At 42.7% G+C, this 57,671-nt stretch carries 52 protein-coding genes and 1 pseudogene (1 of these 53 running past the window's edge); 29 read left to right on the top strand and 24 right to left on the bottom strand.

What is annotated here, in order from left to right; genetic code table 11:
* Nucleotides 1-271: 271 nt before the first annotated feature.
* The gene (locus V7K30_RS14535) at nucleotides 272-622 is read right to left on the bottom strand and encodes a histidine triad nucleotide-binding protein (RefSeq protein ID WP_335000269.1); all 351 of its coding nucleotides are present in this window, start codon (nucleotides 620-622) and stop codon (nucleotides 272-274) included.
* 220 nt (nucleotides 623-842) lie between these two features.
* Here V7K30_RS14535 and V7K30_RS14540 point away from each other — a divergent pair, with 220 nt between their 5' ends.
* From V7K30_RS14540 to V7K30_RS34250, 4 genes and pseudogenes are all read left to right on the top strand, one after another.
* Nucleotides 843-2,381 (top strand): glycosyltransferase family 39 protein, encoded by a 1,539-nt coding sequence (locus V7K30_RS14540; protein WP_335000271.1) that lies wholly within the window; start codon nucleotides 843-845, stop codon nucleotides 2,379-2,381.
* 130 nt (nucleotides 2,382-2,511) lie between these two features.
* Nucleotides 2,512-3,042, top strand: a complete 531-nt coding sequence (locus V7K30_RS14545) for a molybdopterin cofactor-binding domain-containing protein (RefSeq protein ID WP_442941067.1) — start codon at nucleotides 2,512-2,514, stop codon at nucleotides 3,040-3,042.
* A gap of 472 nt (nucleotides 3,043-3,514) precedes the next feature.
* Complete coding sequence (locus V7K30_RS14555; RefSeq protein ID WP_335000273.1) at nucleotides 3,515-5,461, top strand: amino acid transporter; 1,947 nt, start codon at nucleotides 3,515-3,517, stop codon at nucleotides 5,459-5,461.
* A 34-nt stretch (nucleotides 5,462-5,495) separates the two neighbouring features.
* Nucleotides 5,496-5,820: pseudogene (locus V7K30_RS34250) on the top strand (IS982 family transposase); the annotation flags it as partial.
* A gap of 163 nt (nucleotides 5,821-5,983) precedes the next feature.
* On the opposite strand, the gene V7K30_RS14560 reads toward V7K30_RS34250, so the two are convergent.
* Both V7K30_RS14560 and V7K30_RS14565 read right to left on the bottom strand, forming a co-directional pair.
* The gene (locus tag V7K30_RS14560) at nucleotides 5,984-6,757 is read right to left on the bottom strand and encodes an SDR family oxidoreductase (protein ID WP_335000275.1); all 774 of its coding nucleotides are present in this window, start codon (nucleotides 6,755-6,757) and stop codon (nucleotides 5,984-5,986) included.
* A 300-nt stretch (nucleotides 6,758-7,057) separates the two neighbouring features.
* Nucleotides 7,058-7,897, bottom strand: coding sequence for a nuclear transport factor 2 family protein (locus V7K30_RS14565; protein WP_335000276.1), 840 nt, complete (start codon nucleotides 7,895-7,897; stop codon nucleotides 7,058-7,060).
* A gap of 84 nt (nucleotides 7,898-7,981) precedes the next feature.
* On the opposite strand from V7K30_RS14565, the gene murG reads away from it, so the two are divergent.
* From murG to V7K30_RS14585, 4 genes are all read left to right on the top strand, one after another.
* A complete protein-coding gene (gene murG, locus V7K30_RS14570; protein WP_335000278.1) occupies nucleotides 7,982-9,055 on the top strand; it encodes an undecaprenyldiphospho-muramoylpentapeptide beta-N-acetylglucosaminyltransferase in 1,074 nt (357 codons plus the stop codon).
* 80 nt (nucleotides 9,056-9,135) lie between these two features.
* Complete coding sequence (locus tag V7K30_RS14575) at nucleotides 9,136-10,479, top strand: hypothetical protein (RefSeq protein WP_335000280.1); 1,344 nt, start codon at nucleotides 9,136-9,138, stop codon at nucleotides 10,477-10,479.
* Between the two features lie 404 nt (nucleotides 10,480-10,883).
* Nucleotides 10,884-11,393: a hypothetical protein gene (locus V7K30_RS14580; protein WP_335000282.1), complete on the top strand. Its 510-nt coding sequence runs from the start codon at nucleotides 10,884-10,886 to the stop codon at nucleotides 11,391-11,393.
* Nucleotides 11,394-11,442: 49 nt separating this feature from the next.
* Nucleotides 11,443-12,330 carry a hypothetical protein gene (locus tag V7K30_RS14585; protein WP_335000284.1) on the top strand — a complete coding sequence of 296 codons (888 nt, stop codon included), beginning with the start codon at nucleotides 11,443-11,445 and terminating at the stop codon, nucleotides 12,328-12,330.
* Between the two features lie 67 nt (nucleotides 12,331-12,397).
* Here V7K30_RS14585 and V7K30_RS14590 read toward each other — a convergent pair whose 3' ends face one another.
* The 3 genes from V7K30_RS14590 to V7K30_RS14600 all read right to left on the bottom strand — a co-directional run bounded on the left by V7K30_RS14590 (nucleotide 12,398) and on the right by V7K30_RS14600 (nucleotide 14,842).
* Complete coding sequence (locus V7K30_RS14590; protein ID WP_335000286.1) at nucleotides 12,398-13,120, bottom strand: hypothetical protein; 723 nt, start codon at nucleotides 13,118-13,120, stop codon at nucleotides 12,398-12,400.
* Nucleotides 13,121-14,212: 1,092 nt separating this feature from the next.
* Nucleotides 14,213-14,407, bottom strand: a complete 195-nt coding sequence (rpsU, locus tag V7K30_RS14595; RefSeq protein WP_190895748.1) for a 30S ribosomal protein S21 — start codon at nucleotides 14,405-14,407, stop codon at nucleotides 14,213-14,215.
* Nucleotides 14,408-14,530: 123 nt separating this feature from the next.
* Complete coding sequence (locus V7K30_RS14600) at nucleotides 14,531-14,842, bottom strand: RNA recognition motif domain-containing protein (RefSeq protein ID WP_335000288.1); 312 nt, start codon at nucleotides 14,840-14,842, stop codon at nucleotides 14,531-14,533.
* 150 nt (nucleotides 14,843-14,992) lie between these two features.
* Here V7K30_RS14600 and V7K30_RS14605 point away from each other — a divergent pair, with 150 nt between their 5' ends.
* On the top strand, nucleotides 14,993-15,151 hold the full coding sequence (locus tag V7K30_RS14605) for a hypothetical protein (protein ID WP_335000290.1): 159 nt from the start codon (nucleotides 14,993-14,995) through the stop codon (nucleotides 15,149-15,151).
* An 85-nt stretch (nucleotides 15,152-15,236) separates the two neighbouring features.
* Here V7K30_RS14605 and V7K30_RS14610 read toward each other — a convergent pair whose 3' ends face one another.
* A complete protein-coding gene (locus V7K30_RS14610; protein WP_335000292.1) occupies nucleotides 15,237-16,094 on the bottom strand; it encodes a 3'(2'),5'-bisphosphate nucleotidase CysQ family protein in 858 nt (285 codons plus the stop codon).
* A gap of 57 nt (nucleotides 16,095-16,151) precedes the next feature.
* A complete protein-coding gene (locus V7K30_RS14615) occupies nucleotides 16,152-17,045 on the bottom strand; it encodes a sugar kinase (RefSeq protein WP_335000294.1) in 894 nt (297 codons plus the stop codon).
* 105 nt (nucleotides 17,046-17,150) lie between these two features.
* Here V7K30_RS14615 and rsmI point away from each other — a divergent pair, with 105 nt between their 5' ends.
* The 4 genes from rsmI (at nucleotide 17,151) to V7K30_RS14635 (ending at nucleotide 24,032) form a co-directional block, all read left to right on the top strand.
* Entirely contained in the window at nucleotides 17,151-18,011 is an 861-nt protein-coding gene (gene rsmI, locus V7K30_RS14620) for a 16S rRNA (cytidine(1402)-2'-O)-methyltransferase (protein WP_335000296.1), read from the top strand.
* Between the two features lie 481 nt (nucleotides 18,012-18,492).
* Nucleotides 18,493-18,771, top strand: coding sequence for a GlsB/YeaQ/YmgE family stress response membrane protein (locus V7K30_RS14625; RefSeq protein WP_334692088.1), 279 nt, complete (start codon nucleotides 18,493-18,495; stop codon nucleotides 18,769-18,771).
* Between the two features lie 58 nt (nucleotides 18,772-18,829).
* The gene (locus V7K30_RS14630) at nucleotides 18,830-19,762 is read left to right on the top strand and encodes a hypothetical protein (protein WP_335000298.1); all 933 of its coding nucleotides are present in this window, start codon (nucleotides 18,830-18,832) and stop codon (nucleotides 19,760-19,762) included.
* A gap of 625 nt (nucleotides 19,763-20,387) precedes the next feature.
* Entirely contained in the window at nucleotides 20,388-24,032 is a 3,645-nt protein-coding gene (locus V7K30_RS14635) for a response regulator (RefSeq protein WP_335000300.1), read from the top strand.
* Here V7K30_RS14635 and V7K30_RS14640 read toward each other — a convergent pair.
* The gene (locus tag V7K30_RS14640) at nucleotides 24,006-24,341 is read right to left on the bottom strand and encodes a hypothetical protein (RefSeq protein WP_335000302.1); all 336 of its coding nucleotides are present in this window, start codon (nucleotides 24,339-24,341) and stop codon (nucleotides 24,006-24,008) included. The genes V7K30_RS14635 and V7K30_RS14640 overlap by 27 nt on opposite strands.
* A 299-nt stretch (nucleotides 24,342-24,640) precedes the next feature.
* Nucleotides 24,641-25,657, bottom strand: a complete 1,017-nt coding sequence (locus V7K30_RS14645; protein WP_335000304.1) for a ribose-phosphate pyrophosphokinase — start codon at nucleotides 25,655-25,657, stop codon at nucleotides 24,641-24,643.
* 761 nt (nucleotides 25,658-26,418) lie between these two features.
* Here V7K30_RS14645 and V7K30_RS14650 point away from each other — a divergent pair.
* The 4 genes from V7K30_RS14650 (at nucleotide 26,419) to V7K30_RS14665 (ending at nucleotide 31,515) form a co-directional block, all read left to right on the top strand.
* Nucleotides 26,419-28,164, top strand: a complete 1,746-nt coding sequence (locus V7K30_RS14650) for a protein kinase domain-containing protein (RefSeq protein ID WP_335000306.1) — start codon at nucleotides 26,419-26,421, stop codon at nucleotides 28,162-28,164.
* A complete protein-coding gene (bioD, locus tag V7K30_RS14655; RefSeq protein WP_335000308.1) occupies nucleotides 28,164-28,844 on the top strand; it encodes a dethiobiotin synthase in 681 nt (226 codons plus the stop codon). Before V7K30_RS14650 ends, bioD begins: the two co-directional genes overlap by 1 nt.
* A gap of 449 nt (nucleotides 28,845-29,293) precedes the next feature.
* The gene (locus V7K30_RS14660) at nucleotides 29,294-30,199 is read left to right on the top strand and encodes an undecaprenyl-diphosphate phosphatase (protein WP_335000310.1); all 906 of its coding nucleotides are present in this window, start codon (nucleotides 29,294-29,296) and stop codon (nucleotides 30,197-30,199) included.
* Nucleotides 30,200-30,297: 98 nt separating this feature from the next.
* Nucleotides 30,298-31,515: a M20 family metallopeptidase gene (locus tag V7K30_RS14665; protein ID WP_335000312.1), complete on the top strand. Its 1,218-nt coding sequence runs from the start codon at nucleotides 30,298-30,300 to the stop codon at nucleotides 31,513-31,515.
* Nucleotides 31,516-31,632: 117 nt separating this feature from the next.
* Here V7K30_RS14665 and V7K30_RS14670 read toward each other — a convergent pair whose 3' ends face one another.
* Nucleotides 31,633-31,875, bottom strand: a complete 243-nt coding sequence (locus V7K30_RS14670; RefSeq protein WP_335000314.1) for a DUF4351 domain-containing protein — start codon at nucleotides 31,873-31,875, stop codon at nucleotides 31,633-31,635.
* A gap of 259 nt (nucleotides 31,876-32,134) precedes the next feature.
* Between V7K30_RS14670 and V7K30_RS14675 the strand changes: the two genes are divergently transcribed.
* From V7K30_RS14675 to V7K30_RS14685, 3 genes are all read left to right on the top strand, one after another.
* Complete coding sequence (locus V7K30_RS14675; RefSeq protein WP_335000316.1) at nucleotides 32,135-32,458, top strand: hypothetical protein; 324 nt, start codon at nucleotides 32,135-32,137, stop codon at nucleotides 32,456-32,458.
* A gap of 580 nt (nucleotides 32,459-33,038) precedes the next feature.
* On the top strand, nucleotides 33,039-34,358 hold the full coding sequence (locus V7K30_RS14680) for an acetyl ornithine aminotransferase family protein (protein WP_335000318.1): 1,320 nt from the start codon (nucleotides 33,039-33,041) through the stop codon (nucleotides 34,356-34,358).
* A gap of 83 nt (nucleotides 34,359-34,441) precedes the next feature.
* A complete protein-coding gene (locus V7K30_RS14685; RefSeq protein WP_335000320.1) occupies nucleotides 34,442-35,356 on the top strand; it encodes a DUF1338 domain-containing protein in 915 nt (304 codons plus the stop codon).
* Nucleotides 35,357-35,653: 297 nt separating this feature from the next.
* Here V7K30_RS14685 and V7K30_RS14690 read toward each other — a convergent pair whose 3' ends face one another.
* The 11 genes from V7K30_RS14690 to V7K30_RS14735 form a co-directional block, all read right to left on the bottom strand.
* Nucleotides 35,654-37,411: an iron uptake porin gene (locus V7K30_RS14690; RefSeq protein WP_335000322.1), complete on the bottom strand. Its 1,758-nt coding sequence runs from the start codon at nucleotides 37,409-37,411 to the stop codon at nucleotides 35,654-35,656.
* 183 nt (nucleotides 37,412-37,594) lie between these two features.
* Nucleotides 37,595-39,055: a hypothetical protein gene (locus V7K30_RS14695; RefSeq protein WP_335000324.1), complete on the bottom strand. Its 1,461-nt coding sequence runs from the start codon at nucleotides 39,053-39,055 to the stop codon at nucleotides 37,595-37,597.
* A 126-nt stretch (nucleotides 39,056-39,181) separates the two neighbouring features.
* Entirely contained in the window at nucleotides 39,182-39,337 is a 156-nt protein-coding gene (locus V7K30_RS34255; RefSeq protein ID WP_442941068.1) for a DUF7219 family protein, read from the bottom strand.
* On the bottom strand, nucleotides 39,334-39,732 hold the full coding sequence (locus tag V7K30_RS14700; RefSeq protein ID WP_335000326.1) for a hypothetical protein: 399 nt from the start codon (nucleotides 39,730-39,732) through the stop codon (nucleotides 39,334-39,336). Before V7K30_RS14700 ends, V7K30_RS34255 begins: the two co-directional genes overlap by 4 nt.
* A 127-nt stretch (nucleotides 39,733-39,859) precedes the next feature.
* Entirely contained in the window at nucleotides 39,860-40,309 is a 450-nt protein-coding gene (locus V7K30_RS14705; protein ID WP_335000328.1) for a hypothetical protein, read from the bottom strand.
* 4 nt (nucleotides 40,310-40,313) lie between these two features.
* Nucleotides 40,314-40,724, bottom strand: a complete 411-nt coding sequence (locus V7K30_RS14710) for a TrkA C-terminal domain-containing protein (RefSeq protein WP_335000329.1) — start codon at nucleotides 40,722-40,724, stop codon at nucleotides 40,314-40,316.
* 503 nt (nucleotides 40,725-41,227) lie between these two features.
* A complete protein-coding gene (gene kdpC / locus V7K30_RS14715; protein ID WP_335000331.1) occupies nucleotides 41,228-41,866 on the bottom strand; it encodes a K(+)-transporting ATPase subunit C in 639 nt (212 codons plus the stop codon).
* On the bottom strand, nucleotides 41,866-42,135 hold the full coding sequence (locus V7K30_RS14720; RefSeq protein ID WP_335000333.1) for a potassium-transporting ATPase subunit F: 270 nt from the start codon (nucleotides 42,133-42,135) through the stop codon (nucleotides 41,866-41,868). The genes kdpC and V7K30_RS14720 overlap by 1 nt, the downstream gene beginning before the upstream one ends.
* A 6-nt stretch (nucleotides 42,136-42,141) precedes the next feature.
* Nucleotides 42,142-44,283: a potassium-transporting ATPase subunit KdpB gene (kdpB, locus tag V7K30_RS14725; RefSeq protein WP_335000334.1), complete on the bottom strand. Its 2,142-nt coding sequence runs from the start codon at nucleotides 44,281-44,283 to the stop codon at nucleotides 42,142-42,144.
* Between the two features lie 61 nt (nucleotides 44,284-44,344).
* Complete coding sequence (gene kdpA / locus V7K30_RS14730) at nucleotides 44,345-46,090, bottom strand: potassium-transporting ATPase subunit KdpA (RefSeq protein WP_335000336.1); 1,746 nt, start codon at nucleotides 46,088-46,090, stop codon at nucleotides 44,345-44,347.
* Nucleotides 46,091-46,540: 450 nt separating this feature from the next.
* Entirely contained in the window at nucleotides 46,541-47,776 is a 1,236-nt protein-coding gene (locus tag V7K30_RS14735; protein ID WP_335000338.1) for an FIST signal transduction protein, read from the bottom strand.
* A 374-nt stretch (nucleotides 47,777-48,150) separates the two neighbouring features.
* Between V7K30_RS14735 and V7K30_RS14740 the strand changes: the two genes are divergently transcribed.
* The 9 genes from V7K30_RS14740 (at nucleotide 48,151) to V7K30_RS14780 (ending at nucleotide 55,782) form a co-directional block, all read left to right on the top strand.
* Nucleotides 48,151-48,396, top strand: coding sequence for a Calvin cycle protein CP12 (locus V7K30_RS14740; RefSeq protein WP_094347170.1), 246 nt, complete (start codon nucleotides 48,151-48,153; stop codon nucleotides 48,394-48,396).
* A 1,135-nt stretch (nucleotides 48,397-49,531) separates the two neighbouring features.
* Nucleotides 49,532-50,128 carry a DUF3177 family protein gene (locus tag V7K30_RS14745; protein WP_335000340.1) on the top strand — a complete coding sequence of 199 codons (597 nt, stop codon included), beginning with the start codon at nucleotides 49,532-49,534 and terminating at the stop codon, nucleotides 50,126-50,128.
* Between the two features lie 36 nt (nucleotides 50,129-50,164).
* Nucleotides 50,165-50,461: a DUF7734 family protein gene (locus V7K30_RS14750; RefSeq protein ID WP_335000342.1), complete on the top strand. Its 297-nt coding sequence runs from the start codon at nucleotides 50,165-50,167 to the stop codon at nucleotides 50,459-50,461.
* Between the two features lie 41 nt (nucleotides 50,462-50,502).
* Nucleotides 50,503-50,655: a hypothetical protein gene (locus tag V7K30_RS14755; RefSeq protein ID WP_335000344.1), complete on the top strand. Its 153-nt coding sequence runs from the start codon at nucleotides 50,503-50,505 to the stop codon at nucleotides 50,653-50,655.
* 42 nt (nucleotides 50,656-50,697) lie between these two features.
* Nucleotides 50,698-51,156: a hypothetical protein gene (locus V7K30_RS14760; protein WP_335000346.1), complete on the top strand. Its 459-nt coding sequence runs from the start codon at nucleotides 50,698-50,700 to the stop codon at nucleotides 51,154-51,156.
* Nucleotides 51,157-51,387: 231 nt separating this feature from the next.
* Complete coding sequence (locus V7K30_RS14765; RefSeq protein ID WP_335000348.1) at nucleotides 51,388-51,789, top strand: hypothetical protein; 402 nt, start codon at nucleotides 51,388-51,390, stop codon at nucleotides 51,787-51,789.
* A 15-nt stretch (nucleotides 51,790-51,804) separates the two neighbouring features.
* Nucleotides 51,805-52,920, top strand: a complete 1,116-nt coding sequence (gene cbiD / locus V7K30_RS14770; protein WP_335000350.1) for a cobalt-precorrin-5B (C(1))-methyltransferase CbiD — start codon at nucleotides 51,805-51,807, stop codon at nucleotides 52,918-52,920.
* Nucleotides 52,921-53,148: 228 nt separating this feature from the next.
* Nucleotides 53,149-54,771 (top strand): glutamine-hydrolyzing GMP synthase, encoded by a 1,623-nt coding sequence (guaA, locus tag V7K30_RS14775; RefSeq protein ID WP_335000352.1) that lies wholly within the window; start codon nucleotides 53,149-53,151, stop codon nucleotides 54,769-54,771.
* A gap of 606 nt (nucleotides 54,772-55,377) precedes the next feature.
* The gene (locus tag V7K30_RS14780; protein WP_335000354.1) at nucleotides 55,378-55,782 is read left to right on the top strand and encodes a response regulator; all 405 of its coding nucleotides are present in this window, start codon (nucleotides 55,378-55,380) and stop codon (nucleotides 55,780-55,782) included.
* A 233-nt stretch (nucleotides 55,783-56,015) separates the two neighbouring features.
* On the opposite strand, the gene V7K30_RS14785 is transcribed toward V7K30_RS14780, so the two are convergent.
* Both V7K30_RS14785 and V7K30_RS14790 read right to left on the bottom strand, forming a co-directional pair.
* The gene (locus V7K30_RS14785) at nucleotides 56,016-56,921 is read right to left on the bottom strand and encodes a cation diffusion facilitator family transporter (protein WP_335000356.1); all 906 of its coding nucleotides are present in this window, start codon (nucleotides 56,919-56,921) and stop codon (nucleotides 56,016-56,018) included.
* Nucleotides 56,922-57,438: 517 nt separating this feature from the next.
* Nucleotides 57,439-57,671, bottom strand: partial view of a TetR/AcrR family transcriptional regulator gene (locus V7K30_RS14790; protein ID WP_335000358.1) — the 3' portion only. 376 nt of this gene lie beyond the right edge of the window; only the last 233 of its 609 coding nucleotides appear in the window; its start codon lies beyond the right edge, outside the window; the stop codon is at nucleotides 57,439-57,441.

A 57,671-nucleotide genomic window follows, 5' to 3' on the forward strand; every position in this document is an offset into this window, starting at 1 on the left:
CAACCGATATAGATACGGTTGTTGGTGCTGGTAATCCACTCGCAAAACCGCTCCCATACGTTGGCGCTTGAGCGCTGTTGTAAGGTTGCTGTCATGGTTTTATGATTGCTAGTTAGTTATTTATGATTTGGATAAGCAATTTTGCTTATCTATGTTTATTACATTAGAAGCAAAATTGAGATTTGTAAAGAGATATTACATATATATTGATTATGACAGTGATTTCTTTTGGTGATGAATTGCGTCTAGAGACACAATTCATCAGATTTTATCAGCCAGGGGGCCAGTTTAACTGCCGTCCTCCCAAAATATGCACATGTAAGTGGTAGACAGTCTGACCACCATCATCACCAGTGTTGATGACAACTCGATAACCGTTTTTCAGTCCAGCAACTTCTGCAACACGTTTGGCGGTTAACAAAAGATGCCCCAACAGAGCATGATCCTGAGATTCAGCATCAGCTAGTGTGGGAATGGGTTTTTTGGGAATGACGACGATGTGAACGGGCGCTTGGGGGTGGATGTCTTTGAATGCCAGGGCCAAATTATCCTCATAAACAATATCAGCGGGAATTTCCCGACGAATGATTTTGCTGAAAATCGTTTCTGTAGTTTCACTCATGCCAATCTACCTACTCATCTGCTAAAGATTTTAAAGGTTTACTGTAGTAACTTGATATTTACACAACAAAATACTCCTTCTTGTGATAAAGTCTTTCATAGATAAAATTTGTCCCACCCCAGCATAGAAATAATAATTACATTCTTTCACTCAACTATAGGGTGGTATTTTCATGCTGAGAAAATTGCATACCTTGTGTACCTCTGCTTTGGAGATTTATATGAAACAGTCAAAATACTATTTTGTTGTTTTTATAATTATCATAGTTAGCGTCTTTTTGCGTTTCTGTTTATTGCAAAATCAAAGTCTTTGGTTTGATGAAGGCTGGAGTCTAGCTTTATCTGATGGTCCCAGCGTTCAAGAAAATCTCTTCAAAATTGTAAATCGAGAAGCTGGTGACAAATACCAACCGCTTTATTATTTGGTCTTGTTCTATTGGCGTTCGGTTTTTGGAGAGAGTGAATTTGCCATTCGATCGCTCTCAGCTTTGCTGGGAGTCGGCTCAGTAATTGCCATATTCTTTACTAGCCTACGTGTTTATGGAAAAAAACATGCCTTATGGTCGTCCATGATCCTAGCAGTTAGTTCTTTCAGCGTATTCTACAGCCAAGATGCTAGACCTTACGCATTATTAATATTTATAGCCTCACTTCAGATATATTTCTTAAGTTATTCAATCAGTGCAGAAAAGAAAAATAAAATTATTTCACAATTGCTTTTCGGGATCTTTACTGCCATAGGAAGTTTTGGCAGTATTTTGACAATAATCTTTAGTTGCGCCCTGAGTTTCTCTCATCTTATTGTTTATAGAAACTTCAAAGAATGGATCAAATGGTGGATACCTCCGGTAGTTTTTTCTTCCCCAATGATTTGGTTCTACTTGTCTTCACCTGCCGCATCTGATCCAACAGCTACTACAGTTACTCGTAGTGGATTACCCATAGTTCAAAACATTATGTTTGTGATCTACGGTATATTGGTCGGGACATCCTATGGACCGCCACTGGAGAAATTACGCGATGAGGAAAAGATAAATGTTTTACTTGGCTACTGGCCTCATTTACTAATATTTATTATTGTCATTACTGTCATTTTTCTAGCTTTACTAACAAGTTTATTAAGACACCACAAGAGAAAAAGATATCAACGGGCTGATTACTTTTTTACATCACTTTTGGCAACATCATTTTTACTAAGTTTTCTGTTTGCCCTAGCGACCAAAATTAATTGGCTACCGCGCCACTCTTTTTATCTATGTATACCAGTTGCCATTCTAATTCCATCAGCGTTTTTACATAATTACCAGCGTAATAATAAACATTCTGTATTGCCTAAAATTACCAAAGTAGCTACTGTTTCTTTGCTAATTATGAATGTTTATTCAAATTTTCAATACTATTTAAATCCAGCCTATGCAAAAGATGACTACCGCTCGGCTGTTCGCTACCTTTTGCAAAATCAAAATGAATCTGCAAAATCTGTATTGTTATTTGGACAGCCTAGATTACTACAATATTACGGAGATTCATCGACTATATATGCACCAGAATATATTCTAAAAACGGTGAAGGGAAAAAATATTGCAGAAAAAATTAGTGTAATGACCAAAAATGCAGATACAGTTTTTTTGATAGTTAACCGCGAATTTGATTGGAAACTCAAAGATGTTTTTAAAATAGAAATGAGTGATTTATATAACTTGGAGGATGAAACTAATTGGCCTTATATGAAAATATATCGATTCACAAGGAAGAAGTAGAAAAAAACGGCATAGTATATGCTTTGTAAACGTACAGGCATATAATCTTGCTAATCATATCAAGTTTGGCTAATCACTCCCGGTTCGTTTATTTTCTAGGCGGTTAGAAAAAGAATAAGGGTTATAGCGTTTGTACCAGATTGCGATCGCCGATGGTCGGCTATTTGTCAAAAACGACCCAGCAAAAGGCGAAACCTACGCAGATATACTGGCTCGTCACCATCTAGAGCAAGTGGAAGTCGAGTACAAATCCCGATTTTATCAACAAAAAAAAGTGTTTCAAACACGGCTTTGGCGCTCACTGGAAGTGTGCCAAGACCCAGACTTTGGGACAGTGCGCGTCACCCGCTATACCGGAGTGTTCGCTAATGGACGAGTTTTAAATCAGAAAATAGGGCGATGCCGAAGGCGCTTCGCTTCGCGACCATCGCAATTCATCGGCAGCATTATCATGGATATCGGTATAGCGTTAATGGAAAAAACCGTCACCGACCAATCTACTGGTCGCGTTGTCACCCGAAATTTAGCTGACTATCACGTTCCTGTCAGTGCAGACATCTACAACAGCAACAACATTTATATAGTCCGGTGGGACTCGACATTGGGGCAGATAACGCCGAAGAGATTGCTCTTGCCATTATCGCTGAAATTTAAGCAATAATGGCACAGTGTCAAGGTGGTTTTTTGAGAAATCGCACTGTACCAATTTATAATTAATTCCTAATTCGTAATGACGCTTCTACGGACGCTCGTTCCGACGCTTGATGACTGTTAAGTGTGTAACTTTGGTTTGGCATACTCTCAAGGTGGGGCTGGGTTTAGTTGAGACTGGGGCGTATCTTTAATGCATCAATGCATCGACCTGCTTTTAGAACTGATGCAGCTTAAAGGTGCTAAGGGTGCGAAAGCGTTAAACCAAAAATATCCGGTTATAGGATTGATTTTTCCGATACCAGAAGCTGCAATTGCTCTTGATCCGCCAGACGGTTACGAACAGCTACTATTATTTTGTAAATTGGACAGAATGCTTAATCTACAATATATAATGCTATATCTTTGTAGTTGAAAATTTTAATGAACCACAAAGGCTTAAAAAAATCACAAAGCCAACTTTTGCAACACAATCGTATTTGATGGCTAAATCAATTGTTTCAACAAAACGGCTCGGCAGTCAGTTAATCGACTGGTTGCTTGAAGAAGACCGACGAGAGAAGGAAAGACCTTACCGCAAGCAACAACCACATCGCCAGCATCCTTGGTGGCAGGTAATGTGCTTGACTGGTGTAGATTATTTCTCAACTCTTGGCTATCAACCTGGGATTGCAGCCCTGGCAGCTGGCGCTCTTTCTCCTGTGGCTACCCTGATTCTGGTTTTGCTGACGCTCTTTGGAGCATTGCCAATCTATCGGCGCATTGCTGCCGAAAGCCCTCATGGTGAAGGGTCGATCGCAATGTTAGAGCGTTTGCTCCCCTGGTGGCAAGGCAAATTACTTGTGCTGTGCCTACTCGGCTTTGTGGCAACCGACTTTATTATTACCATTACGCTGTCGGCTGCTGATGCTACAGCCCATATCATCGAAAATCCGCTGATGCCAAATTGGCTTCACAATCAGACGATCGCAATCACTCTGGTATTAGTTGCATTACTAGGCGCAGTTTTCTTGAAAGGTTTCCGAGAAGCAATTGGTATTGCAGTAGTTTTGGTGGCAGTTTATCTGTTGTTAAACTTCATTGTCGTTAGCCTCGGTCTGTATCAGATTTTAACTCACCCAGAAGCGATCGCTAACTGGCAGACTGCACTTTTTGCTAGCCATTCCAACCCTTTGATACTAATCGGCATAGCTCTCCTCATATTCCCCAAGCTAGCGCTAGGATTGTCAGGCTTTGAGACTGGCGTGACCGTTATGGGCCTGGTAAAAGGTAGCAGCAGTGACACTCAAGAGCATTCTAAAGGGCGGCTTCGGAATACACGCAAGCTGCTCACCACTGCTGCTATGATTATGAGCTTCTTTTTGCTTACCACCAGCTTTATAACTACTCTACTGATTCCAGCCGCAGAATTTGCATCTGGGGGCAAAGCTAACGGACGGGCCCTTGCTTATTTAGCACATCTGTATCTAGGCAATGGCTTTGGCACAATTTACGATCTAAGTACTATTTCCATTTTGTGGTTTGCAGGTGCATCTGCAATGGCAGGGCTGCTAAATATCGTGCCCCGCTACCTACCACGCTATGGCATGGCACCCAATTGGGCCCGAGTAACGCGACCTTTAGTGTTAGTCTACACAGCGATCGCTTTGGTGGTAACAATTATCTTCAGAGCAAGTGTGGAAGCCCAAGGTGGGGCTTACGCAACTGGTGTGCTTGTGTTAATCACCTCAGCGGCCTTTGCCGTAACCTTATCAGCCCACCGTCACAGAGAGAAGCGGGCAAAACTCGTCTTTGCCATTATCACACTGTTGTTTGTATATACCACAATTGTTAATATCATCGAAAGACCAGAGGGGATTAGGATTGCTGGGTTTTTCATTGGGGCGATCATTTTTACCTCGCTGGTTTCTCGTGTTTGGCGTTCAACTGAACTGCGAACAGAGCGGATCGAAGTTGACGAACTTGCTGCCCAATTCCTTGCCGAAGAGAGCCAAGGAGCAATACGACTGATTGCAAATCGGTTGAATACAGGCGATGCCCTAGAGTATTTTATGAAAGAGAAAGAGGTCCGCGAGGACAACCATATTCCACCTAACGATCCAATTCTGTTTCTAGAAATTAAGGTATCCGACGCTTCGGAGTTTGCGGATATCATCAAAGTCAAAGGGGTGCAAGTTGGTGATTATCGCATCCTCCGGGCTGAAAGTGCAGCAGTACCTAACGCGATCGCGGCTTTACTACTTTATATTCGTGACCAAACAGGTAAGATTCCCCATGCCTACTTCGGCTGGGTTGAGGGCAATCCTATACAATACTTACTACGTTTTATCTTGTTTGGGGAGGGTGATATTGCTGTGGTGACGCGTGAAGTACTCCGTCGGGCTGAAAAGAATCCCCACAGGCGTCCTGGCGTTCATGTCGGGGGGTGAGTAAGCATCACGGATGATTCAAGAGGACACGGAACCGGGAAATCTGGCACCGGGTAGTGAGATTTCTACTGACTCGGCCTACACTGATTATACTGTGGAGGATGATCTCTTAGAGATAAGCTTTCATCCGGTTGAAAGTGATGCGTATGCGTAAAAAGAATTCTAAACGTAAAGATGAGCCGTGGAATCAATACATTAAACAATGTACTCGGCATTATATAGAGACTGTGTTTAGTGCCATCACCTGTGTTTTCCCAAAATCAATTCACGCAGTCACTTATAATGGGTTTCTACTGAAAATAGAAGCATTCATTTTTGCTTTTACTTTGAAGCAAGCATTTATAACGATGGTGCTGTAGTCCACTGTGGCAGTGCCAGAGCTAGAGTAAATGCCACCACCATGGCCAGACTCTTCTCTACCAGAACTAAGTTCGATCCCGAAAGCTCTATTGTGCCTGATAGTGCTGTTGCCCACCGTTAGGATGCCACGATACAAATTAATCTTCTTAAGATCGGTTACTTTTATGTTCGCCGATTAACTAGGGTAGCGCTGGCTTGGTCAACAGGCATCAGCACAACTTCATTTATATTCACATGAGGCGATCGCGTCACGCAGAAAAATATCACATCAGCCACATCATCTGCTGTCAGGGGTGTAACTCCCTGGTAGACTTTGTTGGCGCGTTCAGTATTCCCGTGGAAGCGTACCTCGCTAAATTCCGTTTCTACCATACCAGGGTCAACGGAAGTTACACGTACCCGCGTTCCCAACAGGTCTTGTTTTAAACCTTCAGAAATTGCTCTCACAGCAGCCTTGGTAGCACAGTAGACATTGCCACCGGGATAGGTTTGATGTCCAGCAATGGAACCTAAATTTACCACATGACCGCGATCGCGACTCACCATTCCGGGAACGACATAGCGGGAAACGTAAAGTAAACCCTTAACGTTAGTATCAATCATGTCTTCCCAGTCTTGAAAGCTACCTTCGTGCAACTTGTCTAAACCACGACTTAGACCAGCATTGTTAATCAGAATGTCGATATCAGACCAGGCAGAGGGGAGAGTAGAAATGGCAGATTCGACAGCAGTGCGATCGCGCACATCTAGCTGTAACAAATGAATTTCAGTACTAAAATCTTTATTGAGAGTATCTGCTAGCTGCTGCAAACGTTCTAACCGTCGTGCCGCTAAGATCAGTTTTGCACCCGCACCAGCGAAGATTCTTGCACAAGCAGTACCAATACCACTACTTGCACCAGTGATTAAAATGATTTGATTTTTTAGGGAAGTCATTAGGATAGTTAGGAGTGAGGAGTTAACAGTTATGAATTAGCACAAGTTTCATCGTTCATAATTTATCATCAGTCGGTCTATAACTCCTAACTCCAAACTCCAAACTCCAAACTCCTAACTCCTAACTCCTAACTCCAAACTCCAAACTCCAAACTCCTAACTCCAAACTCCTAACTCCTAACTCCTAACTCCAAACTCCAAACTCCTAACTCCTAACTCCAAACTCCAAACTCCTAACTCGTAACTCCTAACTCCAAACTCCTAACTCCTAACTCCAAACTCCTAACTCCTAACTCCTAATTACTTCTTCACCACTTGCAGGCGCTGAGTTATCATCGTCATCCCATTACCTCGCAGGATGACAGCAGAAACCCATTGGCTACCAGGGGTAGATGGTGCTTGTGCCGTTTTAAATAGTCCGCCAGATGTCAGTAATTCCAAATCCACAGGTGTAGGGTTGAGAAATTTATCTGGTTGGATAGATTCTTCTAGCGCCGTTCCTAGTAGAAAATCATCACCAAGTGGCTCTTGGACGATGGCATCAAAACTATACATCTGACCAACTTGCACCTGCTGTGGTAATTTAATCTCAATTTGGGGCGGCTTGCTGCCAGAGGTAAGTAGGGTGCGTTCTGTCAAAATGTCTTGGCGAACGATTTTGCCGCCTTCAATCCGCTGACGCGATTTAATCGTGGCATTGAGAGTCAAATTATTAGCGTTACCGGAGGGTAAGCCAGTTATCTTCGTTTCTGTTTCAGCAATAATCCCATTACCTTCAGGTTTTGAAGATAGCAGTTTTGTGCTGTATTGCAATTTGGGATATCGTTGCCAAAGTGAAATCAAAGACTTTTCTAGGGTTTGAAGGTTTAATCCATCCCCCTGAGTGAAGTTGGAGCTGTAGAATTGCAACACCCCTTTGACATCGCCCCGACTGGCTGCGGCATCAACTTGTGTCAAAAGATTTGTTAGATCGGCTGGTGCATTTTGGGCTGTACCAGCTTGGACTAATTGCTGTGGTGTCGTCGCTTGAGTGCGTTGCCAACCACTTGTTAAACCAAGGGTTAGCAGAAAGGAAATCAACCCGATGCTGGCTGGAAATCTGAGTTGGCGTCTCATTAAGGCGGTAATAATGTTAGTCATTGGTAAGAATTTACTGATTTGATTACAGAAGGTAAGGAAATTGTTTTATCTTAGTTAAACTAGGCGCTAAACGGTAGAGGTTTGATGGCAAACGCACCGATACGATTATTAATAGCTGCCAGTGGGACTGGTGGGCATTTGTTTCCAGCGATCGCACTGGCAGAAAAACTCCCAGATTATCAAATAGAATGGCTGGGAGTACCCAATCGGCTAGAAACTCAACTTGTCCCCAAACAGTATCCTTTGAATACTATTGCAGTTGAAGGGTTTCAGCAAGGGTTTGGACTCTCCTCAGTTCGCACCTTGGGTAAACTCGCCCTTTCGATTCTGGAAGTTAGACGAATTCTCAAGCAGGGAAATTTTCAAGGGGTGTTTACCACAGGGGGTTACATTGCCGGGCCAGCCGTCATTGCGGCGCGTTCCCTCGGCTTACCCGTGGTTTTTCACGAATCTAACGCAATACCTGGTAAAGTAACTCGCTTTTTTGGCCCTTGGTGTAGTGCGATCGCCTTGGGATTTGAAGTAGCTGCTAAGTATTTACCCCGGGCCAAAAGTGTCTATGTTGGCACTCCCGTCAGAGCGCAATTTCTGGATGGGGCAATTAATGCACCACTAGATTTAGCCATTCCTGAAAGTGTTCCCTTAATTGTTGTCTTTGGTGGTAGCCAAGGTGCAATTGCAATTAATAAATTGGTGCGCGAATCTGCAAACGCTTGGTTTGATGCTGGTGCTTATGTAGTACATTTAACTGGCGATCGCGATCCAGAAGCCGATAGTCTCAAACATCCACACTACATAGCCTTACCTTTTTACAACAATATGGCAGCGTTGTTGCAACGAGCTACTCTAGCTATTAGTCGTTCTGGGGCTGGTAGCTTGACAGAATTGGCAGTGTGTGGAACACCAGCGATTTTGATTCCTTACCCCTTTGCAGCAGAAGACCATCAATCTTACAATGCAGACGTATTTACTTCATCTGGTGCGGCATTAACGTTGAAGCAAGGGGAGTTGACAACTGAAATATTGCAAAGTAATGTGTTGAATTTGTTGCAGTCACCGCAAGAATTAGCAAAGATGGGGGAAAAAGCTCATGCGATCGCAGTTCCCGATAGTGCCGAAAAGTTGGCGCAATTAGTGCGTGAAGTGATAGAAACTTAAAAAATTCAAAATTTAAAATTGTTCGCGCAGCGTCACGGAATGAAGATAGTAAGAGACAATAGGAATTTATTCTCCAGGTTATGAATATCTTATTTAACCAAAAATTCCGCCTCACAGTAGGTTGTGCTGGTTTATTACTTGTCAGTTTAGCCAGTACCCATTTATATACTCAGTCAAAAACTAAACAGCTAGCTCAACAAGATCAGTCCTTTACTCAGCAAGAAAATTTTGCCCCACTTCAATCACAGATTTCCTTCACCTCAAATCAAGCTGCTCATCCACTCACCTCAAAATTTCAAAATCCTTTTGCCGTTCAACAAACATCTAATCAGATTATAGGTAAGCAAAACGTTTTTTCATCTCAGCAGGATTTGATCTCAGCATCCGCACCCTATCCAGTTGTCGATGAGTTCAAAAAATATAAATTTAGCATTAATGGCAGCCAGGTTGTTACTCCAGGAAAACTACCAAGTAGTAAGGTTAACTTTAATCAAGCAGATTTATTAACTGTTCTCGTTAATACTAGAAAATATTTTCAAGATTACTCTTCAGAAGACCCAGATATTCTGCGTATAGGAATGCTTTCCACTCAAGGAGTCACTGTCCCAGATGTTCTCAAAACTTTGGATTTCATGATTGCCGTCTTACAGGAGGATATTGCTAATAATCGAGCTACTCGTTTACAAGACCCTAAATTTATCAATACCAATTTTCGAGTCATTAAATGGTCTGCCTACAATCCAAACAATAAACAGCAAAAACAATTACGAATTACCAAATATGCTGTTTTTACTCACCCCGGTTCTCGCAAGAGAACCTCTACTTTTAATACACCAATTTATAGCTTAAAAGAAAACTCTAATAACGATAATTTCTATACTAGATACACAAAGCAGGATGTTTTGTCGGGTATTTATGAACCAGGTGGTAGAGAATTTGGAAAAGTTACAAGTCTCGCTTATCTAACCAGAAATGGTTTAGAAGAAGCAATTATGGAAGGAACAATACTGATTAATTTTACAGATGGTTATAAGGCATTTTTTAATGTAGATAGAAATAATGGAATGTCTTATATTCGCGGATTGAAGGCAACAGCACAAAAGCGTTATTGGTATTTTAGAGAAGTTGATGCTGTTAAAGGCTATGGATATAAAATAGATGCAAAAATTTCTATCAAACCCGGAGTCACTTTTGCTGGAGATGTTTTGAATATCGGTTTAGGTAAAGTGATTGTGATTGAGCATACTCAAGGTGGTCGCAAACATCTGCAAATGGGAGTCATCGCCGATACAGGCGGAGCATTTTTACCCAATCTTTATCAACTCGATTTTTTGGCAGGTATTTTTAAGAATAAAAAAGAATTTGGGCAGAATATCACGCAATTGCCAGACTATGCTACAGCATATTTTTTAGTGAAAAAATAATGCAATACGGTTGGGTTAAGGATAATCGCGGGTTGGGTTTTTGAGCTTAATTTTTGTTTAAGTCTCGTTAAGCGATTTTCTCCAGGTCTGCCTCGTACATACAACAACTCTCCATAGTCTGAGATCCGCTCTTTACGCTTATCTATAAGTAAAAAACGCTCTCCCGAAAGGGGGGGGGCGTTTTTGCATTGGGTTAATTGGTACGGTGAACATGGCGCTGGACACTTTTTTTGAAGTGCAAAAATATTGATGGGTGTTGCACCAAAACTAGACCGCTACAGTTCACAACAGTTCACAACAGTTCACAACTTAAGCAATAATGATCAAAAAGTAAATTTTACGGGTAATAATTGCTAGCAGCGCAGATAATTGCCTCAAAGCTCAAGTATAAGGAGAAGCCAAGAATGATTTTACATCGTGGGCGTAGGGTAGTAGCTGCTTTGTTGCTGTCAGTGGTACTACTGACAACAGCCTGTACTCCAAAAACACCTGGACGTTTTGACCAGGTGCAAAAAGAAAGCACTCAACAAAAACGCGGTCAAGCGGTGACTAAGACTGCAACTCAGGGTAGCGAATTTAATAAACTTTTCCCTGATGCAGGTGATGGCTACCAGCGCGTCTATACCCAAGAGAAAAAAGGCTTTGCAGAAGCGAAGTTGAAAAAAGGGGGTAAAGAAGTAGCGTTGCTGTCTATTTCTGATACCAGCAGCACACCTAATGCAGCAGCAAAGTTCTCGAAAAGCACCAAAAAGATTGGCGGTTATCCCGCAATAGAAGTTGGTAAGACGCAAACTGCAATTTTGGTAGGTAAGTACCAAGTAAAAGCACTTTCTCGCGATTCGTCATTTACAGCTAGCGATCGCGCCGATTGGCTAGAGAAGTTTAATCTTAATCGTCTGGCTAGCCTGAAATGAGCCGGATTACCGACATTAAAGATAACAAAACCTAAATAAGGAAATTTTTGTGAGCAAATCGATTTTTGAGTTAGTTGATGAATTGCCAACCGGCGGCTTGACTGTTTCTATGTTGAAGTCCCTTGATTTTGTTGCTCCTGGCGAATGGCAAAATACTGTCGGCTTTATCAACACCATTAAGACCGTTACTGGCGAAGACGACGAAGATTTAATTCAGCAAATTGGTGAACGAGCGATTTATCTATTCAACGACAAATCCCAAGGATACCAAACAGCTTTGTGGCTATATCAAACCGTTGATGGTACAGATAGAGCGCTTGGTGCAGCAGCTTTAGCTAACAAAGTTGGCGAGAAAATTCCTTTGTTGGGTTTTTTAAACTCTGTCACTCCCAAACCTGATAAAGCCCAAACCATCGATTTGACATTGAAATTAGTGGCTGAGTTGGTAGCCTTCTGTCAAATTAACGGCATTCCTGGAGACAGTATTGGGGATTTTGTCGCCTCTTTAGGTGAGTATAGTGGTGAGTCGCTCATCCGCATGGTGGCGTTAATTTGCGTTGATGGTTTGATACCTCTGGGCCCAGGCTTTATCAGCAAAGCGATATCTGGGCTTAATCAGATGAATCCACATGAGTTAGAACAAAACTCGACTTTCAAAAACATCAAAGATGTGATTCCAGGGGACAATGCTGGTGGTAAACTCGCCTTTATCGGCGAAAGCTTTGACTCAGTTAAAGGTTGGATGAGTGGTATTGTCAGCGCGAATAATTTAACGCCAGAAAAAGTAGTTGGCAATTTGCAAAGTTTTGTCGATATTGCCGATGACAAGTTAGACTACCTCGCGGCGTTCCTGGATGTAGCAACGAATTATTATGAACACACCGGCACGCAAACTTTAGCACGTCGCTTGATTGAACGGGCAGTGGCTGAGATTTAGGTTGATTGGGGGACTGAAGAAGGGAATAGGTTACAGATTACCTGTAACCTTTACTCTAACCTAATCCCTACTGGGGTAAACGCAAATCTGCTGCGATCGCATATAAGTAAGGTTGAAAAATAGCCAAGTTTTCCAGTTTCTCAAATTTACCTGTTTGCGTACTTGGGTCAAAGGCAGTGGTAATTACGTAAAGTTTACTGCCATCAAAGGCAACATGACCGATATGTTGCTCTTGGACTCCACCTTGTTGCTTAAGTTCGACGAACCCATAGCGAATTCCTTGAAGTTTACCAACGGGTACTGGTTGCGGTGGGTAGGCTGAGAAATTAATCTCTTTTCCATATTTACTCTGACGGTCTTTCGCAAAAGCAGCGTAGTGGTCTGCAACCCAAGCTTTGAGTGCTGGTAATACCTGAGTTTGGTATTTGGAACTTTGGTAGTCCACTTGAGAACCAGTGGGAATACCAACTGCTACAAGTTTCTTTTGGAAATCCTCATTGTTTGCTAATGGGTAAACGTTAATCTCAACTGTACCCAAACGTTTCCCTTTGGAGGAGACACACAATAAAGGTGCATTTCCCTCACAAGCAGCAACTTGCCAATTAGTGGGAGCAGCAGCATTTACCAGGATTTTCTGCCAGATATTTCCCTCATTAGGGTTGGCAAGTTTTGCAACGGTAGGGGGTTTTAACACTTTTGGTGGAGAAAATTGGGGGAGCAAAAATTTTGCTCCCAGAGGTATTGACACCAGCAAAATAGAACCTAGTAATAAATGATAAAGTCGTAACATTTTATTGAAAATCCAGAACCAAGGATTGCAGACTAACGGTATCTACAATACTTTATGGGTATACAGGAAGATACATTTATATTGCTGCAAGTTCCGCAAATGGAACTCAACAAACGATGTTGCGTTGTCTCGTTCTCAGTCGGAGACTGGGAATGCCTGATGGAAGGATCAGCCTAATGTGTTTACTCTGAACCCTTTACTCCATAATAATTCATGTAAATATGTGTCGCCTGTTTTTATGGGAAAGCAGATGTAAAAGCCGCTTTCCCAAAAATAAAAGCAGCATAAATAATTTTTTGGAAAATTGACTCAAAACACCTAAAAAATACTTCGATTTATGTGCTTCCCATGTCTTTCGGATGGCGCTTATTATGAAAAAGGATATAGCATTATGAACATTGACAATGGCAGTGACTTTGGACAAATTCCTCGCAAAATTAGAGAAAGGGTCACTCAATTTTGGATTTTAGATTTTAGATTTTAGATTGACCCCATGCCTAAAGTCATTAGCTCTGTCAAGTAATTTTAGATTTTGGATTTTAGATTTATTCCACGAATAAATTCGGGGGCTTCTCTACGAGACGCTGCGCGAACAGACCTTTTTAAATTTGGTGAAAAGATATAAACATCTTGTCAATAAGCAATAGTGCTTAAAATAAAGCTGATAATTGAGGTAGAAAACACAATTTTAAAGCTGGCGATCGCGTCACATTAAAAAGCATCATTCATTCTTGCATCAAAATCAAGTACAAAACTTAATTTAATGCTCACTGTTCTGGCGAACTTTAAGTATTATTACTAATTGACAATAATAATTTTGTCTTTAACTCTAACGAATGGGCTGGAAACGAGGTTTTCAAGGGGTTTGGGCTTAAGTTGACACCAATGACATCTGTGTGTCCCTACGAATAGCTCTACTTCATACAATTGAAAACATATACGGCTAGTAGCGCTGAAAGCAAATACAGCGCTACTACGAACAGTGTTGTTTTATTTATATATACCTAATTACTTGTGGCTTGCCGGAGGTATGGCCACGATGAAGAGATGCTAGCTGGATGTCAAATCGAAGGGCAAATTTGCTTGGACTTGTTAATTGAAGCGAGAACGTTGATTACGACGTTGCTTGTGCCTAGCAATTGCTTTACGCTTCTCTTTTTCTATCGGCGTCTCAAAGTGACGCTTTTTTCTCATATCTTGGAAAATTCCTGCTTTAGAAACTTCCCGCTTAAATCTTCGCAAGGCTGATTCAATACCTTCATTCTCCCCTAAAACTACTTGTGTCATTCTCATTTCTCCTTAATGTGGATGAATAGTTCAAGGCTAAATACAAAATAAAATATTCCAGCAGAGTGGAGCCTTTGGCTTTATCTGCTGGAGACTCTAAATGTGAAATTTTCAGGAATCGACTTAGTAGCGATTATTGTTGCGGCGGGCATTACCGCCACCCCAGCTACCACCAGAGGAGTTACTTCTTTCCTCACGAGGTTTAGCTTTGTTCACTTTCAAATCACGTCCCATCCACTCAGCACCATCAAGTGCATCAATGGCAGCTTGTTCTTGTGCGTCTGTTTCCATTTCGACAAAAGCGAACCCACGCGGCCGGCCTGTTTCCCGATCTGTGGGTAGTTGAACACGATTCACTGTTCCGTATTCTGCAAAAGCCAGCTTTAGGTCCTCTTCTGTAACCTGATAGGACAGGTTGCCGACGTAAATTGACATAGAAATCTCCGAATTAAGGGAGTGTAGAGAGTTAAATTCGGAGAGACGGTTTTTAGAAATTAAAACGAGTTACTCAACCGAAAATAATCCTTATGTCCATGAGTTTAGCACAGCCTTCAGCCTTTGAATATCGTCTTATAGTGAATTTTATTGACAAATAAAACCTTTAGGGCAGGGTTGCAGACCTTCCAACGACAGGCTTTTGTTGCTTGCACTATAAAAGTTACACTTTTAACCGGAAATCGGAATCAACTAGCGATCGCCCAGGTATTTAGTGTTTTGAAAATTCAGCTGTGGATTAAGGGGTAAAGATTATTATCGGTAGTGGGGGCAATCATACCATGACTAACTGTCTTAAAAGCAAATTAAAAAATATTCATCCTTAAATGCCCCATTAGCTATGGTCAAACTGCGCTAAAATCCTTTCTGCTTCCTTACACAGCACCTCGTGATATTCACCGTTACTAGCCAGCAAACCTCCCCATTGATTGATATCACCGGTGTTATACTGCAACGGAGTGCCGTCGAAGTGGGTAAATTTACCACCAGCTTCTGTTAAAATCAGTTCTGGGGCTGCCATATCCCAGTCTTTGGGCGCAGACTTGCCGGAAAGGGAAATGTAGATATCTGCCTGTTGCTCGACAATGGTGGCGATTTTGCAGCCTACACTACCCACAGCTTTCTGATTTTGACAGGGTAAGTTTTGTAGTAAGTAATCTAAGCGTTGGTTGCGATGAGAGCGACTAACGACTAAGGTTAAATCCTCAACTCGTTTGCCTGACGACACTTGTAAAGGAACAGATCGATCGCGGGTTTCTACAAATGTACCCCCGCCTTTGGTAGCGTAATATAACTTTTCTGTCTCTGGTACTGCAACCACTGCCAACACTGGGCGTGTTTCCTTGACTAAAGCAATGTGAACTGCATAATCCCCAGTTTTTTCGATAAAGTCTCGTGTACCATCCAAAGGGTCAATTATCCATACCCAACGGGGGGAAGGCTGTGTACCACTACTTAATTGATAGGTTTCTTCGCTGATGTAAGCAAAATCTTCGTTACCCAAACTTGCTTGTAGCCTCTGCAAAATGTATTGACTCACAGCTACATCAGCAACAGTAACAGGCTCATTTTGTTTATATTGTACTTCTAAGTTCGGGTCTTTTGCAGTGCCGTTGTAATACGATCGCAGTATATCTGCTGCGCCCCAACCTACCTCACGAGCGATCGCTAATATTTCTTGTAAATCTTTCATTAATTTGGCCTGATCTAAAAATATGTATAACTTGAGTAGAGATGCACCTCTGCGTCCTTAGTTTAAATCCATCCAGCGCCGGGTACCAAAAAATTTACAGGAATCAGCAGCAATATTAGCTGCCAGTGCCAGTGCATCAGTAAAACTTTCCCTTAAAATGTAATCACAGAAAGCGCCGTGGAAAATATCTCCAGCCCCTAATGTATCAACCGCTGGAATCTGCGGCACATCTACGATACCAGTTTTAGTGCAACTCAAGTATTCAATTGGTTTTTGTCCGTGGGTAATGACGATGTGAGGAATCTCAAATCTGCCCAGATAGGCAAAAACGTCTTCTCCAGTCTGGCAGTTGGGGGGATAAAAATTAGCCGAACAAATGGCGTAATCCACAAAAGGTAGAATTTGCTCAAATCCAGGCTTCCAACTTCCACCATCAATTACTACTGGAATATTCTTAGCTTTAGCCATTTGGGCTATGGAATAACTAACCGCCATCTGATGTCCATCAATCAGTACTATATCGACATTTTGCAAAATATCTGGCGGGATAGATGTGCTGCTGGCTTGAGTTTTGACAGCATTGATGGAAACCACAGCTCGTTCACCCGTGGCTTGGGTGACAATGATTGAGGAGACAGGCGGTGCTAAATCAGTGGTAGGCTCAAGGTCTGCGATCGCAACTTTGGATTTTGCCAAATCACCTCGAATTAGGTGTGTCATCGGGTGAGAACCCACCACACCTAAGACTGTAGCCTGATTTCCTAAATGGCTGAAAGTCACAGCCGCGTTTGTTGCTGGACCACCTGCTGCTACAGTATAGTCAGTAGCGACAATCTTCTGATTATTCTTAGGGGCAGAGTCAGCAAGGTAAATCAAATCTAAGGTTACTAAACCTACAAATAACCCACGATCCGATTTTGGATTTTGGATTTTGGATTTTGGATTATCCATTTATCTGTTCCTCTAAGTGTATAAATTCTTATTTTTAACAGACGCGATGAATCGCGTCTCTACAGACTCTTGTACAGACGCGATTCATCGCGTCTCTCCTAACTCATGCAAACCGATCCAAAACCAGGAACACTTTACGTTGTCGGCACACCAATTGGCAACCTGGAAGATATGACCTTTCGGGCGGTGCGAATTTTGCAAACTGTGGATATGATTGCTGCGGAAGACACTCGTCACACAGGGAAACTGCTACAACATTTTCAAGTTAAAACACCCCAGGTGAGTTACCACGAACATAATCGTACCAGCCGCATCCCAGAATTATTAGAGCATTTAGTTAACAATAAAGCGATCGCCCTTGTGAGTGATGCTGGGATGCCAGGTATTTCCGATCCTGGATATGAATTGGTGAAAGCCTGTATTGAGGCGGGAATTTCAGTAGTTCCCATTCCTGGCGCTAGTGCAGTAATTACCGCATTGAGTGCAGCTGGACTACCAACGGATCGGTTTGTCTTTGAAGGTTTTCTCCCAGCTAAAAGTCAACAGAGACAAGAACATTTAGAATATCTGCAAACAGAATCTCGCACATTGATTTTCTATGAATCGCCCCACCGATTGCGAGATACTTTGCAAGACTTAGCAGAGGTTTGGGGAAGCGATCGCCAAATTGTGCTAGGGCGAGAGTTAACAAAATTGTATGAGGAATTTTGGCGGGGAACAATTGCCGAAGCGATCGCTCACTACAGCCAACGAGAACCCCAAGGTGAATATACATTAGTAGTGGCAGGAATTCCAGCCAGTCGGCTTCAACTGACAGAAGAGGAATTGAAAGCCGAATTGAAGCAGTTAATTAGTCAGGGAATATCGCGATCGCAAGCTAGCCGTCAGTTAGCAAAAGCCACTTTCCTTCCTCGTCGCCAACTCTATCAACTAGCTCTTTCTATAGTCCTGAGTCCTGAATCTTGAACAGCTAATACCGCTTTCGGAGAATCTCAAATTCAAATCTCTATTTTACCTCTATCAATAATTGCATAAACAGAGTTTTCTCCTTGATATTTTAGGACAAGCATAATCCTCAAGTCGAGTTTCCACTCCTATCTTGGGTTGACTCTTAGGAATCGCGCAACCGTAACTTCAAGTTAAATTTTCATGCGCGTAGGCTAGTAAAAACCGCAGGGATCGCCTGAATCAACGGTTACAAAGCACCCATAATTGCATCACCCGCAACTTGGGTTATATAGTTCAAGTAAAAAAAGTATGATTGCCATACCAAATACATTATTGTTACTTTATATATTCATCCTCAAAGACGATCTGGTGAATATTCAAATGATGTCTAAAGATTTTTGATATTAGTTCTCTAGATAGATCAGAAATTTTGAAGGCAAACTTTAATATGAAATAGTCAAAAGCAAACAAAGCAGATTCTCAAGGAAGGAGAAATTCGATGGGTAACATTATTGCTTGGCTGGTTTTGGGTTTAATTGCAGGTGCGTTAGCTAAGTTATTTTATCCAGGAACCCAAGGTGGCGGTATTCTCTCCACCATCGTATTAGGAATCCTTGGAGCCGTAGTCGGGGGTTATTTAGGTCAAACTTTACTAGGAAGTAGTTCGGCAGCCGCCGCATCTGTAGGAGCTTTTTCCCTTGGAAGCATTTTATTTGCTGTTCTTGGTGCTATGCTACTGATTTTCCTTTGGGGTTTACTGACTCGTCGAGCTGTGTAATTACCTGATATTAGCTAACACTCTTGGGAATCACTTATAGCTGCAATAAACCCATAAAATGACATTAGAAAAAGAGCGAAGAACTATAGGAGTTTTCGCTAAATGTTCAGATGCACAATTGGCACTTCAGGAACTAAAAACTTCTAATTTTCCAATGCAGAAAGTTTCTGTAATTGCACGGAATGCAGAAGAACAAAGTGATATTGCTGGTGTTGAAGTTAAAGAGCGCACTAGCAATACATCCTCCGAAGATGCTGCTGGAACCGTTACTGGTGGTGACTTAGGCGGTCTTACTGGCTTATTAGTCGGTTTAGTCCTCTGGATAATTCCTGGTATAGGCCGAGTCATCCTAGCCGGAGCAGAAGTAACAGCGATCGCTACCACTTTAGCAGGTGGTGCGATCAATGTAGCGACGGGTGGTTTGCGTGGTGTGTTGCTAAGTTTAGGAATTCCTAAAGAGCAAGCACAGGGTTACAGCGATCTAGTTTGCAAAGGTTACTATTTGGTGATAGTAACTGGTATAGATATAGAGATTCGTGTTGCTAAGAGGATTTTTAATCGCCGTGATATTCAACAGTGGGATCTTTATGAGCCATACTTAACCCCAAATAGTCGCTATAAAAATGCAGTTGGTGTTTTTTATACGCGCCAAGACACAGAAAGAGCAATTACTGAACTGGGAAACGCTGGCTTTCCTATGAGTCAAGTCTCGGTGATTGCTAAGGATACAAACACGCTGAATAGTCTGACTGGGATAGATATCAGTAGTTCCAAAGATAACTACACTAATTTGGGAATTCCTGACGAGCTAGCCAGAGATTATGAACATCAAGTTAACCTTGGCAATTATCTATTAGTCCTAAATAGTACTGATATCTACATGGCGGGTGCAAAAGCTATTTTAGAGAGTAACAAGATTCAACATTTTCGGATCTATAGCCAATTCGTACTTAATCCGACTATAAGTGAGCGCCAGGTTATTAGTCAATAGGCTTGGGTTAAGACTTGCTCCTCCCCCATCCTCCTTAAAAAAGCTTCCCCCATGAGCGACTGGTTCGCGTTTCCCGACTTGTACTTCTTCCCTACGGGATACTTTGAGAACGCAGAAGCTAGGCGCAGCATCTTTGAACAGGAGAAGCACCTGATGTTGGATCTTCCAAAGTCAAATATTATTAACTGAACTGGATTGGATTATTAGTACCAATCTTTACTTTGAGTTAAACGTCAAAGTTAATCTCAAGAGGTTTGACACTATAGCGGGATTGTGCATATTACCGCAATTCTCTAGGCAAAGCAGATTATTTGTCCTAGAAACGACATAATTATATGAATATAAGTTGCCTTTTAAAGCCTTAAGTCTCCACCAGAATCCTGTTTGGGAGAACTTAGTGATGTACAATGGCATTGATGTTATATCCAATAAAAACTAAGAAAATAATATCATTTTATATATTCGGTAACAGAAAAGTTAAATATATATATTAATTAGAAAGAAAGTAATATTATTTAGGATGTAAAAGATTAGGCAGAGGAACTAAATATTATAAATTTATATAGCTAAAATATAATCTGAATAGCAGCAAGAATATAAATAATTGGAAGAATTGCCTGGAAGAATGTTGAAACGTTTGAAGATTGGAACCAAAATTGGAATTAGTTTTGCCTTGAGTTTGGCAACTCTGACAACTATTGGTCTAATCTCCTACCAAAGCACCAATGAGCTAATTGAAACTTCGCGCCAAGAAAGCCATACTTACCAGGTGTTAAGTCAGCTTGAAGACCTCAACTTGCAAGTGACAAATGCTGAAACTGGGCAACGTGGTTACATTCTTACTGGAGAACAGCGCTATTTAGAACCTTATAACGCTGCCATTCAAGTACTGAATCAAAAAGTTAACGAACTTCAGAGGTTAACAGCAGATAACCCCAACCAACAGAGTCGGCTTGATGTTTTACAGTCACTAATCGATCAAAAGCTGGCTGAACTTAAAGAAACCATTGACTTGCGTCAGAACCAAGGTTTTGAAGCTGCCCAGAAGGTTGTTCTGACAGATCGAGGCAAGCAACTGATGGCTGAGATCCGCAAAGTTATCCAGACGATGAAAACTGAGGAGAATAAACTTCTGGAACAGCGCTCTGACAAGGCACAAGCTGCTGCTCAAAAAACGCTCGCCAGTATTGTCTATAGTATTCCTTTATTTTCTTTGCTCTTAGCTTTAGTCGGATTCGTCCTCACCAGACATATTTCAGTCCCACTGAAGCGAGTTTCTGATTTAGCAGAAAAAATGGCGGATGGGGATTTATCGGTGAGTTTACCAGATAGCGATCGCCAGGATGAAATTGGTGTGTTGACGCGCACCTTCAACCAGATGATCGTTAATCTGCGAAACACAACTCAAAAAAATGACGAGCAAAATTGGCTAAAGTCTAATTTGGCTGAATTTACCCAGATGCTCCAAGGGCATCGAAATCTGGAAAGTGCATCTCGCCTGATCTTGTCAAATCTAGCACCACTGGTTGGAGCATCCCAAGGCGTTTTTTATGCGATGGACTCAATAGACGATGAGCCTGTACTGAAGTTGTTGAGTAGTTATGCTTATAAAGAGCGGAAAAATCTGGCAAACCAGTTTCGCTTGGGCGAAGGATTGGTGGGACAATCTGCCTTAGAAAAACAAAGAATCCTCCTCACGGAAGTTCCTAGTGACTATATCCGCATCAGTTCCGGCTTGGGAGAAGCTCCCCCACTAAATATTATTGTCTTGCCCATACAATTTGAGACGCAGGTGAATGCCGTAATTGAACTTGCCTCTTTTGGGTCTTTTAACGAATTGCACCTGACATTTTTAGAGCAATTGAGTGAAAATCTGGGTGTATTTTTAAATAACATCGCCTCACAAGTGCAAACTCAGCAACTACTTGAAGAGTCTGTTACTTTAACAGAGGAACTGCAAACCCAGCAAGAAGAACTACAGCAGAGCAATCAACGCCTGCAAGAACAGGCGCAGGAGTTGGAGGAATCACAATTTATTGTCAAGCAGTCTAACGAAGAATTACAACAACTAAATGAGGAGCTAGAAGAAAAGGCAGAATTGTTAGAAGTTCAAAATCGGGAAGTTGCCCGCAAGAACCAGGAAGTTGAGCGGGCGAGGCAGTCTTTGGAAGAAAAAGCTGAACAACTGGCCTTGTCTTCCAAATATAAGTCAGAATTTCTTGCGAATATGTCCCACGAGTTACGGACACCGCTAAATAGCCTGTTAATTTTAGCAAGGCTGCTAGCAGATAACTCTCTTAGCAACTTGACCGATAAACAGGTAGAGTACAGCCGGACTATCTACTCGGCTGGGACTGATTTGCTGGAGTTAATCAATGACATTCTAGATTTGGCAAAAATTGAGTCGGGTACTATGTCGCTCGATATTGAGCAAATTGCTTTTGCAGATTTGGGGACATCTCTAGAGCAGACTTTCCGGCAAGTTGCCCACAATAAAGAACTCAATTTTACTATTGAATTGGATGATAAGTTACCCCAGACAATTTCTAACGACTCCAAACGCCTGCAACAAGTACTGAAAAATCTCCTAGCTAACGCCTTTAAATTTACTCAAACAGGAGGTGTGAAGTTACAAATTAGTATGGCAGCTGAGGCAGTCGAAGTTGATAATCCGATGATTGCTTTTGCAGTTAGCGACACGGGCATAGGTATTCCAGCCGAGAAGCAGAAGATTATTTTCGAGGCATTTCAGCAGGCAGATGGCACAACCAGCCGCAAGTACGGGGGAACTGGCTTGGGCTTATCCATCAGCCGCGAACTGGCTCAACTGTTGGGAGGGAGAATTGAACTAGTCAGCCAACAAGGACAGGGAAGCACCTTCACCCTCTACTTGCCCAAGGGACTGGAAGGGAAGGATAAAAATTTTCTCACCACACGATCCCTTGAGCCAACCACCTCTATCCACACAGCATCGATCATAAAAGAAGTGCCAATGGTGGAAAACAGACCCACAACTGTGGACATCTCTCCATCAGCGAAAGTGCTTCCCACCTTCCCCAACGATATCCCAGACGACCGGGAAATAATTCAACCGGGCGATCGCATTTTGCTGATTATCGAGGATGACGATAAATTTGCCCGCATCTTACTAGATATGGCCCGTGAGCAGGGCTTTAAAACCATTGTTGCTTTACAGAGCAAACAAGGTCTAGCACTAGCGCAACAGTTTAAACCCAATGCGATTATGCTCGATATCCATATGCCAGAGATGGATGGTTGGACGGTGCTAGATCGTCTGAAGCATAAGCCAGATACTAGACATATACCAGTACATATACTTTCTGTTGATGAAAGACAGCAACGGGGACTACAGCTAGGAGCGATTACCTATCTCCAAAAACCCGTTTCTCCAGAAGCCCTAACTCAGGTATTGACTGAGATTAAAGGCTTTATTGAGCGGCAGGTAAAAAATCTCCTGATCGTCGAAGATGACCCTGTACAAGCCCAAAGTATTATCGAACTGATTGGTAATAGTGATGTCCAGAGTACAGCAGTGGGTACGGGGGCAGAAGCCCTCTCGATTTTGCGATCGCATCACTTTGATTGTATGGTACTGGATCTCGGTCTGCCGGATATGAGCGGATTTGCACTAATTGAGCAGATAAAGCTTGAACCCAAGCTTTTAAAACTGCCGATCATTGTTTACACCGGCAAAGAACTCAGCCGACAAGAAGAAACCCAATTGCGGGGACTAGCAGAGACAATTATCATTAAAAATGTGCGATCGCCAGAGCGGTTGTTAGACGAAACTGCCCTGTTTTTGCATCGGGTGCAAGCAAATTTGCCCCCACCAAAGCGTCAAATCTTAGAGCAATTACATCAAACTGACCCGGTGCTGGCTAATCGGAAAATTTTGATTGTAGATGATGACCTGCGAAATATTTTTGCCCTTACCAGCTTTTTAGAAAGCTATCAAATGCAAGTGCTGTTTGCCGAAAATGGCAGAGATGGCATCGAGACGCTGCAAGCTAATCCTGACATTAATATAGTTTTGATGGATATCATGATGCCGGAAATGGATGGTTACGAAACCACCCGCGCCATCCGCCAGCAACAACAGTTTCGCTCACTACCAATCATTGCTTTAACTGCTAAAGCCATGCCAGGCGATCGCGAAAAGTGCATTGAAGCTGGGGCTTCTGACTACATTACCAAACCTGTAGATACTGAGCAACTGCTTTCACTACTCCGGGTTTGGCTGTATCGTTAAGAAGTCATCTTTTTTATTAGCCTTTTCCAAGAGGGCTTTTCCATACTCATTACATTCTAAAGAATCCTCAAAAACAGGAACTCCCATTTTTTCAAAATACCTTATGTATATTCCATTAAGTTGATCATCTTCAACTAAAAACATCACAAGACAATTGTCATATGATAAATAATATATTATCCCACTGTTTAATTTAGGTGTACCCCAAATATAATAATTTTCTATTAAAGCGAAGTGCGTAAGATAATCATGAATAAGCTTATCAGTGATCCCCGGTCTAGTCTTAATTTTAACTTTTTTAGCTTTCATATTTTTAACTTCCTATGAGAACCAATACGGTTCGGTTAACGTATTTATTCCTCGAAGATCCCCCCAACCCCCCTTAAAAAGGGGGGCTTCTAAACCTCTTTTACCCCCTTTTTAAGGGGGTCGCCGCAGGCGGGGGGATCTTAACCGAACCGTATTGCTATGAGAACGAGGAAAGCCACACAGTTGAAATTATTTCTTAATAATCTTGAGAATAAACTTAGTTATATAACTAAAAGCCCACACTGTACCGGAGCAAAAGGACAGCGTGGGTAATTTATTCCTGTAACACGAATGACAGTCTAGCGGAACATACTACTGACTGAAGTATCTTCATGAATCCGCCAGATAGTTTCTCCTAAAAGATTAGCTACTGACAGCACCACTAGTTGGGGAAAGCGGTTGTTTTCTGGTATGGGAATCGTATTTGTAACAATCACTTCCTCAAACAAGCCGCTGGACAACCGCTCCATCGCTGGTGGAGAGAACACCGCATGAGTTGCACAGGCATATACCTGACGCGCTCCTTCTTCACGCAGTAATCGCGCCCCTTCAGCGATCGTGCCCCCTGTGTCGATCATGTCATCCACCAACACTGCCGTTTTGCCTTTAACATCGCCGATGACATTTAACACTTCGGCAACATTATGTGCCTGACGACGTTTGTCAATAATTGCCAGTGGAGCATCATTCAGTTTTTTCGCAAATGCCCTAGCTCGTGCTACACCACCAACATCGGGGGAAACAACCACAACGTCTGGCAGTTGTTTGCTTGCTAGATAATCCAGCAATACTGGCGAACCGTAAACATGGTCAAAGGGTATATCGAAATAGCCTTGAATTTGAGCCGAGTGCAAATCCATTGCTAGAACGCGGTTGGCCCCTGCTTCGGTGATCAAGTTAGCAACCAGCTTGGCGGTGATTGACTCTCTTCCTGCTGTTTTGCGATCGGCACGGGCATAGCCATAGTAGGGAATTACTGCCGTCACTTGTCGCGCCGAAGCTCGACGACAGGCGTCAACCATAATCATTAATTCCATCAAGTGATCGTTCACGGGTTGACAACATGGCTGGATTAAATAGACATCACAACCCCGAATCGATTCTTGGATTTGAACGTAAAGTTCTCCATCCGCAAATCTTTTGCGAATCATTGGCCCCAAGTCAAGACCCAGATAACGAGCGACTTCTTGAGACAGTTGTATATTGGCAGAGCCAGAAAACAGCCGCAGGCGATGATTATCGGTCAGTCCTGTTGCAGATGGTTGCACTTTGAAAGTTGCAGAACTGAGCACAGCAGATCCTCTATGTGCATTCATAGCAATATTATCATTGGAGATTTAATAGATTTAACCGAGAAATCGCCTAAAAAAACATCTGTGAGTTTTGTTGAAGCTTCCATACAAAATTTAAACATTTTCCCATAAAATTATCATTCGCTAACTGTCTAATTTTCTTGGTAAACAACCTATTGATAGCTGAACGGACATCAAGTCAGTTCACTAGGTCTATAGTTCAAGTTTTTTGGGTTGAGGTAAATAACCCCAATCTCTCAAAGATTGGTGTGATAGATTGCTTGTTTTAACTACCTCATTTATAACTGACAGTTGAGCATTTACAACTTAAGTGATATTGAACTTTGTTCTTAGATAGGAGAACACTTGCGGCTAAGTGTGTAACGGGTATCTGATTATATTCTATGATACTAGGGGAAATAAATAAACTGGCAGACTTAATTTTTAGTTTTAATTAACACAATAAATTTCCAGATTACATTGGTAGTTAACAAACTCTCTTGTGTGGGTTCTGGCGCAGGGCTGACAGCAGTTCCAAGCGGTCAAGGTAGTTCCTCGGCTCGCTGCCTCTTTGTTGATGTGCCGTGCCCCAGACAGCCAATATTGCTGTGGACAGTTAAGAAAGTTGCATAAGACCCTTGAAGCGTAACTTTGCGTATACTCCTAACTGGGGGTATACCCATTAGGTAAGGTAAAATATCGCTGCATGTAACTGTGTCGCCTCTTGGACTTAATCTTTGTGGGTGACTTCCTCCTCAGTTGCTACTACACTCAATCAATCGATCATGCAACCACCCATTACAGTTGGCACTGTCTTGCAAAACCGTTACCGCATAATTCAAATTCTCGGACAAGGAGGATTTGGTAGAACCTATCTGGCAGAAGACCAGAGGCGCTTTAACGAACTTTGCGCGATCAAGGAATTGATTTCAACAGCAACGGAGGCTTTGGCTTGGAAGAAAGCCCAAGAGCTTTTTCACCGAGAAGCTGCCATTTTATATCAAATCGAACACCCACAAGTGCCTAAATTCCGGGAAAGATTTGAGCAAGACCAACGCTTATTTTTGGTGGAGGACTACGTTGCAGGTCAAACGTACCGAACTCTGCTGGCTGAACGGATAGCTGTGGGTCAAACCTTCACAGAGGCTGAAGTATTGCAGCTGATAGAGTTGTTGTTGCCTGTTTTAGAGCATATTCACAGTCGAGGGATTATTCACCGGGATATCTCGCCAGAAAATATTATTTTGCGAGATAGTGACGCTAAACCTGTGTTAATTGACTTTGGGGTGGTAAAAGAACTGGCGACGCGTTTACGATCGCCAGAGAGGGCAATGCCAGAACCCACTGTGGGAAAATTAGGCTATTCTCCTAGTGAACAAATGCAAACAGGGGGAGCTTATCCTAGTAGTGACTTGTATGCATTAGCGGTGAGTGCAATTGTTTTGCTGACTGGTAAAGAACCAAGGGATCTATTTGACGAAAACCAACTAACTTGGAATTGGCAGCGGTGGGTAAGAGTGAATCCGCGATTTGCCCAGGTTTTGAATCGAATGTTGAATCATCTACCGAGCGATCGCTACCAAAGTGCTGCTAATGTATCCCAAGCACTGCAATCTCTGGCTCAACCTAGTGTTCCTACCCCTAATGTATCGAACTTGCAAACAATGGCTGTTGGTCGCCGTCCTGACCTAATACCACCACCAGCTTCGCCCAAGAAACAACCCGCTCCGGTGATTCCACCAAGTCCCACTAGCTCAGTCTTGGATAATCCTTTAGCGATCGCAGCAATTGGCACTGCTGTAGTGATCATTGCGGGATTCAGTTCTTGGTCCCTGGTCAGTTCCATCCGCAGTCAGTCAAAACCATCACCAAGCGAGACGCTTCCACAAAATTTCCCTTCACCAGTGATTTCTGGTGGTGCTACATTCACATCCACACCCACACCCACCAACGATCAACCTGTTGTATCTAGTCGGCGGCTGAATCTGGGAGCATCTAATAACACAGGCACGGTTAAAGATACTCTCAAAACAAATCAAATAATCCGGTACACTTTTTTTGGGCAGGAAGGTGACAAGTTAACTGCATTTATTGACCCAGGAAGCAGCGTTTTGCTAACAGTCTTCAGTCCCAATCAACAACCAATTGATCAGAATACCCAGCAAGTAACATCCTATGAAGGTACATTGCTGGTTACTGGTAGATATACTATTGAATTAACACTGCTTTCAGGAGTTGCCGAAAGCAATTACAACCTCAATGTTGCATTAGAAAAACCAGTTAAATCAACACCTACAGAAATACCTATCCCCATTCCCACAGAGACACCTATCCCAATTCCCACAGAGACACCTATCCCCATTCCCACAGAGACACCTATCCCAATTCCCACAGAAACACCCCTCCCATTTCCGACACAGACACCCTTCCCAATTCCGACACAGACACCCACCCCAACTCCGACAACTGGTGAAACGCCAACTTTTCCGCCGGCTGATGGAACACAACCATTTTCTGGCCAAAGAAATTAATGTTAAACACACTACTGATTACTGGAACTGATACCGAAGCTGGTAAAACTGTTTTAACAACAGCATTAGCAGCCTATTGGCAAAAATATTACCCGCAACGTAGCTGGGGAATCATGAAACCGATTCAAGCGGGGATTGGCGATCGCGAGTGGTATCAAAAGCTATTTGCCCTAGAACAATCTGCTGAAGAAATTACACCTTTGTACTTTGAAGCACCTCTTGCTCCTCCCATAGCAGCAGCACGGGAAAATCGCCGAGTAGATTTAGCTCTTGTTTGGCAAGCTTTGTCTAAGTTGCGATCGCATCGTGATTTTGTGCTTGTAGAAGCCTTGGGAGGGTTAGGTTCGCCAGTAACTGAGGAATTAACGGTAGCCGATTTAGCGGGAGAATGGCGTTTACCAACAGTATTGGTAGTGCCAGTTAGATTGGGTGCGATCGCTCAAGCAGTGGCAAATGTAGCATTAGCTAGACAATCGCGCATCAATCTCAAAGGCATTGTTCTGAACTGCGTACAACCTCGAACGGATGCAGAAATAGCCGACTGGACACCATACCAATTGATTCAATCACTCACTAACACACCAGTTTTAGGCTGCTTGCCCTATTTAGATAACCTGACTGATTTAGATAAACTTGCTCAAGTAGCATCAGATTTAGATTGGGAAACACTGACATTTTGAATTGGGCATGGGGCATGGGGCATTGGGCATTGGGGAAAAAGTAGCGAACGTCCAATCACTTTTTACAACTGGTGCAGTCACAGTTCTGACATAACTCGGTAATAGCTTTGTCAATAAGATGTGCAATGGTGAGGAAGAATGAAATTAACCTAACTTTAGTGACACACAAGGCAGGATTTACCTGCCTTATTTCATCTTTGGGACTAAAACACCACTTCATTAACAGCTTTCATCTGTGCGAAACATGAGTAGTTTAAAACGTTTTGCGTAAGTCCTGCGTTTTTAGAATTATCAAATGGTATTCCTTACCTGACGACACGCTGCGCGAACACACAATACATTTTTGTATTATTAAATGTCATCCAAGTGCCATGTCTTAGTCACAGAAACGTCACTGATATAAGTTACTTTGTCGGTACTTTATTAAAAGTAAATTATTTACGCCTGATATGATGATGCTTTCTTTTCTGGTGGCGAGTGCAGTCTGTAGCAACGGTAGTGAAGTGAATTTAGACTTTGCTAACCTTAGCTGGATTGACGTGATTATTTTAGGCATCGTTCAGGGAATTACAGAACTACTACCAATTAGCAGTACTGCTCATTTGCGGATAGTGCCAACTCTACTGAGACTGAAAGATCCGGGGTCTGCTTTTTCCGCAGCAATGCAGTTAGCTAGCTTGACTGCTGTTCTAGTCTATTTTTGGCAAGACTTAAAAAAATTAACAGGAGAGACAGTTAGAGCAATTAGCGGACAAGACTATCAATCTAGTTCTTTGCAACTGATGTTAGGCTTATTGCTAGGAACCTTGCCCATTGCTGTGGCTGGTGTGCTACTCAAACCAATTCTTAACGCCTGCAACTCACCAATACGAGGGTTAGTAGTTATTGGTGCGGCTTCAATTATTATGTCAGGATTGTTGGCGATCGCAGAAAAACGCGGAGGACGCGATCGCACTTTCGACAACCTCACCCTCTGGGATGGCATTTGGGTAGGGGTTGCTCAAGCTTTTGCCCTAATCCCTGGCGTTTCTCGCTCTGGTTCCACTCTGACTGCTGGGTTATTTTTGGGCATGGAACGGGAGACATCGGCGCGATTTTCTTTTTTGTTGGGCTTACCAGCCGTGATTTTGGCAGGTGCTGTAGAACTCCATGCTCTGACGAAAGCAGGACTGAGTACGGCTGGTTGGTTGACTTTGTTGGTAGGCTTAATCTCCGCCAGCATTTCCGCTTTTGTAGCAATTTGGGTACTCCTCCGTTACCTGGAAAAACGCAGTACCTGGATTTTTGTTTTCTACCGTTTTGCAATGGGTGTATTTTTAATAGTTGCTGTCATGGCTGGTTGGTTGCAGAATTGATTTTAACTGGTAGCTGATTAAGAAAATTCTGATGCTGATTCTTCGCCATTACCTACGATAAACTAAGTTAGCTGCACTTAAACTAGTTTGTCTTCATAATGGTTTCTACCTTTCCCAATTCCTCTTCTGTTGACCTATCTCGCATCCGACTGGCAATCCGCTCATTGCAACCGCAATTAGTAGAGTGGCGACGGCGACTGCATCAACAACCAGAGTTGGGTTTTCAAGAAAAACTGACTGCTGAGTTTGTATCACAAAAGCTGCAAGAATGGGGAATTGAGCATCAGACTGGTATTGCTCACACTGGGATTGTTGCCACCATCAAGGGTAACAAATTAGGTGCAGAGAAAGTTTTGGCGATTCGGGCGGATATGGATGCTTTGCCAATCCAAGAACTCAATGAAGTACCGTATAAATCGCAGCATGATGGAGTGATGCACGCTTGTGGACATGATGGACATACAGCGATCGCTTTAGGTACAGCTTACCATCTCCAGCAGCATCGCCAAGACTTCGCCGGTACCGTGAAAATTATTTTTCAGCCAGCAGAAGAATCACCAGGAGGCGCAAAGCCGATGATTGAAGCTGGAGTCCTGAAAAATCCTGATGTTGACGCGATTATTGGTTTGCACTTGTGGAATAATTTGCCCTTGGGAACAGTGGGTGTGCGGGCTGGGGCGTTGATGGCGGCTGTGGAGTGCTTTAACTGCACAATTTTGGGCAAAGGTGGACACGGCGCACTACCCCATCAAACTGTTGACTCTGTTGTAGTTGCTGCTCAAATTGTGAATGCTTTGCAAACCATTGTCGCTCGGAATGTTAATCCCATTGATTCAGCAGTGGTGACAGTAGGCGAACTTCATGCTGGAACCAAGCGGAATGTGATTGCTGATACAGCGAGAATGAGTGCCACTGTCAGGTATTTTAATCCTAGTTTGAAAGGCTTTTTCAACCAGCGTGTCGAGCAGATTATTGCAGGAATTTGTCAGAGTCAGGGTGCGAGTTATGACTTAGAATACTGGTCACTTTATCCACCAGTAATTAATGATATTAAGATGGCAGAATTGGTGCGAACTGTAGCAGAAGAAGTAGTAGAAACCCCGTTGGGTATTGTGCCAGAATGTCAAACTATGGCTGCTGAAGATATGTCATTTTTCTTGCAAGAGGTTCCTGGTTGCTATTTCTTTATAGGTTCTGCTAATCCAGAGAAAGATTTGGCGTATCCTCATCATCATCCCCGGTTTGATTTTGATGAGACAGCGTTGGGAATGGGTGTGGAAATATTTGTGAGATGCGTAGAGAAGTTTTGTAGTTAAGTCGATGGAAATTAGATGTTTTTAATTAAGTTAAATTTATTTGACTTTTTATGATAAATAACTATATAAAAAGCCGGAGTTTTTACCTCCAGCTTTATAGTTGATCGACATCTGAAATTAATTACTTTTGTGCCCATCTAACCAAATAAATAAATCAGCTAGAGATGAAATTCTCAAAAGTGCCCTTCCTAATGCTTCTAGCTTTTCCTTGTTTAAAACTTGAACTCTCTCAATAATTGAGGAATCTATTTCACCAAAACGTTCATTGAGTAAAGATATACAGAATATAACCGCTTCTTTTTGTTCTCCCTGTTGTTCGCCCTTCTGCAAAATATCCTGATAAATCACTGACTCCTGCATAAGATCCTCGCTCAATAACTGACGAATAAAATCCTTTTCAAATCGCAAACCTGCTAATATTTCTGTGTAAGCTGCGATATTCTGCCTTTTTCTATTTTGTATTTGCCGTTGTATATTAGCTGTCCGTTTTGCCAGAACATATACCCAAATTTATTGATGGCTAATGTTGATTTTGACACATTTTTTGTGAGTTATGGTGGTTGGCGTTGGTGAATTAGGAAAGTTCACGCAGAGGTACAGAGAGGAAGATTGAGGTTTTGTGGCAGCTGCCGATCTAACAAATGCGATCGCAAAAGCAGCAAACGCCACTGCCGATCTAACTATTGCGATCGCAAAAGCAGCAAATGCGACTACCGTTCTAACTATTGCGATCGCAAAAGCAGCAAATGTGACTACCGTTTTAACTATTGCGATCGCAATAGCAACAAATGCGACTACCGTTCTAACAAATGCGATCGCAAAAGCAACAAATGCGACTGCTGATCTAACAAATGCGATCGCAAAAGCAGCAAATGCGACTGCCAATTTAACTATTGCACTGGCAAAAGCAGCAAATGCGACTGCTGATCTAACTATTGCGTAGGCGTAGCTGGTCGTATATAGGACTTACGCATCAAGTACGAAATGTAGGGGCAATTCATGAATTTCCCCTACGGTAAATCAAGGCTTTCATATCATGTCCGCTTGATTGCTTATTAAACCCGAAGAACCCCACCCCTTAATCCCCTCCCCGCTCTTCGGGAGGGGAGACAAAGCATAGCTTTGGCGGGGTGGGGTGCAATGACTGTGGGAATCGTAACTAATTATGCGGACATGATATCACTGCCTTTTTGCGTAAGTCCTGATATAGCAATTCTCCTGTGGTCTGATATCTAATGGTAAAGCTGGTCATGCTTCAAAAATACAAGATGACGCGATCGCAGAAGTTGTGTTATAAAAACGGGCGATAGTCTTAAAATATCCGAAAGTCTTTACCATGAAGCTTTTTCGTTAAATACCTCTAAGAATTCATGAAAAATTATCTGTAATTTTCCATAATCGCTGACTTATACTCTAATTTTTCGTTAAATGCGTAATTCCTACACCAATGGCATCAAATGCTACTGTAAGCAATCAACCATTAGGGTTTAATCATCAGTAATCTTTAAAAAATAGAAAAAATTATGTTAAGTATCCCTATTAACCTAAATTTACCTCGTACACCCCATTTAATAACTTCTTTACCTGGGCCTCGCGCTCAAGCAATTGTACAACGCGATCGCGCCGTAACTTCTCCTTCTTATACGCGCGATTATCCGTTAGTTGTATCTCGCGGCCAGGGCTGTATGGTAGAAGATGTGGATGGCAATGTATTTCTGGATATGACCGCAGGTATTGCCGTTACCGCCACTGGACACGCCCACCCAGAAGTCGTCAAAGCAATTCAAGAACAGTCGGGGCGTCTGCTGCACATGTCAGGGACGGATTTTTATTATGAGCCGATGGTGGAACTAGCGGAACAACTAGCGATTCGCGCTCCCTTTCCTCAACCACAGAGTAACAGTGCATTCCCTGCAAAAGTATTTTTCACCAATTCTGGCGCAGAGTCTAACGAAGGAGCCATCAAACTAGCTCGATATTACACCAAGCGATCGCTAATCGTAGCCTTCTTAGGTGCATTTCACGGACGCACTTATGGGGCAATGTCTCTCACGGGTTCAAAAGCAGTGCAGCGAGCGGATTTTGGCCCTTTACTTCCTGGCGTTACTCATATCCCCTACGGCACTCACGCTAGCTTAGATTACCTGGAAAAACAGCTATTTGGCACAATTTTACCACCGCAAGAAGTAGCAGCGATCGTCGTCGAAGCGATTCAAGGAGAGGGTGGCTACATCGTACCAGAGGATGGTTTCTTGCAGCGGATTCGGGATATTTGCGATCGCTACGGTATTCTGATGGTAGTGGATGAAGTGCAAGCGGGAATGGGGCGGACTGGTCGCTTATTTGCGATCGAGCATTGGGGTGTGATGCCTGATATCATTACCACTGCTAAAGGTATTGCCAGTGGTCTGCCTTTAGGAGCGATACTTGCTAGACCAGAGTTAATGACTTGGCCTCCTGGTTCTCACGCTACCACATTTGGCGGTAATCCCGTAGCTTGTGCTGCCGGTATTGCCACACTGCGACTGCTGGAAACTGGTTTGATGACCAATGCTACCCAGATGGGAGAATTATTACAAGCTAGTCTTACCGAGTTGCATCAAAGATTTCCGAGAGTATCGCCGCCACGAGGTAAGGGTTTGATGGTTGCGGTGGACTTATTGGATCAACAGGGTAATCTTGATCATAAATTGCGCGATCGCATTATCCAAGAAGCTTTTTTACACGGTTTATTATTGCTAGGTTGCGGTAAAGCAGCAATTCGTTTCTGTCCCCCTCTAGTTATCGACAGCGACCAAATTCACATAGCCCTTCAAATTATTAGCGAGATTTTAAATTTTTAAAAGATAAGTGGGACTTGTACAGACGCGATTAATCGCGTCTCTATTGTTAACTAATGACAAATGACAAATCTATATGAAACTATATGAAACCCGAAATAGCCCTTAATTTATGGAAATTACTTTGGCAAGAATACAGCACAAGAGTAAATTATGCCCGTACCTACCAGCAAATGATAACTGCTGCGGGTGGGACAGTCGCCAACGACCACATCGCCTTTCGGTCTTTGCGTTTATTAGTAGATAGTCCACAGGGTCAAGTTAACTTGGGAATTGATTACCTTGGGCAACTTGCAGAAGCTTTAGGTTACATGGTGGCTGGAGAGTATAATTTTCCTCAAACTCATCTGTATGCCCGTCATTATCGTCATCCACAGCAACAGGAATTTAACTTACCCAAACTCTTTATCAGCGAGTTGATTGTCGATGAATTGCCTGCTAATATTGTTCAACTCATATCTAAAACAGTATCTTCAATCCCAGGCGAACTGACCTTACCCCTTATTGTTCTACAAAAAGACGGGAACATTGAAACCATCGCCAAACAACTCCAGCAAATCTTCACCCGCCCTTGGCAAACTCCCCAGCGTTCTGTTGTCGAAGAAGTGAATCAGGTTACTCAGTATGGGGCTTGGGTATTGCTGCACGGATATGGTGTCAACCATTTCACAGGCTACGTCAACGGACAGAACACCCCAGAATATCCAGACATTGATACTACCGCCAGTGCTTTGGCTAACCTGGGTGTGCCGATGAAAGCAGAGATAGAGGGAAATATTGCTTGTGGTTTGCGGCAAACTGCAACTCAAGCAGTAAGGTCAATGGTGACAGTGTTAGATGATAACAGTGGCGCAGAAATTCAGATCCCTTGGACTTACGCTTATTATGAAATTGCCCAGCGCTATGTAGTGGAAGTAGAATCTGGAGGGCAGGTACTTTTCGATGCTTTTTTAGGAAGTAATGCCCAGCAATTATTTGAAATGACTCGTCTATCTAAATAGCCCAGAGTTGTTAGTCTTCACTTTAATAATGATACAAATACGTTGGTAAGGGCATGGCAATGCCCATTGGTGTCAACTTAACCTAAAAACCAGTCTAGACAAAGCTTTGATAGATTCCCTCGCCAAGAGTCTCTGGCTGGGAATGCCCTCTGTGAGGCTTTGCCTCCTTTATTAGCGGCAGAGCCGCAATGAAGTGCATTTTCAGCCAGAGGCTAGAAACGAGAGTTTTCTATCGTTTCTAGATTAAATTGACACCAATGACAGCTGTGCTACCCTACAGCAAATTGCTGTAAACCTTTAGAAGGTGAAAGTTGTTCTCAGCGTCCCAATGATTGCATCATCGTTGTTGCCAGCAATTTGACCAGGATTTGTTAACCAAATTACCCCAGGCGTGATCGAGATGTTGTCGGTTACGCGATACTTATAGAAACCTTCAAAGTGGTATGGTTTATCAGCAGTGTTACCTCCAACATAAGGTTCAATACCTGCGAAAATTCCTAAAACGTTGCCCTTCTTACCTAAGTCTGGGAGGGCTACCCCAGCTCCATAACTCCAAACTTGAGCATTATCATTAGCACCAAGTCCTGTGATGTCGCTGTAAACCGCAAAGCCACTAATCGACAGTTTATCACTCGGTTTGAAAGCAGCTTCAAAGCCGTAGGAATTACTTAAATATGGATTGCCAGCACCGACAAAGTTAGCTTGTGCAGTACCGACTACACCAGTTGTTGTACTTGCAGAGCCTGCATCGAATAAAACAGTGCCACCATTATGATAACCGTGGACGTAGGTTGCAGCTAAGGTGATGCGATCGCCTAATTTTAAGTTCAACTGTCCTAAAGCAGCATAGTTACCCTCAAATAAACCCGTATTTAGACCAGGGTTATTCGCTTGAGATCCCAAGTAACCAAGGGTTAATGAAGGTTGGAAGCCACCGCCACCTTTACCAAAGGCTAAGTTAACGCCGACACCAGCACCGCCGCCAATCCGATAGATTGGGCTTTCGGAGGCAAAGGTAGACAAAGCACCGTTACCGCCATCATAATCCTCAAAGTATGGGTTGACAGTAGGAACGTAATCGCTTTGAATACCTCCATAAGCAGCAATGTATACTTGGGAGTTGCCAACGGGGAAGTAATAGGATAACCAGTCTATAATGACACTGTTGTTACTAGTGCTGCCGATTTGAAAAGTTTGTGTGCCTTCAGCAGTACGGATAGTAGAGCCATCATTCCCCACTTGATTAAACGCTAGGGCATTACCGGCTGCAAGACGGGTGTGTAAAACGTCTTTACCAGTAAAACTGGTTTGCAAGTCTAAACGTACCCTATCTTGGAAGACAGTATTGTTAGCATCGCCAGTGTTACCGCCAAAAATATCACTAACGGCAAAAATAGCTTCACCGACCAATTTTGTAGTAGTTGAAAACTGATTAGCTTCTAGTTCAGCAGTCCGTGCTTCTACAGCATCTACTCGACCCCGCAGAGTTGCGAGTTCTGCCGAGAATTCCTCTTGCAAACGCTGGAGGGTGGCCAAATCCTGTTTTGTCACTAAGTCACCAGTTGCAGTGGCAATCAGTTCATTAACCCGATCTAAACAAGCATTCAAACCTGCGGCAAACTCATAACGAGTCAATGCCCGGTTGCCACGGTAAGTACTATTGGGGTATCCAGCAATACAACCATAGCGTTCAACCAGGGATTGCAAAGCTTGGAATGCCCAGTCCGTCGGCTGTACATCAGAAAACTGAGAAACCGATGTGACTTGAGACAGTGAATTCTGGTTCTTGTCTTCGCTACTGTAGCGGTTAACCTCTTCTAAAACCTTATTATCATCAGTCTTTTGAGCAACCAATTGCTGATTAACTTTTGGTTGCTCTGTTTGAATGAATATTGAAGCAGCAGAAGCTATTGGTGCTTCTGTCTGAGTAACTTTTGCCTTTATATCTTTAGAAGAGCTTACTACTTCAGCAGCCATAGCCCTAGCGCAAACCAACACCGTCACTCCCAAAACTACTGGACTTAGTACCAGAGTTTTCCACAATAGATGAGACATTTTTTTATTTTCCTTTCCCAAAAAAGACCCGAAATCAGTGGGTTCAAGAAAAAGAGAACGAGCAGTTATTCAACTTGTTGAAAATCTTATCAGATTGCAGTAACTGAAAGATATGTCTCACAAAAATTTTCCTGATGAAGAATCGTAAAGTCTTGGAGATACTTTGTTTGCCAGATTAAGAGCTTATGGTTGAATTTCGCTCACCTTTGTGCCATTTCTGGACTTAACTTTCTTGTTTTTGATCCTGATTTGTGGTAAATCCTTTTTATCTTTGTAAAAGTAACATATTTCAACTAGAGTTGGCCATATTTCTAGAGATCCATGAAATTGGCTAATAACATCGTCAATAATTCTGGAAACGTTTTGCTGAAAAAAGTCAGGTTCAAACCCATAAAATACTCTCGATAAGTTCTCAGCAAATAATTGCAGGGACTGCTTACGTTCTTCATTCTGGGTAGACATTGAGGCTTTAACTACCTGGCTGTGGATAGCAGAGATTTTTTCCAGGATTTCCTCAGAGTCTAGCAACGTGACCTCACCAGAGTAATCAAACTTGATTCCCAGGTCATCAAGATGATAAACACTGCTTTTAATCTTCTTTTTCAGTAGGCTACATATTTCCTCATTAAAGAGTTCACTAGCCAAAGGATTACGCATATAATTATTTCTAATATGGTTCTGAACAGCATCAACGTGTGCAGCTACAATGCCCTCTTGCTGTATCCAAATCCTGTAGATATAATCTTCAAATCTAAGCCTAGTTGGAAAAAAAGGTGGTAGACCTAGCTGATTATCATATCCAGCGACTCCACAATCCATTCTCCAGTTTTTGTTGGTAATGACAGGTCTAAAGTTGGTAAGAATATAAAAATCATTCAGGTCATTTGGACTAATTTGGTTTTCATCATTGAGATACATATGAATAAAATCAAGTGTATCGATATCATTAGTTCCTGTGCGAAAAGTTTGGGCAATCTTAACGATCGCATTATTCAAGACTCTTCCCTGTTGTAATACGAGGCTATTTTCTCGAAAGTAGCCCTTGGTTGTGTTGGTTTCTAAATCCATTGCTGTATCAACAACCAATTCTCCAGCCTCGAAGTTTTCCGGTACATGGCTGGCTTTTTTACCTAGAACATCACCGAAAGCTGTGAGTAAGTCAAAAGATTTATGGACAAAGCCGCCTTGTTGGGTGGACTTGATCAGTTTACCTCGACATATCTCATCGCCTGTTAAAGATTCTGGACTAGTTTCAATTAATGCATCTGGTCGCATATCGTCATCTGCACTAACCATTAAATGACCAAGGGTATACATCAGCGTGAAGTTGCGATTTCCGCCATAACTAGGTCGGAATAAGTTTTTTACTAGTGATTCAAGCTTGCGATCGCGCAGTCTTTCATTTAAAAATGTAATAAATTCCTCTTTCTGTTGAGGACCGACATAAAACACGTCATTGACAGTCTTAGTCTGTTCTAAAAGTGGGTAATATTTCTCGTGGTTGGCAATGCTGGAATCATCAAAGACGATAATTTTTAAAGCATGACCATTTGCCCAGAAGTTCTCATCATATTTTTCGATGGTCTCTGCTACATCTCTCAGTCGATGAGTTGGAATAACAAATATCGTCTCTTTTTGTTTCATAAAATGTGTTCAGTTTTATCAAATGAAATTTCCAAACTTCAAACTCTGTCTAAATATTTAAACCTTCTCAGACTACCAATCACTGCATTGCTGTTGTTGCACTTACATCAGGATTAGTCAACCAAATTAAACTGATATATCGCTACCGATTTCCAGCTTATTTTTACTCACTTCCAACTGTTTCCAGAGTGCCTCCAGTTGAGAGAAAGCTTCTTCTGTAGATAGTTTTCCACCAGTTTCTAAACTAGTAATGTAGCTAACTTTTTGAGCAAAGTCACCTATTTAGGACTGTAGTCAGAGCAATTGAGTGCTTGTTGAGTTAGAGCAATGGCAGGGTGTACTGCACACTTTAGATAAGAGTTGTTGTTAAAAAATTGGCAGTTTTTACAGGGATGTTGCTGTAAATGTTTGATGCTTACTATTTCATCTTTATCTTGTCCTGCATTTTCTGGGGGATCTTCTAGTGCTTTGCAGACAGATGAAACGATATAAACGACAATTGCCCAAACGATCATGAAGGAAATGTGAGCCAAAAATATCGCTACAAAAGGAATATCTCCTTCATGTGGTTTTGGATCATTATGTGTTGTCTTCGCCAGATTTGATTCAATTAGGGTGGACTGATGAACACTTTTTTGGGCGGATACATCAAGTCGCAAAAGCTCCGAAGTATGCATATTAAAAACCTTTAGTTAGTCGAACTCAGATTCTGTAAAGGTCATCTAAATTAAACATCTTCAGAAGCTAGCGAGAAACTACTACTTTGCTTGCTTTCCATCTCAGGTTTTGGAAGAGATTTGTCATTTAAAATGAATCAGAAGGATTGAGTGTTTGTAACTTTTCTTCACTTGCTGCCTGATTGCTAATTGTTTCCATATCAATGTTATTACTCCAAGGAGAGGTAATAACTTCAATTTTATGAATTTGGATTAATCTGCAATAGTTGAGGACAACAGTACCCCAAGCGGTAGTTTCTGGCTTCATCCGAGTAACCAAAAGTAGAGAAACTCCTGCTGTTAACCAATCTCCTTGTAATATGGGTGGAGCTTCAACAATTACAATCGATTCAGTGGGAATAGTATGATTGGCTCTAATCCTTTGCCCACCCATAAACAGAGTTTCGATAAAAAATATCTGATTGCCTTTAGAGTGAATATCACTAATTTCGCCCTTAATTTGGGTTGTAATCGTAGCACCTAAATCTTTAATCATCTTCGGGTCAGGTGCATGATAATAGAAGAAGTAAATGTTCATCTATCTAATAATATGTGAAATTGAAACTATTTGGTACATCTGAGTCATCTGAATTAACAGATTGGCTGGCTGTTGGTCGAGCTTCCAGTAAGCAACTGTTAAGCGAATAGTAAACAGAATGAATTTTCTTAAGAGTGACTTTGAGAGCAGGAACCATCATCGGATCGGTTGCTACTGCTAAAATGTAGTCCCCAGCGAAAATAGTAGGATTATCTGTTGCTGAAAGGACTTGATCATCTCTTAAAATTCCTAGAAAAGCGCATTGCTCAGGCAACTGAATTTCAGTTAAATCAATGCCACAATAAACGCTATTAGCTTGGATTAAAACACCAAACAAACTTGGTTCTAAAGCTTTTTTATTTTTGAACACAAAATATTTTCTAACTCTAATAGTATTGTGCAGTATTTCATCCACAAAATATTTTTTTATAGATATATTTTACAGATATATAAAATGGATTAGATAATTATAAATAGGCATATATTTAGAGATATAGGCTTATATCATATCCACCAAATTACCCATAATAAAAGAACCCCACCCCCAACCCCTCCCCGCAAGCGGGGAACTCGGGGCCCCCTCTGGGGATTAGGGGCAGGGAGACAAAGCGTAGCTTTAGCGGGGTGGGGTTCTTTGGGTTTAATCAGTAATCAAACGAACATAATATAGGACTCATGTTTGATTTTTGAAAAAACTCAGTACAACTCAAAGAGGCTTCTTCCCTACTCCCTACTCCCCACTCCCCACTCCCAGCCTACGCAAATAATTTCAGAAATCAAATCGGATTGCTATATTACTTAATCATTCATGAAAAACGAGATCCCCGACTTCTTTAAGAAGTCGGGGATCTAAACCTTAGATAATAATTCTGAATAGTAGAGATGCAAAATTTTGCGTCTCTACTATTTCCCATACCTTTATTTCTTAATCTGATCCAGAGCTAAATTCAGCTTCAACACATTAACCCCAGGCTCACCAAAGATGCCGAGAAAGCGACCATCGGTGTTTTGAGAAATCAAAGTTTCCAGTTGGTTCGGCTGAAATCCTCGTGCCTTGGCCACGCGTGCAATTTGTGCGATCGCAGCTTCGGGGGTAATATGGGGGTCAAGGCTGGAACCAGAGGTGTAGATTAGATCGCCAGTTGGCTGTACACCCGCTTTTTTCAGACGAGTCAAGTCACCTTCAATTTTTTTGCTGGGGTCGGGGTCATCTTTACCTTTGATGCGTTCCAGTAATGCGGGATTACTGGGAGCCAAGTTACTAGCACCAGAAACCCCAGTTTTCAAAACTCCCCCATCGTCCTTTTTGGGATCAGCTGTGCTGTAACTAGTGGTACTGGGACGGCTGTTAAAATAGCGATCGCTAGTAAAAGGTTGACCAATCAAGGCAGAACCCACAACTTGACCGGCGCTATTTTTCAGTAGACTACCGTTTGCTTGAAACGGAAACACAATCTGTCCAATAACAATCATCGCCAAAGGATAAATAATTGCCCCGATGACCCAAAGTACCAAGGTAGAACGAACAGCTCTACTAGCTTCGCGTGCAAAACTCATTAAAATTTCTCCGGTACAAACATGACAAAAAATAAATAGATGGAAAGCCCTAGCGTCACCATTCCTAACAGTCCCAATCCCCAAGATTGACTGCGGGAAAGTTGTTCACCAGTAGCAGCATAGACTATAGGTGCAACCACTAGGTTGAAACACATCGCCAGGAACAAATACAGTGGCAGTTTTTGTCTACGCCATTGACACCAGATATCAGTTATTTCTTCAACTACTTGGGATGCAATAATAGTGCGTCGAATCTGAACGGGTTTCATAGTAAATTAAGACAAAGGTAAGATAATATCTATCAGTTTGATGGCAATGAAGGGAGCAATGATGCCACCTAGCCCATAAATCAAGATGTTGCGACGTAGCAGTTGATCTGCTGTTAAAGGTAAGAACTTCACCCCTTTGAGTGCTAGCGGAATTAATGCCGGAATAATCAAGGCGTTATAAATCAACGCCGAGACGATCGCAGATTGGGCACTCTTTAATCCCATAATATTAAGTGCGCCGATTCCAGCAGCTGCAAAGATAGTGGGAATGATCGCAAAATACTTGGCAATATCGTTAGCGATCGAGAATGTTGTCAAGGCTCCACGGGTAATTAGCAACTGTTTACCTATGGTTACTAGGTCAATTAGCTTCGTGGGGTCAGAGTCTAAGTCCACCATGTTAGCAGCTTCTTTAGCAGCTTGCGTCCCAGAGTTCATCGCCACACCCACGTTTGCCTGAGCGAGGGCGGGTGCATCGTTAGTACCATCCCCGGTCATTGCCACCAGTTTACCCTGAGCTTGTTCGGAGCGAATCACCTCAATTTTGTCTTCTGGAGTCGCTTCGGCAATGAAATCATCCACCCCAGCTTCTTCAGCAATTACCGAAGCCGTAATTCGGTTGTCACCTGTGAGCATGACGGTGCGAACACCCATGCGGCGGAGTTGATCAAACCGTTCCCGCAGTCCAGGTTTCACAATATCTTTGAGGTAGATGACACCATAAATTTTGTCATCTTGGCAGACAGCTAAGGGTGTACCGCCTAAGCGGGAAACTCGCTCATAAGCTGCATCTGTATCATCAGGAACCTGGCCGCCACGGGAACGGACAAACCCTTTAATAGCATCTACTGCTCCTTTGCGAATTTGTTTGCCATCGGGTAGATTCGTGCCACTCATCCGGGTTTTCGCCGAAAATTCCACACCTTCGGCTTTGTCGATATTAAAATCTACCGCAGCCTGAGACTTTTCTGCCAATATCACAATTGACTTGCCTTCTGGTGTTTCATCAAACAAGCTAGCAGCTAGGGAGATTCGCGCTACATCTTCTAGTGAGTGATTATCTAGAGGAATAAACTCATCAGCCATCCGATTACCCAAGGTGATAGTGCCTGTCTTATCTAACACCAAGGTGTTGATATCGCCGCAGGCTTCTACTGCTCGACCGGAGGTAGCAATGACGTTAAATTGGGCAACCCTATCCATCCCGGCAATGCCGATCGCACTGAGCAAACCACCGATAGTTGTGGGAATTAAAGCTACCAGTAACGAGATGAGAATCGCAACGCTAGCACCCGCACGCAAACTGTTTCCCGCCTCAACCCCAAACGCTGTGCTGATAAAGCTGGCGATGTAGCCCACGTAGGGAGGGATGGTTGAGACTACAATCAAGAACACCTGCGTTAGCACTGCCAACAATACCGTCAAAGCAATTTCGTTGGGAGTCTTGGTGCGTTGCGCCCCTTCTACCAGGGCAATCATCCGATCGATAAAGCCTTGACCAGGATCAGCACTAATGCGAATTGTCAACTCGTCTGAAAGTAGGCGTGTACCTCCTGTCACCGAACTGGCAATATCTGTACCTGGTTGCTTCAATACAGGGGCAGATTCCCCAGTAATCGCCGACTCATCCACTGAGCCGATGCCTTTAATCACATCCCCATCGGCGGGAATCATATTATTTGCAATCACCTTAACCAAATCGCCCCGCCGCAGTTCTGTAGAGTTGACTTGTTGTACAGAACCATCAGGGAGGACTTTGTTAGCGATCGTATCCGATCGCGTCGATCGCAGTGAATCAGCCTGGGCTTTGCCGCGTCCTTCAGCGACGGCTTCGGCAAAGTTGGCAAAAACGAGGGTGAAAAAGAGAATGAAGGTAATCAACCCGTTTAACAAGCGTTGTTGGTTGATATCTGCCTGAACTGTGCCAAACAGATTTGGGTTAAGGGTTACTAATAAGGTGACAATTGTCCCCACCCAAACAACAAACATAACTGGGTTTTTGACAGTAATTCGAGGATCGAGCTTGATAAATGACTCACGAATTGCTCTCTGGTAAAGTCCCCGCGTATCCACCTTAGGGGTGTGCTTGCGTGAGTCACGAGTTCCAGATGGAATACGGGGTGAAGGAGAATCAGTAGTAGTTGGCATACATTAATATCAGAGCAATCTGACTGAATCCAAAATCCAAAATCTAAAATCCAAAATTCTCTCAACCGATGCCTTTGGCGATAAAAAAGGCTTCAGCGATCGGACCTAATGCCAGCACTGGGAAAAATGTGAGTGCGCCCAAGATTAAAATCACGCCTGCGGTAACGCCTGTAAATAGTCCGGTGTCGGTTCGCAATGTCCCAGTTGTGTAGGGAACAGCTTGCTTACGGGACATGCTATCGGCTAGCAACAGCAGACCGATGATTGGAATATAGCGTCCTGCCAGTAAACTGAAGCAGGTACTCAGGTTCCACCAGAGGGCGGTTGCGGTAGTTTTGGCGCCTGTAGCGATCGCCAAAGGAGAAGGTTGGGAATCGCCTAAACCTTCAAACCCAGAACCGTTGTTCGCAGCAGCCGAGGCATATTCGTAAATCACCTGAGAAAAGCCGTGAAAGCCGGGATTGCTAATTCCTGCCAGTTGGTCAGGAAAAGCTAAGGCGATTCCCCCCGGAATCAAAATTGCGATCGGGTGAACTAGCAAAATTAGAAAGCTAGCAAGGACCACTTCACGCTTTTCAATCTTGCGTCCCAGAAATTCTGGTGTGCGTCCCACCATCAAACCTGTGACGAATACCGCCAGGATGCTATAGGCAAATAAGTAAGCTGTTCCAGTACCCTGTCCACCCCACATGATTTGCAGGAACATATTCGAGAGAAAAATAAAACCACCGGCGGGCATAAAGGAGTCGTGGAAACTGTTGACGGCTCCGCACATTGTTCCGGTTGTACTTACCGCAAATAATACAGATTGTGCCCAACCAAATCGGACTTCTTTACCCTCTAGGTTCGGTTGCTGACTGCCCAAAAGCGTATTTACAGCCGGATTCCCGTTGTATTCACCAATAGCGGTGACAATCAGAAATCCGAGAAAAATTACACCGACCATGCTGTAGAGTAACCAGGCTTGTTTGGTGTTATTGGCAAACAAGCCATAGGTATAGATCAGGGATGTGGGAATGGAAAGCATTGCCACAATCTGAATTAAATTAGTAAATCCACTGGGATTTTCAAAGGGGTGTGCCGAGTTGATCGCAAAAAAGCCACCGCCGTTTTCTCCTAATTGCTTGATAATTTCAAAGTGGGCAACTGGACCACGAGCGATCGCCTGACTGATATTCGGATCTTCTAAGGTAGGGAATACAACTGCACCCGCCAGTGTTTCGGGAACGCCAGCTGCCATCAAGACAATGCCGCCCACAATACAAATAGGCAGCAAAATTCGGGTAATCGAGCGAATTAGGTCTACATAAAAGTTACCCAACGATCTACCCGTCAATCCCCGAATAAAGGCAATTCCTACCGCCAAACCAGTTGCAGCAGAGGTGAACATATGGTAGCCCAGCCCGAACATTTGACTACCGTAGCTCAAGTAGGTTTCACCAGAATAATGCTGCTGGTTGGTATTAGTAATAAAGGAAATCGTGGTATGTACTATGGTGTCCCAGGTTGGGGCATCTATTTTGGTCGGGTTAAGCGGTAGCCATCCTTGATTTGCGATCAGGAAGAAAATCAGCAACATCATGACTACGTTGCTGTACAGGATTGCTCGCGCATACTGCCAACCCGTCATGTTTTCTTTATTTGTAACGCCAACCAAGGCATACAGGAGTCGCTCAACCGGATTCAAAACTGGGTCGAAAAAAGTACTTTGCTCTAGGTATACACGCGCCATGTAGCGCCCAAAAAATGGAGTTATCGCTACTACAATTAGTAGCGTTAGTGCAATTTGAATCCATCCTTGTAGCATTGGATTATTTAAACTCCGACATGAATAAATTTCAGATCAATATCAGATATTTTTTGCCCCGAATCAGAAAAAATAATCAAGTATATTGGCATTATTATTAGCTAACCTATAACTCTGGGCTTCCTAATCAATCATCGGGCTTTTTGTGAGGGAACACAAGGTATAAATTGATATTTAAACTAGCCTATACAAGGAATATATTTATATATATACACAAGTCTTCAGAGCGTTTATCTTGATATATATCTGCAAATATAGAAGGACAGCTAAATGCTAAACAAACAGCTATTTGGCGCTAAAACCAGAGCATCCCACTTTGGCGAATAGCCTACAGACTGAACCCGGATTTCTCATAAGTGAGAAATCCGGGTCAAGCCTTGACATGAAGGTATGGGGTTAATCTAAAATCTAAAATCCAAAATTGGGAGAGTCAGGAGTTTAATTCATAACTCATAACTGATTTTGGCGGCAAATTCCAAATGCTGAAGTGTAGGCGTGTAAGAAGGTTCTGCCACCAACAGGGCCGATTTCACCGCCACAGAAAAAGCCGCCTACAGGAATATCGTTAAGGTAGCGCCGAAATAGTTCAGAATCGAAGTTGGGTTTACCATACAGTCCTTCACCTCGCCCCAGACAGGAAAACATCAAGGCAGCTACGGCAGAGGGTTCAGATTCTCGTTTATGTTGATAACTTTGCAGGAGTAATTCTAGGTCTTCAGCGGAGGCTTGGGCATCGCGGAGGTGAAATTGCAGCCTTTGACCCGGACGGACACGATCGCCAATTGCGATCGCCCCTGCTGTTGGATCGACCCCAAGAATACCACGAATTAAAAAGTCTCCTTGCTGCAAAGCCAGCTTAAATTCATCCATTGCCACACCAACAAACAGAGAGTGCTGTGCTAAAGTGCGTTCTTGTTCGCTGAGACTGGCAATCAAATCTCGCAACACCATTAAAGGTACTTTCTCATCTAACTCCACAATAATATTGCGATCGGCTTTTGTAACTTGCAATGGTTTGCCAATCGGTCGGCATCCTTGGGCTACAATCGTTTCCAAAACAATATTGCCAGTCAAAGCTATACCAACAGTGCCTTCGCGATACAGGCTTTGGTGTTCATCACCACAGGCATCGTTACAAAATAGAGCAACACGACCACCCATACCCCCACCACTAGCCTGTCCCCCCACTATCACCGATCCTGGATAAGCAAAATCCAGCCCCTGTAACAAATCGTTGATTCCAGAAGCGAAAGAACTAGACAGCAAAATGAACTGGGGTGTCGGTGATGGTGGCACACCGATCAAATCAAGCCAAGCATCTGGTGAACTGTCTAAGTCAGGTAATTCTTCAGCAACAATATGAAAAACTTGAACCTTCACCCCTGGAAGGTGTGCTAAAGTCAAGCTAATAGCTGGTTCAGCTTCCAGTTCTTGGGTATCTCCGCTAACTGTTGTCCCAATCACACCTCCACCACTACAGCCAATTAGCACTGGCACAGAAAGTTTCTCAGCTAACAAGGGTAACAGTCGGGAATACTCACTTGTAAAAGCAGACGAAATGAATACCAGTCCTAGATCCGCAGGTGCTGTTAACGATGAGACAGCTCGTTCCACCACATCTGTAACAGCGGCTTCCAAAGAATGACGGGTTGATAGGGCGTTTGCCCACTGCATTTGGTCTGCCATGAGTTTTGAGCTTCTTTCTCTTTTTGGGCTAGTAGGTTTTGATTTTTTATTTTGGGAAGAATTGCATCCTACAAGAATTGACGCCAGCCCTTCGTCTCCTCGATGCCAAGAAGCTGGGGTTGTCATTCCCTAATATATTGCATCTAAATATATTGTATGATTATTTATCTATGCTACTGATTCCACAAAACATTAAAAAATAAAGGTAAATGCATTATAAATGCGCTAGTTTGCTGTATTGGTTATAAATCAATAAGCGAAAACACTAACTTCTGATCAGCTAAATGGTTAGAATGGTTAGTAATCAAGCCAAAAACTGCCATTTCTGAACTTTTTCCATACTGGTATTAACAACACACAACGAGACTAAAGCAATGACCAACATCCAAGAAACAGCAAAGGGCGACATCCAAGAAAAAATCCACGAAGAAGTGGAACAAGCGCGTACTGTCTGTGATATTAACGGTAGCAACTCTCCAGAGTGTGCTGCTGCTTGGGATGCAGTAGAAGAGTTGCAAGCCGAAGCTTCCCACAAGCGCCAAAGCAAGCCAAAAAACTCTCTAGAACAGTATTGTGATGACAACCCAGATGCAATTGAATGCCGGGTTTACGACGACTAGAAATTGAGGCAAGTGAATTTTCTGTTCGTTTGGTCAGCAAGCAACCAGAATTAACTAAAAAAGACGCAAACAATGGGGAAAATTGGCGACTCTTTCCGTTGCCAATTTTCCCCGCTTGCAAGCGTTAGGTTTAAAGCCCCCGACTTTAGTCATAAAGACAAAAAAATAAATTCCTTATTTGAATCAATAGACTTCTCCGTTTGAGCTACGGTGTATACACAAGTCCTAAAAACCTAGCTTGATAAAACTTTCCTCGTTTCCTCGTTTTCCTCGTTCCCAGTCTCCGACTGGGAATGCATTCATTGAGTCTCTGACTCAATATCTGACTGGAGGCAGCAGCCTCTAATCAGGCATTCCCATACTCTGCATGGGAACGAGATAAACGAGAGAATAATGGGAAATTGAGCTTTTTTCGACTTGTGTGTACACCGTAGCCGTTTAGGAGAGGGTGCGCTTTCCAGACATGGGGTTTCTGTGTGTCACTGCATCTCCGTGTCTTCTCAATAACTCAGATATCGCCCGATCAAAATTTCATATTGTAATACCTTATAATACCTTTTTCAAAAATCTTTGCAACAAATGAATTGGCTGTAGGGGCGTGCATCTATCATTGGTGTCAACTTAACGTAAAAACCAGTCTAGACAATTTGATAGATTTCCTCGTCAAGAGTCTCCAACTGGGAATGCCTATAGGGGGGCTGCCGCCTCAAGACTAGCGGCAGAGCCGTAATGAAAAAGCATTTCCAGCCAGAGGTTCTTAATGAGGTTTTAAAGGGGTTTGCGCTTAAGTTGACACCAATGTGCATCTGTACGCCCCTACAAACATGTTTATAGTATAAATTTCGTGAAATCCATGAGTTGGTAGAGCCACTTGCTTACAGAAAGAAGTTAGAGCGCCCTCTTGAGGCTAACTACTGAGCTTTATGCTTTGATTAAACTATTATCAAGAAGAATTCATGCTGAATTCGGGAGTCAGAATTCAGCATGGATTGGAGTCCGATTGACTCCTGAATAAAAGGGTTTAATCCCCTGCCTTATTAAGCGGTTTACAATCAGGTAGTGGTATAAAACCCCACTAGATTAATTCTGACTCCTGACTTCTGAATTCTTTTTTATCTATTGTTTGAGAAAAACTATGGACTATAATATTTGGTTTCGCCCTTTCGTCTGGATTGATTACCGACTGGCAGTATTATTCCTGGTAATTATTCCGCTAATTCTTCTGATTTGGGCATTTGTGCAAAAAGCGGAAGCCATACAACGCTTATTGACTATATACTGGCGAATATCAAGCCTGGTGGCAATCACGATTTACTTAATGATTGCCCAATATCCAGTTAGCTTTATCTCTGGATTAATAGCTCAGATTTTGATCCCAATTTCGCTGTGGTTCTGGGTGGATCTCAATGATGAAATTGAGTATCAAACCAGTGGCTCTTTGAAATTTATTTTTACCTCTTGGCGCTGGGCTACAACTGTTTATTGTATTTTGGGTACATTAGCCTTTATCCCTTTTTTGGGTTGTGCTTTTTCTGCCGATGTGCTAAAGACTCCCTATTGTCGCGTTTGGTTCGAGGCTCCGTTGCTATTCAAAGAATATTTCCATGCTAATAGCAAGCCTGAGTTCTTAGGTTTTCTTGGCATAATTAGTTTAGTAATTTTTGTGCTTTACTTAAGCTATTTTGTTCTGATTAAGCTGGGCAAGCAAGGACGCTCGGCAACACCACAGTAACCGTCGCTGCGCTACCGTACTCTACATGTTAAAAAAATGAATTCCATTGGCAAGCGACTGGAACAATACACTGCTAAACGCCCCCAAGAAGTCTTACTTGTAACGGTGGAAATTGCCAATGAACAAGATACAATTGCTGTTTTCAAAGGCTTTTCCAGTTCTTTAATGCGCCCTACGGCATTTGATGCAGATGTACCAGTTATGCCAGATGGGGCAAACATTCTCAACATTGACCGAGTAGCTAGTCCTTATAATCCTGAAGCACCCCGTTATATTCAACAAGGACTTTCTTGGGAAGCTATGCAAGCTCTATTATCAGAAGTGGGAGTCTAATTAATTCGTAATGACGCTCTCTACGAGACGCTGCGCGTAGCTTGCTTCCCCGAAGGGGTACGCGGACTCGCTACCGATCGCAAGAACAAGTTATTTGTGGTATCTGTGTGAAATTGCTTGTAGACGAAAATCTGTGCGATCGCATTATTTCATGGATTATTGACTCGAAGTGTTGGTCAGGCGATCGCAGTTAAGACAGACTGGTTATACTGTGAGCTTTATTTGGATGGGCTTAGATGCAACAGTCACAGGATGCAAACACGCCAAAACAATTTAGTCGAGAACAACGTTGGGAAATTGTACGAAACTTGCTACAACGTAGTAACCTGAGCAGCGAGGCAAAACAGGCATTCCACCAAGCTTATCCCAATGCACCAGAGGAGATGCTGAAAACTGCTGTTTTTCACACTTACGTTGATGGGATTGGAGCCGCAATAGACTGGTTAGTTGATTTAGAGTTATTTCTACGTGAACCCAGTCATGAACTAGATACTGGTGTTGTGTATCACCTGCTGTATCACCTGTACAATTGGTATCAGTTCAATGCATTGCTTGCAGATGGGAAAATAGGAGTTTTGGAACGTCTCAAGGAAATTAAGGAGTTGGCTTCAGATGGAGATATAGAGGCGATTCTTTCAACAGTTGAGCAGCTAGAATCGATGTTGAAAGGCGATCAGAACTATCCTAGTTTTTAGTAAGCGACTGCATAACCAATCAAATACAGCGAACAGTTGCAGTCCGTTGGTTGTCCATTCAAGGCTCACTGCTGCTGATTTAGGTATTCCCCTGAAGCAAGGTACAGATGGGTCTAAATTGCTATCTGAAACTGTCTTCTCTACGAGACGCTGCGCGAACAATTTTGAAGAATTATTTAGACATCATAATTTTCAATCCAACAGGGTGGGTTTATGTGAGGTTTCAGCAAAGTGCATAGAACTCAACATCAGTCTTACAAACCTTGGCAGATAGGAGCTTTCCCAAAAAAACGTCGTGATGTGCAATTGCTTAAAGATAGTGATGATGGTCTGGAAATAGACCTCATTTTTTACGATCCAAATCAAACTATCACAGTGAAGTTCACATATACAGAAGTGTATCGGGTTATAGACGAAGGACGCAGGCTCAAGCAACTCCAGCACTTGCCTCTACCAATGGAGGAAACAGTATATGTGGTGTCCAATTCAGATATTGTAGAGGAGTTAGTAGATGAATCTTGCGGAATGTTGGAAACTAGGGATGTGGTTCATTACTTTATTGTTACAGACAATGATTGTATTGACGTTATTACCAAGGCTAATATCAAACCACAATTGGGGAAAAAATGCTAGGTTCAGTGATATAAAATGTCCCGTTCTGGATACACACTTCCCGTCTTTGCCTGTGCTGCTGCTCTTGCAGCTTTACATTGGTTACGCGATCGCCAACCCCTAACTTTAGCATCTCTAGATTTGATTGAACCCGCTCAAATCGCCGAAATCCCCATTGAACAGGTAGCAGGACTATCTGAGAATATGGCTTTAGCAATAACTCGCAGCGATCCCGGTGATAATCTTGATTTGACTAAAGATACACCAATTTGGGCATTGGTGGAATGGAGGGAACAGGGTGATGATGCAGTAATTATTAAAGGTGGGGAAGGGATTGGTAGGCAATTAAACGCTGATGAGAAGCCGGCTATTTATGCCTATGCTCAAAGGCTTTTGCAAGAGAATTTGCAAAGAATGCTAGCACCGGGAGAAAAAATCACGGTGACGATTATTTTACCTGAAGGGCGATCGCTAGCTGTTCGGACTTCAAATTCTGCCTTTGGTGTGGTTGAAGGACTTTCCCTTTTAGGCACAACCGGCATTTCTCAACCCTTAAGTACACCAGATCAACTTGCAATTTTTCGGACGGAATTACAAAATAAAGCCAGTCGTTTTGAAAGTTTAGTATTCTGTATCGGGGAGAATGGCCTAGATTTGGCGCGTAAACTAGGGATTAATCCTGAACAATTGGTCAAAACTGCTAACTGGCTTGGACCAATGTTAGTAGAAGCTGATGTGCTGGGTGTGAAAGAAATCTTATTATTTGGCTATCACGGTAAGCTGATGAAATTGGCTGGGGGAATTTTTCACACTCATCACTACTTGGCTGACGGACGCCGGGAAATTTTAGCCGCGCACTGTGCGATCGCAGGTTTAAAATCACCAGATATCCAAGCTGTGTTTAATAGTGCCACCGCCGAAGCTGCACTAACATACCTAAAATCGCTAGATGCTGCAACTGGTAGTGATTGGGTAAATCAAGTTTACAGTGCGATCGCCGAAACTATCGATGTCCGTTCCCAAGAATACATCCAAAGCCATAGTGAAAGAGGCACAGGAGTAACAGTCTGTGGCTCTATCCTCTTTGATCGCGATCGCAAAATTATCGTGAAGAGTAAAACTGCTGGTCTGTTGATGGGAAAATTATGTTAATTTATTATGAATAATCGTAAACAATCCAAATAAATAATCTTTTAAGTAACCACTCAAAGGTAGATTTATCGTTTTAATACCATCTCCGACTCAGGAACTAGACAAACGCACATAACCTCGCGTTTGTAAAGGCTCTCTATACCATTATCAGCCTACCCAGGCTGAATAATAGCATCACCATAGACCACAAAGCATCTATTTATCCTTAACAGATATAACTTTCCCGTCATGAATACAGCGGTGACTCTACCAACAGAACTAGCGCCCCAAACATTGGAAAATTTTGGGCGGCTTGATCGTCAATTGATTGCAATTCTGGACTTCGGCTCTCAATATTCTGAGTTGATTGCCCGTCGCATTCGCGAGACTCAAGTATACTCGGAAGTTTTGTCCTATCGCACTACTTCTGCACATTTGCGCCAACTCAATCCTAAGGGAATCATCCTCTCCGGTGGGCCGAGTTCGGTTTATGGTGATAACGCTCCCCATTGTGACCCAGAAATCTGGAATTTGGGAATACCTATCTTGGGTGTTTGCTATGGGATGCAGCTGATGGTAAACCAACTCGGTGGGGAAGTGGCGAAGGCTGACCGAGGTGAGTACGGCAAAGCATCATTGTATATTGACAATCCCACAGATTTGCTCACTAATGTTGAAGATGGTACTACGATGTGGATGAGTCATGGAGACTCAGTTATCCAAATGCCATCAGGGTTTGAATTGCTGGCACATACAGAAAATACTCCTTGTGCTGCGATCGCCGACCACGAAAGGAAACTTTACGGCGTTCAGTTCCATCCAGAGGTGGTGCATTCTATTGGCGGTATAGCATTAATCCGTAATTTTGTCTACCATATCTGCGATTGCGAACCTACTTGGACAACAGCGGCTTTTGTCGAAGACGCAATTCGAGAAATTCGCGCCAGAGTTGGTGAAAAGCGGGTGCTGTTGGCGCTGTCTGGGGGAGTGGATTCTTCTACTTTGGCCTTTTTGCTGTATAAAGCGATTGGTGAGCAACTGACTTGCGTGTTTATCGACCAAGGCTTTATGCGAAAGTATGAGCCAGAACGATTAGTAAAACTATTCCACGAGCAGTTTCATATTCCTGTAGAGTATGTGAATGCTCGCGATCGCTTTTTAGCTGCGATCGCTGATATCACAGATCCTGAAGAAAAACGCCGCCGCATCGGACACGAATTTATCAGCGTGTTTGAGGAAACATCCAAGCGCCTCGGTCACTTTGACTATCTGGCTCAAGGGACTCTTTATCCAGATGTCATCGAATCTGCTGACACCAACGTTGATCCCCAAACTGGTGAGCGGGTAGCAGTGAAAATTAAGAGTCATCACAATGTTGGCGGTTTGCCCAAAGACCTAAGATTTAAATTGGTGGAACCACTGCGGAAACTATTTAAAGATGAAGTCCGCAAAGTTGGGCGTTCCATTGGTTTACCAGAAGAAATTGTCCAACGGCAACCTTTTCCTGGGCCTGGTTTGGCAATTCGCATCCTGGGGGAAGTCACATCTGAGCGGTTAAACATTTTGCGCGATGCCGATTTGATTGTGCGGCAAGAAATTAACCAACGTGGCATGTATCATGATTTCTGGCAAGCATTTGCTGTATTGCTGCCAATTCGTAGTGTTGGCGTTATGGGGGATCAACGTACTTACGCTTACCCGATTGTTTTGCGGATTGTTACCAGTGAAGATGGCATGACTGCTGATTGGGCCAGAGTCCCTTACAATGTGCTGGAAGTGATTTCCACTCGGATTGTGAATGAGGTGAAAGGGGTAAATCGGGTGGTTTATGACATCACCTCTAAGCCGCCTGGAACCATTGAATGGGAGTAATTAAGTTTTGAGTTGACTTGACTAAAAGCTCATTACTCTTTGTTATGGTTCAGATCCCTTGCAGTAGTTTAGATTCACATACAGCAGTTTGCAAGTTAATTAGGTATAAAACCTAGTTTACTTCTGACTGTTGATTCCTGACTCCTGACTTCTGCTGTATTTCAAAATGGCAATGCCGACCTGACTCGTTTTAAGCCTCGGTATTGTCTGTTTTTTGAATTTCGGTTTACTAAGAGCAAGAATGCCCCAAAATCCCGTATTAGTCTTAACCCAAGCGGATTGATTTTAAAAGCCTCCATCAAAATCCAAACCTGTTAGTAATAAAGCAGTCAGTAATTAGCAAGATTATTCTTGAACTCCAAGTATTCGTTAAAGTAAATTTTTTAAATATAAAGGAATTTAAACACCAACATAATTTTATCCAGTCAATAATTAGAAATGTCAGCGAACAATTAACCATCAATTCGATGGTGGCTAGACGAATTAATTTATTGTCTAGGAAAGTAGGCGCGATCGCAGTAAAATTACCAATGGTGTGGTAAATGAGAAAAAAACAAGCAGCTCATTAAAAATAACTTTCATTTAATCAACGTTAATGAAGATGTCATGGAATCTCCTCTCCCCCTTGCTAGCTTAAACATCCTCGTAGTTGATGATGATGACGATAGCCGCTTTTACATTACTACCGTGTTGGAAGCTGATGGAGCCACCGTTATGGCAGTTGCATCGGCAGCGTTAGCATTGAAAGTACTACCTGAGTTGCAACCAGATGTCTTGATTTGTGATATTGCTATGCCTGGTGAAGATGGCTACACCCTCATTCGCAAGATCCGAGCGCTGAAGCCTGATATTTGTGGAAAAATTCCCGCTATTGCCTTAACTGCCTATGGCGATAGCGAGTATCGTAGCCTGGCCCTGGAAGCAGGCTTTCAGACTCATGTAGCTAAACCAGTTGATCCAGGAGAACTAGTTGCGATCGTCGCAAATTTGGTTGCTTCTTATAAAAGTTAATACCAAAGATGCAGTCATTTATCGGTCATTATTTGTTATTTACCTCATCTTTTCTCATGTTCCTCATCATATTTTTTAACCGAATAAATCAAGGTTATACAACATCATTTTTGGTGAGGTGTTGGTTTGTGAAAAAAATGTTGGTAATAACAAGTTTTTAAAGGGAGAACTGTTTCATCTTCTAAAAGGCGCTGCTTTGCATTTGAACAGGGCGTGATTTGGAATTGCTGAGACTACTTAGCGCCAGTCTCAAAGCTAATTTGCTCAGACTTATATGCTGGTGGCTCGACATGAATTAAAATCCTCACTGGACGGAAGCGTTCTTCTAATCGGCTTTCTACATCTTCAGTAATGTGGTGAGCGGTTTCTACGTCTGGTGCATCTACGATTAAATGCATTTCAATAAACACTTGACGGCCAAGAACACCGCGAGAAGCGATCGCATGACAGTTAATTACACCTGGAACAGAAGTAGCGATCGCATGTATTGCTTCTGGTGCGATCGCCATTTGATCCACAAGTGAAGGCAAATTCTCTTTTAAAACTGACCAGCCACTCCAAAATACCAACAAAGCGACAGGAAAAGCTAACACCAAATCCATCCATTGATAACCTAGCCAAACTCCTATCAAGCCGCTAATTACTGAGATTGTCACCCAAATATCGCTCATCGTATGTGTCGCGTCAGCTATGAGAATCGAGCTACCTACCCGCCTACCCACACTACGTTCGTAAAACGCCACAAAAATATTCACGCCCAGCACAATTAGTAATAACCACAACTCAGGTGGCGATATTTTTACAGGTTCACCACCACCTTTGAGAATTCGCTCGATTGCTCCTTGCAGAATTTCAAAACAGGCAATTCCTAAAAATGAGGCAATTCCTAGAGCTACTACAGCTTCAAATTTGTGGTGTCCATAGGGATGCTCGCGATCGGGTTGTGGAGAAGAAAATTTACTCGCAATTAATCCTAAAACGTTGTTGGCGCTATCTGTCACACTATGCAAGGCATCAGCTAGCAAACTCAACGAGCCTGTCCAATAGCCCACAAGTGCTTTTAATCCTAGTACGAACAGGTTGAGCAGTAGGGTAATAATTAAAACCTTTCGCACTTCGGCGCGGTTATCGTAAATCATAGATAATTTATCACATCAAGTTCTATGACTTCTAATGTAAAACTTAAAACATAAATAAACACAGATAAAATGTATCAAAGTCTTACGCAGTAAGAATTAAGTATCTCTATAGTCTCTATGTTTTATACCAATTTGTTGAGATTCTTTTTAACTAACAGCAGCTACAAGCTGGATAGACATTAGTAATGGCTTTAGAGATAACAGCGCATTTTTAGCATTAATTCCAGGAATATTTTAATTAATTTTGTTATTTATACATGCACTTAGGTCATGCCGACTTGTATTCAAAGGGATTATTATGACCATCAGTGGTCTGTACTTACTCAGGATATTTGATGTTGGTAATGATAAGGGGAGGTTGGGGGGATATTGCGGGGCAAAATATCACTAACATCAAGTGTATTGCCTTATAAGGATAAGAAAGCCCGTGCTTCATTCAGAAAATGATCAAGATTTCAGGAGCGAAATCTGACAGTTTCCACGTCAGATGTCCATGCGACAGCAAATAGGTGTCGTCTTACTCCGGCCACGCTTGCAACGCTGTCTCCACCACCCGCAGTAGTTCCATTCGGGTGGCTCCGGTCGCAGCCAAGACTGACATTCCACAATTGACCGTCACGACAAAGCGGGCAAGAGCGGCGGGTTCGGAATCGGCTGGCAAGTCCCCCTCCGAAATCGCCTGCTCAAAACGCTTACGCAGGTCTACTTCATTAGACGCTCGGCGTGCGGACAATTCCTGCCGGATCGGAT

This window comes from Nostoc sp. (assembly GCF_036917655.1).
Classification (GTDB): Bacteria; Cyanobacteriota; Cyanobacteriia; order Cyanobacteriales; family Nostocaceae; genus Nostoc.

Excerpts from the sequence above, each read along its gene's own strand:
- V7K30_RS14535 (WP_335000269.1), bottom strand. The coding sequence starts at position 622 with ATGAGTGAAACTACAGAAACGATTTTCAGCAAAATCATTCGTCGGGAA.
- V7K30_RS14540 (WP_335000271.1), top strand. The coding sequence starts at position 843 with ATGAAACAGTCAAAATACTATTTTGTTGTTTTTATAATTATCATAGTT.
- V7K30_RS14555 (WP_335000273.1), top strand. The coding sequence starts at position 3,515 with ATGGCTAAATCAATTGTTTCAACAAAACGGCTCGGCAGTCAGTTAATC.
- V7K30_RS14560 (WP_335000275.1), bottom strand. The coding sequence starts at position 6,757 with ATGACTTCCCTAAAAAATCAAATCATTTTAATCACTGGTGCAAGTAGT.
- V7K30_RS14565 (WP_335000276.1), bottom strand. The coding sequence starts at position 7,897 with ATGACTAACATTATTACCGCCTTAATGAGACGCCAACTCAGATTTCCA.
- murG (WP_335000278.1), top strand. The coding sequence starts at position 7,982 with ATGGCAAACGCACCGATACGATTATTAATAGCTGCCAGTGGGACTGGT.
- V7K30_RS14575 (WP_335000280.1), top strand. The coding sequence starts at position 9,136 with ATGAATATCTTATTTAACCAAAAATTCCGCCTCACAGTAGGTTGTGCT.
- V7K30_RS14580 (WP_335000282.1), top strand. The coding sequence starts at position 10,884 with ATGATTTTACATCGTGGGCGTAGGGTAGTAGCTGCTTTGTTGCTGTCA.
- V7K30_RS14590 (WP_335000286.1), bottom strand. The coding sequence starts at position 13,120 with ATGTTACGACTTTATCATTTATTACTAGGTTCTATTTTGCTGGTGTCA.
- rpsU (WP_190895748.1), bottom strand. The coding sequence starts at position 14,407 with ATGACACAAGTAGTTTTAGGGGAGAATGAAGGTATTGAATCAGCCTTG.
- V7K30_RS14600 (WP_335000288.1), bottom strand. The coding sequence starts at position 14,842 with ATGTCAATTTACGTCGGCAACCTGTCCTATCAGGTTACAGAAGAGGAC.
- V7K30_RS14610 (WP_335000292.1), bottom strand. The coding sequence starts at position 16,094 with ATGAAAGATTTACAAGAAATATTAGCGATCGCTCGTGAGGTAGGTTGG.
- V7K30_RS14615 (WP_335000294.1), bottom strand. The coding sequence starts at position 17,045 with ATGGATAATCCAAAATCCAAAATCCAAAATCCAAAATCGGATCGTGGG.
- rsmI (WP_335000296.1), top strand. The coding sequence starts at position 17,151 with ATGCAAACCGATCCAAAACCAGGAACACTTTACGTTGTCGGCACACCA.
- V7K30_RS14625 (WP_334692088.1), top strand. The coding sequence starts at position 18,493 with ATGGGTAACATTATTGCTTGGCTGGTTTTGGGTTTAATTGCAGGTGCG.
- V7K30_RS14630 (WP_335000298.1), top strand. The coding sequence starts at position 18,830 with ATGACATTAGAAAAAGAGCGAAGAACTATAGGAGTTTTCGCTAAATGT.
- V7K30_RS14635 (WP_335000300.1), top strand. The coding sequence starts at position 20,388 with ATGTTGAAACGTTTGAAGATTGGAACCAAAATTGGAATTAGTTTTGCC.
- V7K30_RS14640 (WP_335000302.1), bottom strand. The coding sequence starts at position 24,341 with ATGAAAGCTAAAAAAGTTAAAATTAAGACTAGACCGGGGATCACTGAT.
- V7K30_RS14645 (WP_335000304.1), bottom strand. The coding sequence starts at position 25,657 with ATGAATGCACATAGAGGATCTGCTGTGCTCAGTTCTGCAACTTTCAAA.
- V7K30_RS14650 (WP_335000306.1), top strand. The coding sequence starts at position 26,419 with ATGCAACCACCCATTACAGTTGGCACTGTCTTGCAAAACCGTTACCGC.
- bioD (WP_335000308.1), top strand. The coding sequence starts at position 28,164 with ATGTTAAACACACTACTGATTACTGGAACTGATACCGAAGCTGGTAAA.
- V7K30_RS14660 (WP_335000310.1), top strand. The coding sequence starts at position 29,294 with ATGATGATGCTTTCTTTTCTGGTGGCGAGTGCAGTCTGTAGCAACGGT.
- V7K30_RS14665 (WP_335000312.1), top strand. The coding sequence starts at position 30,298 with ATGGTTTCTACCTTTCCCAATTCCTCTTCTGTTGACCTATCTCGCATC.
- V7K30_RS14670 (WP_335000314.1), bottom strand. The coding sequence starts at position 31,875 with ATGCAGGAGTCAGTGATTTATCAGGATATTTTGCAGAAGGGCGAACAA.
- V7K30_RS14680 (WP_335000318.1), top strand. The coding sequence starts at position 33,039 with ATGTTAAGTATCCCTATTAACCTAAATTTACCTCGTACACCCCATTTA.
- V7K30_RS14685 (WP_335000320.1), top strand. The coding sequence starts at position 34,442 with ATGAAACCCGAAATAGCCCTTAATTTATGGAAATTACTTTGGCAAGAA.
- V7K30_RS14690 (WP_335000322.1), bottom strand. The coding sequence starts at position 37,411 with ATGTCTCATCTATTGTGGAAAACTCTGGTACTAAGTCCAGTAGTTTTG.
- V7K30_RS14695 (WP_335000324.1), bottom strand. The coding sequence starts at position 39,055 with ATGAAACAAAAAGAGACGATATTTGTTATTCCAACTCATCGACTGAGA.
- V7K30_RS14700 (WP_335000326.1), bottom strand. The coding sequence starts at position 39,732 with ATGCATACTTCGGAGCTTTTGCGACTTGATGTATCCGCCCAAAAAAGT.
- V7K30_RS14705 (WP_335000328.1), bottom strand. The coding sequence starts at position 40,309 with ATGAACATTTACTTCTTCTATTATCATGCACCTGACCCGAAGATGATT.
- kdpC (WP_335000331.1), bottom strand. The coding sequence starts at position 41,866 with ATGAGTTTTGCACGCGAAGCTAGTAGAGCTGTTCGTTCTACCTTGGTA.
- V7K30_RS14720 (WP_335000333.1), bottom strand. The coding sequence starts at position 42,135 with ATGAAACCCGTTCAGATTCGACGCACTATTATTGCATCCCAAGTAGTT.
- kdpB (WP_335000334.1), bottom strand. The coding sequence starts at position 44,283 with ATGCCAACTACTACTGATTCTCCTTCACCCCGTATTCCATCTGGAACT.
- kdpA (WP_335000336.1), bottom strand. The coding sequence starts at position 46,090 with ATGCTACAAGGATGGATTCAAATTGCACTAACGCTACTAATTGTAGTA.
- V7K30_RS14735 (WP_335000338.1), bottom strand. The coding sequence starts at position 47,776 with ATGGCAGACCAAATGCAGTGGGCAAACGCCCTATCAACCCGTCATTCT.
- V7K30_RS14740 (WP_094347170.1), top strand. The coding sequence starts at position 48,151 with ATGACCAACATCCAAGAAACAGCAAAGGGCGACATCCAAGAAAAAATC.
- V7K30_RS14745 (WP_335000340.1), top strand. The coding sequence starts at position 49,532 with ATGGACTATAATATTTGGTTTCGCCCTTTCGTCTGGATTGATTACCGA.
- V7K30_RS14750 (WP_335000342.1), top strand. The coding sequence starts at position 50,165 with ATGAATTCCATTGGCAAGCGACTGGAACAATACACTGCTAAACGCCCC.
- V7K30_RS14760 (WP_335000346.1), top strand. The coding sequence starts at position 50,698 with ATGCAACAGTCACAGGATGCAAACACGCCAAAACAATTTAGTCGAGAA.
- cbiD (WP_335000350.1), top strand. The coding sequence starts at position 51,805 with ATGTCCCGTTCTGGATACACACTTCCCGTCTTTGCCTGTGCTGCTGCT.
- guaA (WP_335000352.1), top strand. The coding sequence starts at position 53,149 with ATGAATACAGCGGTGACTCTACCAACAGAACTAGCGCCCCAAACATTG.
- V7K30_RS14780 (WP_335000354.1), top strand. The coding sequence starts at position 55,378 with ATGGAATCTCCTCTCCCCCTTGCTAGCTTAAACATCCTCGTAGTTGAT.
- V7K30_RS14785 (WP_335000356.1), bottom strand. The coding sequence starts at position 56,921 with ATGATTTACGATAACCGCGCCGAAGTGCGAAAGGTTTTAATTATTACC.